Here is a 56,596-nt window from a genome sequence, read left to right on the forward strand (position 1 = left end):
GTTCACATCGACCTGCTCACCGCTCTCGATGGCATTGCGCCCCAGGTCGTAACCGAGCGCATAGCTCAGCTTGCCCTGTTCGGTCGAAGTGTTCTGCGCGACGGCGTTGCCGGCGGTCAGTGCCAGGGCCGCCACGGCGGCAGCAATCAAACGCAACTTCATTCGGTGGAATCTCCGTGATGGATCGGGGCGGGACAACCGCTCCTGGAAAGGCCCGCACCGGTCGAATGGACCCGGATGGACGCGCTAGGATACCGGCGCCTGCGCTTAATCGCCACTGACGCCGACGGGCTCAGACACTGCGTCCGGCTTGAAGTTCCATGCCGCGAAGCGCCCTTGTTTTCCAGCATTTTCTTAACGTTTCCGGGGATCCTCCGCCCATGTCCGAATCGCCTGTCCTGACCGCCGACCGCGGCGCCGTACGTCTGGTCACCGTCAACCGTCCCGACAAGCTGAACGCGCTCAACGCGGCTACCCTGGACGCGCTGCGCGAGGCCTTCGAGGCCGCCGCGAGCGACCCGTCGGTCCGCTGCGTGGTCCTTACTGGTGCCGGCCCCAAGGCCTTCGTTGCCGGCGCGGACATTGCCGAGATGAACGGCCTGACACCGGTCCAGGGCCGCGATTTCTCGCTGCGCGGACAGGCGCTGATGCGCCGGATCGAGAAGATGCCCAAGCCGGTCATCGCGATGGTCAACGGCTTCGCGCTCGGCGGCGGGCTGGAACTGGCCATGGGCTGCCATCTGCGCATCGCGGCCGACACGGCCAAGGTCGGCCAGCCGGAAATCAACCTCGGCCTGATCCCCGGCTTCGGCGGCACGCAGCGCCTGCTGCGCCTGGCCGGTCGCGCGGCCACACTGGAACTGTGCCTGGTCGGCGCGCCGGTGGATGCCGCGCGGGCGCGCGAGTTGGGCATCGTCAACCGGGTCGTGCCTGCAGCGGACCTCGAGGCGGAAACGATGAAGCTCGCAGACCAGCTCGCCGCGTCGGCTCCGCTGGCGCTGCGCGGCGTGCTCGACTGCGTCAACGTCGGCGGCGAGTGCGGAATCGAGGAAGGATTGGAATACGAGACTGCGCAGTTCGGCCTGATGTTCTCCACGGAGGACATGCGCGAAGGCACCGGCGCATTCCTCGAACGACGCAAGCCCGTGTTCAAGGGCCAGTGATCGCGCCCGCGCCCGAGGCCTGCGTCTGCGGTTGCCGTGATGCACACGGCGACCGCGTGCATGCGATCGCGCATGCGCTGGCAACCGACGATCTGGACCGGGCGATCGACCTTGGCCTGCTGCTCGACCCTCCCCTCGCCTGCGGCAACTGCAGCGCGCAATGCACGCGGCTGATCCACGGCGCGCGCGAAACGCGGTTGTCCGCACTCGCCGCACGCGAACGCTTCCGCGCGCGCAATGCACGACTGGAACGTCGCGCGCGCGAACGTGCGGACCAGCGCGCGCCATCCACACCCGCGACACAGACCACCAGCGCGCCCGCGTTGCCGTCCGCCGCGGCCGCCGCACTTGCCCGCGCGCGCGCCAAGGCCGCGGCCCGCCACAAGCCATGACCGTCACGCCGAAGAAGAAAACTGTGCGCAAGCGCGCGCGGCGCGTCACCCGCCTGTCGCCGGCGGAAATCGAAACCATGTTCGCCCGGCTCAAGTCGCTCAACCCCAAGCCGACGACCGAGCTGGAATTCAGCACGCCGTACGAATTGCTGGTCGCGGTGACGCTGTCCGCGCAGGCCACCGACGTCGGCGTCAACAAGGCCACGCGCAAGCTGTTTCCCGTGGCCAACACGCCGCAGGCCATCGCCCGGCTGGGCGTCGAGGGACTCAAGCCGTACATCTCGACCATCGGCCTGTACAACACCAAGGCGGCCAATGTGGTCGCGATGGCGCAGCAGCTGATCGAGCTCCACGGCGGCGAGGTCCCGCGCGACCGCGACGCACTCGAGGCGCTGCCCGGAGTGGGCCGCAAGACCGCCAATGTTGTGCTCAACACCGCCTTCGGCGAGCCGACCATGGCAGTGGACACCCACATCTTCCGGGTCGCGAACCGGACCGGCCTGGCCCCGGGCAGGAACGTGCGCGAGGTCGAGGATGGCCTGGTGAAGGTGGTGCCTCCGGCCTACCTGCACGATGCCCACCACTGGCTGATCCTGCATGGCCGATACGTGTGCAAGGCGCGCAGGCCGGACTGCCCGCACTGCGCGATCCGCGACATCTGCCGCTTTCCCGACAAGACGCTCGGCGAGCCCGAACCGCTGGCCACCTGACGCTGGCGGACGCCCCAAAGCCGCAGTCAGCCCTGGTCATCTGAACGTCATCCCGGCGAAATAAGTCAGGACTGTCACATTTACGCAACTTTCACACCCTAGCCTGCGCAGCGTTCTCTCCAACGCCTCCAAGGGCTACGTCCATGAAACTGTCCCGCAGCACCCTGTCCGTCGCGCTGCTCGCCGCCCTCGTCGCGCCGGCCGCGCATGCCGAAATCACCCTCGACGTGATCGGCGGTTCGGAAGTCTCCTTTGAAGGCCTGGTCCAGGCCGACTTCTACAAGTTCGACAGCGACACCATCGACTACGGCGCGGACTCCTCGTCCGACCTGGACGGTGACGACTACCTGAACGAGCTGCGCCGCGCCGAGCTGGTGCTCAAGGGCAAGGGCCCGGGCAACATCGAGTGGGTGCTGGGTTACGACGCCAAGGACGACAAGTTCCTGGACGCGAACGTCAAGTACAAGTTCGGCAACAACGCCAACCACTTCATCCAGGTCGGCCAGTACAAGCAGCCGGGTGCGACGATGGAAGAGCTGTCGTCGACAAAGAACAACGACTTCATCTCCAAGTCGTCGATCACCAACTCGATCGGTACCGCCCGCCGCCTCGGCGCGCAGTACAACATCGGCGATGCCAACTGGGGCGTGACCGCCAGCTACTTCGGTCGCGAACTCACCCGCAACCGCGAGCATGGCAGCGGCTACGGCGTGCGCGGTTACTTTGCGCCGATCAACGAGCAGGGCAACGTCCTGCACCTGGGCGTGTCGTACACCGACAAGGACACCGACGGCGACGTCATCCGCCTGCGCGCCCGTCCGATGGCCGACATGGTGCCGACCCGCTTCGTCGACACCGGCAGCAGCGGCCTGCGCGCCAGCGATCGCAACAGCGTGATCGGCGTCGAGGGCCTGTGGGTCACTGGCCCGGTCAAGGTGCAGGCCGAGTACATGAGCACCGACGTCAAGCGCTACGGCAGCTTCGACGACTTCACCGGCGACGGCTACTACATCTCCGGCCTGTGGAACGTCACCGGCGAGACCTGGGGTTACAAGAGCGGCGTGCCGACCACCGGCCTGCCGGACAACCCCTCCGTCGGCCTGTGGCAGCTGGGCCTGCGCTACGACACGATCGACCTGACCGACGGCGCTGTGGTCGGCGGCGAGATGGACAGCTGGACCGCCGGCGTGAACTGGTACTGGCGCTCCAACTTCAAGTTCATGCTGAACTACGTTGCGGTGAAGCAGGAGAAGGGCGTGCTCAACGACGACCCGAACATCCTGGAAGCCCGCATGCAGTTCTTCTGGTAATTCCTCTCCAGTTACCCCGTCCTCCTGGAACACTTCAGGGCGCGGCTCATCGCCGCGCCTTTTTTTGTTGCGCGACGTCATCGTTGAGGGGAACAGCGTTCATGGCACATGTCACGACACTGAAATGTTCATGACGCCCGGCTGTCATCGAACCGTTATGCAATGCACACCGAACGGGCCAAGGCCCGTCCGTACCTCTACAGGGAGCCCATCCGTGTTCAAGTCCATCAAGTTCCGTCTGGCAGCGCTGGCTGTTGCGACGACCTTCGCCGCCAACGCCTTCGCCGCCGACGTCACCGGCGCCGGTGCGTCCTTCGTCTATCCCGTGATGTCCAAGTGGTCGGCCGACTACGCCAAGGCTTCGGGAAAGAAGGTCAACTACCAGTCGATCGGCTCGGGTGGCGGCATCGCCCAGATCAAGGCCGGCACGGTCGATTTCGGTTCGTCCGACGCCCCGCTGAAGCCGGAAGAGCTGGCCCAGGCCGGCCTGGCGCAGTTCCCGTCGGTCATCGGCGGCGTGGTGCCGGTGATCAACGTCCCGGGCGTGGCCTCGGGCGCGCTGAAGCTGGACGGCGAGACGCTGGCCAACATCTTCCTCGGCAAGATCACCAAGTGGAACGACCCGGCCATCGTCGCGCTCAACGGCGGCGTGCAGCTGCCCGACCGCAAGATCACCGTCGTGCACCGCTCGGATGGTTCGGGCACCACCTTCAACTTCGTCAACTACCTGTCCAAGGTCAGCCCGGAGTGGAAGACCAAGGTCGGCGAAGGCACCTCGGTCAAGTGGCCAGTGGGCATCGGTGGCAAGGGCAACGAGGGCGTGGCGGCCTACGTGAAGCAGATCCAGGGCGGCATCGGCTACGTCGAGCTGTCGTACGCGCTGCAGAACAAGATGGCCTACTCGCGCATGAAGAACGCCGAAGGCAACTTCGTGCTGCCGTCGGACGAGACCTTCCAGGCCGCCGCCGCCAACGCGCAGTGGGGTTCGGCCAAGGACTTCTACCTGGTCATGACCAATGCGCCGGGCGCCAACTCCTGGCCGATCACCGCCACCAACTTCATCCTGATGTACAAGCAGCCGAAGAACGCCGCCGGCGCCAAGAACGCCAAGGAATTCTTCCGCTGGGTCTACTCCAACGGCGACGCCCAGGCCAAGGCGCTGGACTACGTGCCGCTGCCGGACGCGCTGGTGCAGCAGATCGAGACCTACTGGTCGGCGAACATGAACTACTGAGCCTGCGGCTCGGATGCGACGGAAGACGGGCCTTCGGGCCCGTTTTTCGTTGCGGGCGGCTGAACGCGGACCGGCAGCAGCGACGTCAGCGCTGCACTACAGAAATGTGACGGTTCAGTGTCATCCGGGTGTAACAAAAAGATCATCAAATGGCGCAGCCCGGGCACGCGCCCGGATCCCATCCCAATACCGGAGTTGCGCATGACCCCGTCGGTTCGCACCGCCACCCTGGCGATTGCCGTTGCCCTGACCCTGGCCGCCTGCAGCAAGCCTGCCGGCGACACCGCGCAGGCACCCGCCGAAGGTGCGTCGTCCACGGCACCCGCCGGTTCCGGCGACAAGGTCGCCGCGCAGATCACCGGCGCTGGCGCGACCTTCATCTATCCGCTGATCTCCAAGTGGTCCGACGACTACAACAAGGCCACCGGCGCGAAGGTCAACTACCAGTCCATCGGTTCCGGCGGCGGCATCGCGCAGATCAAGGCCGGCACGGTGGACTTCGGTTCGTCCGACAAGCCGCTGTCGAGCGAAGAGCTCGCACAGGCCGGCCTCGGCCAGTTCCCCTCGGCCATCGGCGGCGTAGTGCCGGTCGTCAATGTCGAAGGCATCGAGGCGGGCAAGCTGCGCCTGACCGGCGCGCTGCTGGCCGACATCTTCATGGGCAAGGTGACCACCTGGAACGACCCGGCCATCGCCGCGGCCAATCCGGGCGTAACGCTGCCCTCGACCAAGATCAACATCGTGCGCCGCTCCGACGGCTCGGGCACCACGTTCAACTTCACCAACTACCTGTCGAAGGTCAACCCGGAGTGGAAGACCAAGGTCGGCGAAGGCACCTCGGTGCAGTGGCCGGGCGGCGTGGGCGGCAAGGGCAACGAAGGTGTCGCCTCGTACGTAAAGCAGATCAAGGGTTCCATCGGCTACGTCGAGCTGGCCTACGCGCTGCAGAACAAGATGGCCTACGCCACGCTGCAGAACGCGGCGGGCAACTGGGTGCAGCCGAGCGCGGAGAGCTTCCAGGCGGCCGCCGCGGGCGCCGACTGGACGAGCGCGAAGGACTTCAACCTGGTCATCACCAACGCGCCGGGCGCCGATGCGTGGCCGATCACCGCCACCAACTTCATCCTGATGCACAAGCAGCCCAAAGACGCCAAGCGCAGCGCCGACACGCGCGCCTTCTTCAAGTGGGCGTTCGAGAACGGCCAGCAGCAGGCACAGGCGCTGGACTACGTGCCGCTGCCGCCGGCGCTGGTGCAGCAGGTCGAGTCGTACTGGGCGGCTGAGTTCAAGTGACGCAGCGGCGCGATCGCAAAACGCGCGATCGCCTTTGCCAATCGTCATCCCCGCGCAGGCGGGGATCCAACCATCCGATCGATTCTGCCTTCCGGAGAGTTCGATGACCTGACGATTGGATTCCCGCCTTCGCGGGAACGACAGCTCAACAAAACGCGACGCGACATTCATCACCACCCAACGCAGCCGTCACCGTCTTCCCGCGAATGCGGAGTCCATGAACGAACAAACCCGATCGCCTCCCTCTCTCCCAGCGATCAGGCCCGACGTCCATGGATTCCCGCTTTCGCGGGAATGACGAACGCAATGACCCCGCCTCGCGGCGACGCACCCAAGCTCGGAACCGGCCAAAAGACGCCCACCGGATGAACGCCACTTCCCTACCCGCCACGGCCGTACCGGAGTCGCGCGACCACAAGGACGCGCGCAACGACAAGCTGTTCCGCTACGTACTCACCGGCACCGTGATCTTCGTGCTGGTGGCGCTGGCCAGCGCCGCGCTGTCCATGCTGTGGGGCGGCCGACACGTACTGGCCATCGAAGGCCTGGACTTCTTCTTCACCGCGCAGTGGAACCCGGTGGAGAACCAGTACGGCGCGCTGGTGCCGATCTACGGCACCGTGGTGACGGCGTTGATCGCGATGGTGATCGCGGTGCCCGTCAGCTTCGGCATCGCGTTCTTCCTGACCGAGGTCGCACCGCGCTGGGCGCGCGGTCCGATCGGCACCGCCATCGAACTGCTCGCCGGCATCCCGTCGATCATCTACGGCATGTGGGGTCTGTTCGTGCTGGTGCCGGTGATGACCGAATACGTCACGCCATGGCTCAACGACCACGTCGGCACTTGGCCGGTCATCGGCCCGCTGTTCCAGGGCCCGCCGCTGGGCATCGGCATGCTCACCGCCGGCATCGTGCTGGCGATCATGGTGATCCCGTTCATCTCCTCGGTGATGCGCGAGGTGTTCCTCACGGTGCCTACGCGCCTGAAGGAATCGGCCTACGCGCTGGGCTCGACCAAGTGGGAGGTCAGCTGGGACATCGTGCTGCCGTACACCCGCTCGGCGGTGATCGGCGGCATCTTCCTCGGGCTGGGCCGCGCGCTGGGCGAGACGATGGCCGTGGCGTTCGTCATCGGCAACAGCGTCAACTTCTCCGCGTCGCTGCTCGAACCTGGCACGACCATCGCCGCGCTGATCGCCAACGACTTCGGCGAAGCCACCGAAACCTATCGCTCCGCGCTGCTGCTGCTCGGCTTCGTGCTGTTCATCGTGACCTTCGTGGTGCTGGCGGTCGCGCGGCTGATGCTGATGCAGCTTTCGCGCAAGGAGGGCAACTGATGGCCGTTACCGCACGCGAACTCAAGATCGCCGACGCGCTGTACCGCAAGCGTCGCATCGTCAATGCCGTGTCGATCGTGCTGGCCGTCGGTGCCGCACTCTTCGGCCTGTTCTTCCTCGGCTGGATCCTGTGGACGCTGATCGCCAAGGGCATCGGCGGCGTCAACTGGGCGCTGTTCACCCAGAACACGCCGCCGCCGATGCAGGAAGGCGGCCTGATGAACGCCTTCTTCGGCAGCGCCGTGATGTGCCTCATCGCCATCCTGATCGGCACGCCGCTGGGCATTGCCGCCGGCACGTGGCTGGCCGAATACGGCAACGCGCGCAAGATCGGCACCGTGGTGCGCTTCGTCAACGACATCCTGCTGTCGGCACCGTCCATCGTGCTGGGCCTGTTCGTCTACACGCTGGTGGTGATGCAGACCGGCGGCAACTTCTCGGCGCTGGCCGGCGCGATCTCGCTGGCCTTCATCGTGCTGCCGGTGGTGGTGCGCACGACCGACGAGATGCTGCGACTGGTGCCGGCGCAGATGCGCGAGGCGGCGCTGTCGCTGGGCGTGCCGCAGTGGAAGGTGATCATGCAGGTGCTGTACCGCAGCGCTTCGGCCGGCATCGTCACCGGCGTGCTGCTGGCGCTGGCCCGCATCTCCGGCGAAACCGCGCCGCTGCTGTTCACCGCCTTCGGCAACCAGTACTGGAACATGAACGTGCTGCAGCCGATGGCCAGCGTGCCGGTGGTGATGAACCAGTTCGCCGGCAGCCCGTACGAGTCCTGGCAGGTGCTGGCGTGGGCCGGCGCGCTGGTGCTCACCGTATTCGTCCTGCTCATCAGCCTGGTGGCCCGCGCCATCGTGCTGCGCAACAGGATCAGCCATGACTGACCTCTCCCAACCGAACATCCCGCGGACCACGGCCATGAACGACGCCCGCCTCGCCCTCGCCACTCCCGAGCGTAGCGGCGCCCCTGCAGAAGCGGCGCCGGTGAAGCTCGCCGCGCGCGGGCTGAACTTCTACTACGACAAGTTCCACGCGCTGAAGGACATCCACCTGGAAATTCCCGAGAAGCGCGTCACCGCGCTGATCGGCCCGTCCGGTTGCGGCAAGTCCACCCTGCTGCGCATCTTCAACCGCATCTACGCGCTGTATCCGAAGCTGGAAGCACGCGGCGAGGTGCTGCTGGACGGCGAGAACATCCTCGACGCGCGCTATCCGATGAACCGCCTGCGCAGCAAGGTGGGCATGGTGTTCCAGAAGCCGGTGCCGTTCCCGATGACGATCTACGAGAACGTCGCCTACGGCATCCGCCACCACGAGAAGCTGTCCAAGTCCGAGATGGACGCCCGCGTCGAGCACGCGCTGCGCCAGGGCGCGCTGTGGGACGAGGTGAAGGACAAGCTGGGCCAGAGCGCGCTGGGCCTGTCCGGCGGCCAGCAGCAGCGCTTGTGCATCGCGCGCGCGGTCGCGCTGCGCCCGGACGTTCTGCTGCTGGACGAGCCGACGTCCGCGCTCGACCCCATCTCCACCAGCCGCATCGAGCAGCTGGTCGAGGAGCTGAAGAAGGACTACACCATCGTCATCGTCACCCACAACATGCAGCAGGCCGCGCGAGTCTCCGACTTCACGGCCTTCATGTACCTGGGCGACCTGATCGAGCACAACACGACGGAAACGATCTTCTCGAATCCGACGAAGCAGCAGACCGAGGATTACATCACCGGTAGGTTCGGGTGAGGCAGGCCGCCTGCGCGGCACTGCCGCGCCGGCCTGCCGAACGACCGGCCATGGATGGCCGGGCCGGGCGACCCGAAGCCGACCACGTTACGCCACGGATGGCATCGACGTTTTCCTTGAACACACCACCCATGAGCACCCCAATGCACGACCACATCGTCAAGAGCTACGACGACGAGCAGCGCCGGCTGCTCAACGAGACCCTGCGCATGGGCGAGATGGCCGCATCGCAGCTGGAGGCCGCGCTCGACGTGGTCCAGCGCCGCGACGACAAGGCCGCCGAGCGCATCATCGCCAACGACGAGGCGATCGACGCGCTGGAGCAGGAGGTCAGCCACGACGTGATGAAGCTGGCGCTGCGCGGGCCGATGGCGCGCGACCTGCGCGAGATCCTCGCCGCGATCCGCATCGCCTCGGACATCGAGCGCATCGGCGACTACGCGGCCAACGTCGCCAAGCGTTCGACCGCGCTGAACCTGTCGCCGCCGCTGCCGCATGTGAGTGGGCTGCATGCCATCGGCACGCTGGCGGTGCAGCAGCTGCGCGATGTGCTGGTCGCCTACCGCGACAACAATGTCGAGCTGGCCCAGCGCGTGCGCGCCCGCGACGCCGACCTGGACGTGGCGTACACCGCGCTGTTCCGCGAACTGCTCACCTACATGATGGAAGACGCGCGGGCCATCACGCCCTGCACGCACCTGCTGTTCATGGCCAAGAACATCGAGCGCATCGGCGACCACGCCACCAACATCGCCGAGAATGTCTGGTTCCTGGTCAAGGGTGAGGAAGCCCTGCCGCCGCGCGAGAAGCGCGACAGCAGCAGCACCACGGCCGCGCCCTGACGCTGCCCAAAACGCTGAACCGGTTTTGAATCCGGTACAAATGGCGCGCCATTCGGCGCGCCTTTTCGTTTTGCACGGCCTTTCCACGACTCATGGCCTATGCATTCGGCCGCCCGATTGCGCACAGTCGGCGCTGGAGAATGCGCGCTGGAAACGCTTACGCAGGCCAAGCCTGCTGCACCGCGTCATCGCACACGCGATGGCGACAGCATCACCACTTCACCGCGCGCTAGCTTTTCTCCTGTCATCGTTCCCCGGCCCTTGCAGGGCCACCATCCCGCGGGGCGAGCCCCGCTTCGCGCAACAGGAGTCCACGACATGTCGAACAGCAACAGCAAGACCAGCAAGTCCGTCGTCCTCATCGCCGGTGCCGCCCTGGCCGGTGGACTCGCCCTCTCGGGCTCGGCCTTCGCGATGACCGACCTCGCCTCCGGCTACATGCTCAGCGCGGGCGAAGGCGCCAAGGCCGGCGAAGGCAAGTGCGGCGTGGAAAAGATGGACACCGACAAGGACGGCCGCGTCTCGCAGGCGGAATTCGGCGCCGCGCACAAGGGCGACACCAGCAAGTTCGCCGCGCACGACACCAACCAGGACGGCTTCCTTTCGGCCGACGAACTGAAGGCCAAGAAGGACGCGAAGAAGGGCGACATGGAAGGCAAGTGCGGCGAAGGCAAGTGCGGCGGCATGGCTTGATGCGGATCCCTTGCAGAAGCCCGCACATCCGCGTGCGGACGCTGCAGGAAGTGCATGTCCCTGCCTGACGCTTCCGTCGGCCTCGGCCTGCGGCGGGCCCTCCTGGGTCCGCTGCAGGCTGCTGCACCCGGCGATTTCGACTTCCTCGAATGCGCACCGGAAAACTGGATCGGTGTCGGTGGCAAGCTCGGCGAATCGCTCGATGAGCTGACGGCGCGCCATCCCCTCACCTGCCACGGCCTGTCGCTGTCGCTGGGCGGCTTCGCGCCGCTCGACGAGACCTTCCTGGTGCGCGTACGGCGCTTCCTCGATCGCCATCGCGTCGTCCTCTACAGCGAGCATCTGAGCTACTGCAGCGATGACGGTCATCTGTACGACCTGCTGCCGCTTCCCTTCACCGACGAGGCCGTGCATCACGTCGCCGCGCGCATCCGGCAGACGCAGGACGTCGTCGGTCGCCGCATCGCGGTGGAGAACGTCTCCTACTACGCGACGATGCCGGTGGATGCGGGCCAGCAACCGCTCGACGAGGCCGCTTTTATCAACGCGGTACTGGCAGAAGCGGACTGCGACCTGCTGCTGGACGTCAACAACGTGTACGTCAACGCGATCAACCATCGCTACGACCCGCATGCGTTCCTCGCCGCGATGCCGGCCGAACGCATCGCCTGCATCCACGTCGCCGGCCATTACGACGAAGCCGACGACCTGAAGGTCGACACCCACGGCGCCGCCGTGAAGGACGCGGTATGGGACCTGCTCGGCGAGGCGTACCGCCGCTTCGGTGCACGCCCCACCCTGCTCGAACGCGACTTCAACATCCCGCCGTATGCGGAACTGCTGGGCGAACTGGATACGGTGCGCCGCGTGCTGCGCGACAACGCGACGCCGGAAGGACGGCATGCGCACGCCTGAGGCACCGCAACGCCTGCGCGCGCAGCAGTCCGCGCTCACACGACACCTCCGCGACCCGCGGCACCAGCCGGCGCCGGACGGTATCGAGGAGCGGCGCCTTTCGGTCTATCGCGACCTGCTGTTCAACAACGTCGAAAGCCTGCTGGCCGGCAATTTTCCAGTGATACGGCAACTGCTCGACGGCGAGCCATGGCAGGCGCTGGTCCGCGAGTTCTTCCGCGACCACCGCTGCCAGACGCCGCTGTTTCCGGAAATAGGCCGCGAGTTCCTGCGCTTCCTGGAAGCACGCGAACCGAACGATCCGCCCTTCCTGTCCGAACTGGCGCATTACGAGTGGGTGGAGCTGGCGCTGCAGATCAGCGATGCCGAACTGCCCGCCCACGATGCGCAAGGCGATCTGCTCGACGGCATGCCGGTACTGTCGCCGCTCGCCTGGCCGCTGGCCTATGCATGGCCGGTGCACCGCATCGGTCCGGATCATCGGCCTGACTCTCCGCCGGCCGAGCCCACGCTGTTGCTGGTGCGGCGCGGCCCCGACGGCGAGGTTCGGTTCTCGCAGTTGAGTCCGCTTGCGTTCCGGCTGCTGCAGCGGCTCGACGCCGCGCCCACGCTGAGCGGGCGCGCGCAGCTGGAGGCGCTGGCAGCGGAAGCCGGGCACGCGGATGTCGACGCCTTCGTCGAACAGGGCGCGGCGTTGCTGAAGCAGATGCATGGCGCTGGCGTGGTGCTGGGGGCGCGTTGCGCTTCATAGCCAGTTCCGGCCACGGTGCGGCCCATATCTTCGTGGCCTAGGGCTCGTCGGAAGGCCTGATGCGCTGACGGATGGATTCCCGCCTTCCGGGAATGACGGCAAAGGCGAACCAGCGCCAGCGCTGTGCACGTCGAGCCCATCCGCGACGGCCGCTTTGACCCGTCTGCTAACCTTTGGCGCATGCAGAACGCCGACGCACCCACCCCGCCGCCCCGCCTTGCTTCGCGATTCCGCGGCTTCCTTCCGGTGGTGGTGGACGTGGAGACCGGCGGCTTCGACTGGAACCGCCACGCGCTGCTGGAAATCGCGGTGGCCCCCATCGACATCGACGAGAACGGCCTGCTGGTCGTCGGCGAGATCACCAGCAGCCACGTCGAACCTGCGCCGGGGATGGACATCGACCCCAAGTCGCTGGAAGTGACCGGCATCGTGCTCGACCACCCGTTCCGCGATGCCAAGCCCGAGCGCGCCGCGCTGGAAGTGGTGTTCGCACCGGTGCGCGCGGCGCTGAAGAAGCACAACTGCCAGCGCGCGATCCTGGTGGGCCACAACGCGCATTTCGATCTCAATTTCCTCAACGCCGCGGTGAACCGCAGCGGCCACAAGCGCAATCCTTTCCATCCCTTCAGCGTGTTCGACACCGTGACGCTGGCTGGCGTGGCCTACGGCCAGACCGTGCTGGCGCGTGCGGTGCAGGCGGCCGGGCTGGACTGGAACAGCGAGGAACAGCACTCGGCCGTGTACGACACCGAACGCACCGCGCAGCTGTTCTGCAAGATCGTCAATGCATGGCCGTCGCCACTGCCGGGAGCCGCATCGCCATGACCGCACCGACCACGCCCATGCAGCGCATGCTGGCCGGCGAGTTGTATCGCGCCGACGATGCGGAAATCCAGGCCGCGCAGTCCGCGACGCGCGAGTGGCTGGTGCGCTACAACGCGGCGCTGGGCATGACACCGGCCGAGCGTCATCCATTGCTTGCGCAACGGCTGGGTGCCGTCGGTGCCGGCAGCGAGATCCGCCCGCCCTTCCACTGCGATTATGGTTTCAACATCCGGCTGGGCCGCGGCGTGTTTCTCAACTTCAACTGCGTGATCCTGGACGTGGTGGAAGTGGAGATCGGCGACGGCACGCAGATCGGCCCGGCGGTGCAGATCTACACCGCCGATCATCCGCGCGACCCGCAGGTGCGCCGCGAGGGCTGGGAATTCGGCCGTCCCGTTCGCATCGGCCGCAACGTGTGGATCGGTGGTGGCGCGATCCTGCTGCCCGGCGTGAGCGTCGGCGACGATGCGCTGGTCGGTGCCGGCGCGGTGGTGACACGTGACGTTCCCGCCGGCGCGACCGTTGCCGGCAACCCCGCACGGGTCCGCGTCCCCCAGCCCTGATACCGCCGGCAAAGGCGCAATCGCGTGCAATCGCATGCGCGAAGCGCCGTGACATCGTGCGGCCGTCCGTTGCAGCGCAGTTCTTAAAACCGTTTTAAAGCGACGCTGCTGGAATGCTCCATCGCGGATGGACGCATCGCCCGGTCTTTCGGCCGATGCGATCCTATGCACACCCCCACCGGCATCCGTAGCGCGGCCTTGCGTCGCGCGCGGCGTCGTCAATCGGAACCACCCATGAACCGTACTGGATGGCTGCTTTCGGCCGTCATCGCCTGCGCGTGCGCCGCGCCGGATGCCCAGGCACAGGGCCGCGAGGCCTGCAAGCACGGCCGCACGCGCCTGCCTCCCATCGTCAACCTGCGCGTCGACAACGACCTGCTCGGCGGCCAGGACCAGGGCTACAGCAACGGCGTGCAGCTGACGCTGGTCTCCCCCAACCTGCGCGACTACACCGACGACCCGTGCATTCCGCGCCTGGCGCGCTGGGTCAACCGGCACCTCAATGCGCTGCAGCCGGCGACGTTCGAGCAGCAGAACATGATCGCCACGTTCTCGCAGGGCATCTTCACGCCCAGCGACTTCACCCGCGCCGACCTGATCGAGGACGACCGTCCCTACGCGGCCGCGCTGCTGGTCGGCCTGGGCTACAACGCGCGCGAAGGCGACCGCCTGCGCACCACGCAGTTGCAGTTCGGCATCGTCGGTCCGGCCGCGCTGGGCGAGCAGGCACAGGACGCCGTGCACCAGATCACCGGGAGCGAGAAGTTCCGCGGCTGGGACAACCAGTTGGAGAACGAGCCGGTGTTCCGACTGATCCACGAACGCATGCTGCGCTTTTCGTCGAGCGATGGAGCGCGCGGCTGGGGCTGGGACACCATCACGCACTATGGTGGCAGCTTTGGCAACCTGGCCACGTACGTGAACGCCGGCGCCGAGTTCCGCTTCGGCAAGAACCTGCCCGACGACTTCGGCAGCACGCCGCTGCGTCCGGCGGGCGAGAACACCGCGCCCACTCGCGAGCCGCAGAGCCAGTACACGCCCGGCGCGCACATGTTCCTGACCATGGACACGCGCTGGGTGTTCTACGACATCACTCTGGACGGCAACACCTTTCGCGACAGCCACAGCGTGGACAAGCGCAACGCGGTGGCCAACATCGGCTATGGCGTGGCGGTGATGTTCAACCGCTGGAAGTTCGCCCTGGCCCGCTACCACGGCACGCGCGAATTCGACGGCCAGCAGGAAACGCCGGTGTTCGGCAGCTTCACCATCAGCCGCGCGTTCTGATGCCCAAAGCCCCTCTCCCACCGGGAGAGGGGTTGGGGTGAGGGTTGGGACGTGCGATGCACTAATGCCCACCGCCAACCCTGCGCCGTGCACTTCCCTTTCGCAGAAGAGCAACCCCTCTGCGCGATCACCCGTCAGTCGTCATCCCGGCGAAAGCCGGGATCCATTTTTGGCTCGCGGTGAGCGTTGAAGAGAAGATGGATTCCAGCTTTCGCTGGAATGACGGTGGTGTGTGACGCCGCTGCGGTCTGCGGGGGCTACGGGCTCGCCAGCTTCAATCCGACCAGGCCGGCGACGATCAACCCGACGCTGATCAGCCGCAGCGCGTTCACTGGTTCCTGGAACAGCACGATGCCCAGGATGACTGTGCCGACCGCGCCCACGCCCACCCAGATGGCATAGGCCGTGCCGACCGGCAGCGACTTCATGGCGATGCCCAGCAGGCCCAGGCTGATCGCCATCGCGGCGACCGTGCCCACGGTGGGCCACAGGCGGGTGAAACCGTCGGTGTACTTGAGCCCGATGGCCCAGCCCACTTCGAACAGGCCGGCGAGTACGAGGATGATCCAGGGCATGGCAGCGTCTCCAATCGAGGGTGGGGCCGTCCCCGGACGATGATGGAGAGGCGGGGTCGTCCCCGCTTCCTGCGTGTGGGCCGATTATTTCACAGCCGCGGTTGCGGCGGGTTTTCGTCCACGCAGATGACGTTGCGGCCCTGGTTCTTGGCGCGGTACATCGCCGCGTCCGCGCGCTCCAGCAGCCGAGATGGCGTGTCGTCCTGCCGGCACTCGGCCACGCCGACGCTGAAGGTGACCTGCAGTCCGGCCACGCCGGCCCACTGCGCGTGCGCACGGAACCGCTGCTGCAGCCGCTCGCAGATGGCGATGGCGGCGTCCAGCGCGGTGTTGGGCAGCAGCAGCGCGAACTCCTCGCCGCCCAGGCGTGCCAGCAGGTCGGCATCGCGGCAATCGGCGGACAGCACGCGCGCGGCTTCGCGCAGCACCTCGTCGCCGACCGCGTGCGAGTGCGTGTCGTTGATGCGCTTGAAGTGGTCCAGGTCGATCAACGCCAGGCACAGCGGGTGGCCACCGCGCTGCGCTACCGCGACGTCGCGCCTGAGCACCTCGTCGAAGCGGCGACGGTTCGGCAGTCCAGTCAATGCATCCTCGCGTGCCTGCCGGCCATAGGCCTCCGCCTGGCGGCGCAGGCGTTCGAGCAGTTCGGTACGGTCGCGATCGACCGCCATTAACCGCTCGGCCTGTGCCTGCAGGTCGCGCGTGCGTTCGGCCACCAGGCGTGCCAGGCGCTGGTTCTTGGTGCGATAACGCGTGAGCAGGTAGCGGTACAGCGCGAACAGTCCGACCAGCACCACCAGTGCGAACGCAGCGCGCAAATCGCTGCGCTGCCACCACAGCGGCTCGACGGTGAACGCCCAGCGCGCGATCTGCGGGCTCCAGTCGCCGCCCGGATGCGCCGCCGCAATCTGCAGCACGTAGCTGCCCGGCGGCAGGCTGAGGAATTCCACGTTGCGCTGCGCCCCGCGATCGATCCACTGCCCGTCCAGGCCGATCAGGCGCGTGCGGTAGCGGATGCGCTCCGAGAGCAGATAACTGAGCCCGGCATACGAGACGGTGATGCGCTGTCCGCCTGGCACGTGCGTGGCCGACAGCCACGGGAATGCGCGACCGCCCACCTTCACGTCCTCGATCACCGCCGGCGGTGCGATGCGGTCGATGTAGCGACGCAGCCGCACGGGATCGACCATGCTCACGCCGGCCGCCGTCGCCAGCCACAGCGTTCCGTCGCGACGCAGGATTGCCGACGGTGCCGACGAACCATTGCCCTGTGCGCTGGCAAGGCCTTCGGTCTCGGTGTAGCGATCGGCATGCACCGGAAGTGCGCGACCGTCGGCGGCGTCGTGCAGCGCCTGCATCGACACGCGCAGCACGCCCCGGTTGCTGGTGATCCACGCCTGGCCGGTGCGGTCTGCGACGATCTGGAACACCGCATCAACTGGCAGACCCTGCTCCAGGCCGACGCGCGCCAGCGTGCCGTTGCGATAGCGGTACAGGCCGCGGTCTGTGGAGATCCACACGTCCCCGCCGATGCCCTGGAAGCCGAACACCGAGCGCGCACCGCCCACGCTTTCCACGTCGACGCGTTCGACGCGACCGCCACGCAGCACGCTGGCGCCTTCGACCGAACCGATCCACAGCGCATCGCCGATGCTTGCCAGCGCGGTGATCAGCCCGTGCGGCATGCCGGGCACGTCGGGCGCGGGCTCGGCGCGCTGCGCGCCCAGTCGCATGACGCCGCGCCGCGTACCTGCCCACACCGTTCCGTCCCGGCCCACCGCAATCGCACGCACGTGACCGGCCGGGATACCGTGGTCCTGCGTGTAGCGCTGCGGCGGCAGTCCTTCGCGCAGGCGGAACACGCCGTCGGCGAAAGTGCCCGCCCACACGTCGCCATCGGCGCTCTCTGCCAGGCTCAGCACCGAGATGGCATCTCCGCTACCACCGTCCACCGGCACGCGCTGAATGAAACCGTCCGCACGCATGCGGTCCAGTCCGCCACCGCCGCCGATCCACAAATCGCCGTGGCGGTCTTCCATCACCGCGCGCACGTAATCGCCGGACAGGCCGTCCTTGCGCGTGTAGCTGCTGAAGAGCGTCTCGCGCAGGCGGAACAGCCCGCCGTTGGCGCCCACCCAGATGCTGCCTTCGGCGTCTTCGACCAGACTGGCGATGCGTCCGTTGGGAAGTACGTCGCCGGCCGGCATACGCTCCACGCCGTGTGCGCCGATGCGGACCAGGCCGCTGTTCTCGGTACCCAGCCACAGGTCGCCGTTGCGGTCGCGCAGCATCGCGGTGAAGTGGCCGATGCCCGGCAGGCGATGCGCCAGCACGACGCGACGGTCGCGCACCTGGTAGATGCGCTCGTCGGCCGTGAGCCAGAGCGTGCCGTCGGCCGCGCGGTACGGCCAGACCAGACCCGCGGGCAGGCCGAAGCGCGGTGGCGCGCGATGCCAGCGTCCGTCGGGTTCGCGGATCGCCAGTCCATCGAGTGTGCCGACCCAGATGCGGTCCTGCGCATCGATCGCGATGCGCGGGAAGCTCGCCGGCAGCGGGACGTCCTTCGGCGGCGCGAAGTATTCGAAGCGTTCGTCCGGGCCCAGCCGGCCCATGCCGTGGTTTTCGAACAGCAGCCAGAGGTAGCCGCGGCTGTCCATCGCCATGTCGTGGATCAGTGCCTGCGGCCAGTCGGCGCTGCGTTCCCAGTAGCGCCAATGGCCGTCGGCCTCGCGACGGCCCAGGTTGCCGCGCGAATCGCTCAGCCACAGCCGGCCGTGCGGATCGACGTACAGCGAGCCGATGCCGTTGTCGCGCAGGCCGGGAGTGGTGGCCCGCGAGACCACGGTGAACTCGATGCCGTTGTAGCGCACCGCGCCTTCCCAGGTCGCGAACCACAGGTGCCCTTCCGGCGTCTGCGCGATGTCGCGCAGCGAGTTGTGCGGCAGGCCGTTGCGCGAGGTCCACGCATCGACGACGTAATCGCGCAGCGGCGGTGGACCGGACGATGTGGCACCCGCGGCGGCGAGCGGACACGACGCGCAGGCGCAGACGACCAGCGCGGCCATCCACCGTCGCCAATCGCGCAGCCGCCCCTGTATGCCCCCTGCCCGCATTTTCCCGACCCTGAACGTGCGCAGGCCTTATCGGCCGCGCAGCGGCAGACTTAAGTGCGCTGCCGCACCGCTTCGAACAGGGTCACGCCTGCCGCAACGGAGACGTTCAGGCTTTCCACGCCGCCGCCGTCCCCGCCGGGCATCGGAATCTTCACCAGCCGGTCGCAGTTCTCGCGCGTCAGGCGGCGCAGGCCGTCGGCCTCGCCACCCAGCACCAGCGCGACGTTGCCGGTCAGGTCCACCGAATACAGCGAGTCCTGCGCCTCGCCCGCCAGTCCGTACAACCACACGCCCAGTTTCTGCAGGTCGCGCATGGTGCGCGAGAGGTTGGTCACGGGAATCACCGCGACGCTGTCGGCGGCTCCCGCCGAGGTCTTGCGCACGGTCGCGTTGACCTGCACCGACTTGTCCTTGGGAATGATCACCGCGGTCACGCCGGCCGCGGCGGCGCTGCGCAGGCACGCGCCGAGGTTGTGCGGGTCCTGCACGCCGTCGAGGATCAGCAGCAGCGCGCGGCCTTCGGCGCCGTCCACCAGCGCTTCCAGCTCGTTCTCGTTCCAGGTCTTGGCCGCTGCATAGCGTGCGACCACGCCCTGGTGGCGCAGGTTGCCGACCACGCCGTCCAGCGCCTGCGTGGCGACGCGGCGCACGTCGATGCCGTGGCGGCGCGCGTTGGTCTCGATGTCGGCCAGGCGCGGATTCTTCGCCCCGGCCTCGATGAGCACCTCACGCACGTGCTCGGCATCGTGTTCGACCGCGGCCGTCACCGCGTTGATGCCGGCGATCCACTGTTTGCTGCTCATCTGCTGCCTTCAGGCGTGACGAAAGTCGCCATTCTACCGGCGCGGCCGCCCGGCCCGCCGGGGGCCGGCGGACCGTCCCCGGGGCCTAGTACTTCTGCTTCTTCCGGCGCGCGGGCTGGCCCCGCGGCGGCAGCGGCCTGACGCCCGGCGCACCGGCCCGGCCCGGCTCGACCAGGCGGAAGTCGATCTTGCGCTCCTCGACGCTGGCCTTCATGACCACGATGCGGACGCGGTCGCCCAGGCGGAATTCGCGGCCGGAGCGCTCGCCCGACAGCGTCTTGCGGATCGGATCGAACTGGTAATAGTCATGCGGCAGCTGCGTGACGTGCACCAGGCCGTTGACCTTGGACTCGTCCAGTTCGACGAACAGGCCGAAGCTGGTCACGCCGCTGATCACGCCTTCGAACTCGCCGCCCACGTGCTGTTCCATCCACGCGGCGCGGTAACGCTCGTCGACCTCGCGCTCGGCCTCGTCGGCGCGTCGCTCGCGCTCGGAGCACTGCAGCGTCAGCGCGGCCATCTCGCTGGGCGAATAGCGGTACTTCTCCGGCTTGCCGCCGGCCAGTGCGTGCTTGATCGCCCGGTGCACCAGCAGGTCCGGGTAGCGGCGGATCGGCGAGGTGAAATGCGTGTACGCCTCCAGCGCCAGGCCGAAGTGGCCGACGTTGTCGGTCGAATACACCGCCAGCGACTGGCTGCGCAGCAGGACCGATTCGATCAGCGCCGCATCGGGACGATCGCGGATCTTGCGCAGCAACGCCGTAAAATCGCGCGGCTCCACGCGACCCCAGGCCGGCATGCGCAGCTTGAACTCCTTCAGGAACTCCTGCAGGTCGGCGTACTTCTGCTCCGGCGGACGCTCGTGGATGCGGAACGGCGACGGCACGCGCTGCGCCATCAGGTACTTCGCCGCTTCCACGTTGGCGGCGATCATGCATTCCTCGATCAGCTTGTGCGCATCGTTACGCTGCAGCATGCCGGCCTGCACGACCTCGCCCTTCGGGCCGAGCACGAAACGCACTTCGCTGGATTCGAACTCCACCGCGCCGCGACGCTCGCGCGCCTTGGCGAGGATCTGGTACAGCTGGTGCAGCCGCTGCACGTTGGGCAGCAGCGAGCCGATCTGCGCGACCGCCTCGGCCTTGTCCTCTTCCAGCACGTCCTCGCCCACCGCGTTCCACACCTGCGTGTAGGTCAGGCGTGCGTGCGAGTTCATCACCGCTTCGTAGAACTTCGAGCGCGTCACCTCGCCTTCGCGATCCACCTGCATGTCGCAGACGAAGCACAGGCGGTCGACCTTCGGGTTGAGCGAGCAGATGCCGTTGGACAGCGTCTCCGGCAGCATCGGCACGACGAAGCCGGGGAAGTAGACGGACGTCGCGCGCTTCTGCGCTTCGTCGTCGAGCGCGGTGCCGGGTCGCACGTAATGCGAGACGTCCGCGATGGCGACCACCAGGCGGAAACCGCCGCGGTTGGGTTCGCAGTACACCGCGTCGTCAAAATCCTTCGCGTCCTCGCCGTCGATGGTGACCAGCGGCAGCTCGCGCAGGTCCACGCGCCCCGCCACCATCGATTCGTCCACGGTCAGCGGCACCGCGGCGGCTTCGTCGAGCACGGCCTGCGGGAATTCGTGCGGGATCTCGTGCCCGTGGATGGCCGCCTGCACGGCAAGCGAAGCGGTGAGCCTGTCGCCCAGCACGGCCAGCACGCGGCCGATCGGCGTGCGCTGCGGCCCGTGCTCGTCGGGCGCCTCGATCAGCTCCACCACGACCAGTTGGCCGTTCTGCGCGCCCAGGCGCTCGTCCTGAGGCACCTGCACATTGCGCTGGATGCGGCGGTCGTCGGGCACCACGTAACTGATGCCCGCCTCCAGGCAGAAGCGCCCGATCAGGCGGTTGAGCCGGCGCTCGAGCACGCGCAGGATCGCGCCTTCGCGGCGACCGCGCCGGTCCACGCCGGTCACGCGCGCCAGCACGCGATCGCCATGCAGGGCCTTGCGCATTTCCATTGGCGGCAGGAACAGGTCGTCGCCGCCCGAATCCAGGCGCAGGAAGCCGAAGCCGTCCGGGTTGGCGATCACCACGCCCGGCAGCAGGTCCAGCTGCTGTGCCGGCAGATACTCGCCGAGGCGGTTACGCAGCAGCTGGCCGTCGCGCACCATCGCCGACAGCCGCTTGCCGAGGGCATCGAACCGGTCGGGCGCGCTCAGCTGCAGGAGTTCGGCCAGCGTTTCCGCCGGCATCGGGCCATCGGCGCGTGCCAGCGTCTGCAGGATCACTTCGCGGCTGGCGATGGGTTGCTCGTAACGCGCGGCTTCGCGCTCGGCGTACGGGTCGTGGAAGCCGAGGCCCGACTCGCCACGGTTTTCGCTTCGACCGCCCCGGCCCGCGCGGGCCATCGGCGGCGGCTCGGGCATCCAGCCCGGCCGCTTCGCGGCCTTCCTGGCGCCGGCGTCGCGGGCGGCGCGCGTCGACTTCGATTCACTGCCCGCCTTGCGCGCGGTGGTGTTGCGCGACGTGGAACGGGTACCGGACTTGCCTCGACTCGGGGTCTTTCTGCTCATTCAGGCATGGTCGCACATCGGCATGAATGCGGTGTCGCGGGAACGTGCACGGCTACGCGATACCGCGCCCCGGCAAGCCCAGGATCGCGTCCAGCTCCGGCTGCACGAACGGGTCCGGTGGGCGCGTCGCGCGACACATCCAGGTCTCGTGCGTGAGTTGCCTCTCGATGTCGAACCCGGCGCTGCGCGCCATCGCCAGCACGCAGGCATTGTCGGGCGCCCACCAGTTGGTGGGATCGCCGGCCAGACGGTGTTCGATGAAGGCCATGCGCGGCCAGCCGCGCGACTGCAGGTGGTCGCGCTGGTCCAGGCCCAGGTCGCGTGGCGTGTCCATCTGCTCGCCGCCCGGCATGGTCATGGTCTGCAGCACGAGCCGGTCGCGCGTCTTGCGCCGGAGGATGTCGAGCGCCAGCAGCGGATGGCGCAGGTGGTACAGCACGCCCATCAGCCATACCCAGTCGAAGCTGCCCGGCAGCGTCGCCGCGTCATACGCCTGCATCCGGTGGAAGCTGACGCGATCCTCCAGGCCATACTGCCGTGCCGCCCAGCGCGCCTGCGCCAGGTAATGCGGGTCGATGTCGATGGCGGTGACCTGCGCGCCGCGCCGGGCCAGTTCGAAGCTGTAGAAGCCGGCGTTGCAGCCCACGTCCAGCACGGTCAGGCCGTGCAGGTCCTGCGGAATGTGCGGCGCGATCTGCCTCCACTTGAAGCTGGGGAAATCGCCGAATTCGTGCTGCGGCGCGGTCTGCATGCCGCCGGGCAGATGCAGGTTGTGGAACCAGGGACCGAGTTCGCGGATCGCCTGGTCAACGCCGGAAGCATGTGCTTGCGTCATGGGTCCTCCATGGCATTTCGCGCGCCGCGTGGCGCGGATCATTCGCGCGCGACGAACTTGAAGAAGCGGCTCTCGTCGCCGTCGGCGGTCTTGTCCTGGTAGAGGAACTGCAGGTTCTCCGCGTCGAATTTCTCGAAGAACTCCTCCCAGCCGATTTCCTCCAGGTCCTCGTCGTCGCGGAACATGATCCGCAGCAGGCCGGCTTCCTCGCCACGCTCGGCGGTGCCGCGCACGCTGGCCGGCTTGCCGCCGCGTTTCTCCGCCCAGCGGCGGATCTCGTCATGGTCGGTGGTCTGTCTGGATGAATGAGCGCTCATGTGCATGCCTCCTCGCATGGGCGACGCGCGAACGGCGTGCCGCCGCGCGTTCGAAATAGCCGTGCAGCGCCTGCGCCCGATGCGCAGGCGTGTGCCGGGCCAGGAACCGTCGGCGCGCCGCTTCGCCGATGCGGCGGCGCGTCTCGTCGGGGATGTTGCCGAGCCAGTGCCGCACCTGGCTGCCGAATCGCGCGATCAGGATTTCCTCGTCCGGGCGGAACAGTTCCTCCAGGCCCGCCCAACTGTCGGACACGATGGTCGTGCCGCAGGCGGCGGCTTCGAACAGCCGCACGCTGGGCGAATGCCCCATCGCGACCATGTCCGCGCGGGTGACGTTGAGGGTGAAGCGCTGGCGGTTGTAGAAGCGGCGGTGTTCGGACGGCGGCAGGTGTTCGATGCGCTCCACGTTCTGCGGCCAGCGGATCGTGTCCGGGTATTGCGGTCCGGCCACCACGAACCGGTCCTCCGGCCGTTCGCGCGCCGGCGCCAACAGCAGTTGTTCGACGACCGGCTGCCGGTCGTCGCTGTAGGTGCCCATGTAGCCCAGGTCCCAGTCTGCCGGCGCTTCCTCTGGGAAATAGCGGTCCGGATCGGCCGAGCAGTACAGCGGCGCCGCGCGTGGCGCGCCGTACTGCACTTCCAGGGTGCGCAGCGCGAGGCCGCCACTGAAGGACAGGTACACGTCGTAGCCGCGTATCTGCTCCGGCGCGAGGTACCTGCACCGACGCGCCGCGAGTGCCGCCAGCGTCACCGGCGTATCGATGTCGTAGAACGCGGTCACGCCGCGAGCGGTGCGCTGCACCCAGTGCCCCACGTCGATGCCATCGGGTACGTAGGAGCCAACGATGACCAGGTCCGCCGAAGCGACGGCCCCTGCATGCCGGTCGCGCAGTTCGTCGAGGTTTTCGTACAGCGCAAGGCGGCCGGGCAGTTCGTCCGGTGCATCCTGGTTGTCGGCATACCAGCGCACGTCCCGTTCCAGAAACAGCACGCGGTCGCCGCTGGCCTCCAGGGCGCGCAGCAGGGCGCGATAGGTGGTCGCGTGGCCGTTGCCCCAGGCCGAACGCAGGCTCAGGCCCAGCACCACGATGTCGAGCGCGGAACCCATCACGCCGCCACGCGCAGGCGTGCCTCGAGCAGTTGTTCCAGCTGCACGGCGCGATGTGCGTACGTGTGCTCGCGCAGCAGGCGCGCACGCGCGCGTTCGCCGATCTGCCGCGCCTGCACGGGACCGATCGCGCGCAGGTGCGCGTTGACCTGTTCGGCGCTGTCGGCAATCAGCACTTCACGGCCGGGCTCCAGGAACATCTCGATTCCCTCCCACGCGTCCGTCATCAGGCACGCACCGGCACCGGCAGCCTCGAACACCCGCGTCGGCGGCGAGAAGCCGAAGCGCGCCATGCTGTCTCGATTGATGTTGAGCACCATGCGCGCACTGCAGTTGAACGCATTGTGGTCGCGCGTGGACACATGGCCCAGGCGCACGACGTTGCTGCTCAGCTCGACGTCGTCCCAGCCGCTGCCACCGAGCAGGAAATCGAACTCCGGCGCCTGCCGCGCCGCATCCAAGAAGAAGCGGTGCACGCGGGCCTCGCGGTCCGGCAGGCGGTTGCCGAGGAACGCCAGGTCCGCGGCAAAGCGCGGATCGGGCGCCACAGGCGCATGCGTGTCGGGATCGAGCGCGTTGTAGACGGGATGGCATTCGCGCGCACCGAGCTGGCGATACGCATCCACCACGCGCTGTCCGCCGCCGTAGGTCAGCACCATGTCGTAACGCGGCACATGCGCGCGCAACGGATCGCGAACATCTGCCTGCATGCGCTCCAGCGTGGCGGGTGCATCCACATCCCAGAACGCGACGCGCGTCGACGCGCTCTGCAGCGACAGCACCTCGCGTTCGAGGAACTCGTCGTACACGCCCACGCCGCTGGCCTTCACCACCAGGTCCGCACCGCGGGCCCGCTCCAGCGCACGTGCGGCTTCGCCTTCGTCCGTGCCGGAATACACCACCACCTGCGCCCATGGCGGATCGTCCATGTCGCGATGCTGTTGTCGCTCGAACGCGTCCGGCTCGAAGAATGTGACCCGGTGCCCGCGGTGGTGCAGTGCGCGCACGATGCCGCGGTAGTACGTGGCCGCGCCGTTCCAGTACGAGGACACGAGGCTGGAGCCGAAGAAGGCGACGCGAAGTGGGCTAGGCATGGATGAGACTCCGGGATGGCTGGGAGGAACCGCGCTGCGACGGTGTCGCGTCCAGCGTGGAGAGGATCGAAAGCAGCTGATCGACGCGATGGCCGCAGGTGTGGCGCGCGAGGATGGTCGCCAGTCCATGCGCCGCCAGTTCACGTGCCTGTTCGGCATCACGCAGCAGCGTCTGCAGATGCCGCTTCATCTGCGCGCCGTCGCGCGCGACCAGGTAGTCGCAGCCCGGCGTGAACAGGCCCTCCGCGTCATCCCAGGGCGCACACACCAGCGGGATGCAGCAGGCCAACGCTTCGAACACGCGGATCGTGGGAATGCCCGGCAGCAACCCGACGTATGGCCGCCGTGGCACATGCACCGTGACCTGGAAGCGGGCGAACGTTTCCGGCACGAGGTGGTTGGCCAGCCAGCCACGGTAGTCGATGCCCGCCGCCGACAGCTTCGCGAGCGCGTCGGCCGGATACCGCACGCCGTGCACGACGGCCTGCAGGTGCAGCGCCAGCACCGGATCGATCAGGAACTCGTGCAGTTCCGCCGCACGCTCGTCGTCGCCCCAGTTGCCGATCCACACCAGGTCGGCCCGCTCGGCGTGGAACGGCATCGGCCGGAACGTGCGCACGTCGGCCGCTTCGTGCCAGGTCCATGCATGCGCGCACCAGTCGCGTTGCAGGTAGCGCTGACGGATGGCCTCGCCAAACGCCAGCACGCCGTCGTAGCCGCGCAGGTCGTAGCGCTCCATCTCCCGCGGCGCACTCACGGATCGATGGTGCGTGTCGTGGAAGAACACCCGGCAGCCGCGCGGCGCATGCGCGGCGACCGCGCCCACCAGTGAGGGCTCGTTCCACTCGTGGACGATGGCGACGTCCGCATCGTCCAGCGCCCGTTCCAAGTCCAGCGTGGATCGGTCATAACGATGGCTGCGCAGATGCGGATGCTGCGTCTGCCATTCATCGATGGCCGCCTGCCCGTGCTCGGCCACCAGTTGTGTGGCGCTCCACGCATCGTGGGGTTCGTACACGTCGACGATATGCCCGCGCGCCTGCAGCTCGGCGACGATGCCGCGCAGGAAGTGCGCATTGCCATGGTTCCAGTCCGAGACCAGCGAGTGATAGAACAGGACGAACTTCATGCGGCGGCTCCGGCAAGCGTGTCGGGGACAAGAGCGGATGGCGAGAGCGAGGCGCGCGAGCCCATGGCCATGTAGTTGCGGCGATAGCGCGCGGCCATGAGCGACGGGTCGTAGCGGCGTGCGCGAACGCCCGCCCGCCGCGCCATGTCGCTGCGCAGCGTGTCGTTGTGGATCAGGCGCAGGATCGCCGCGGACAATGCGTCCGGATCGTCGGGATCGACGAACAGCGCGGCATCGCCCCACACTTCGCGCAGGCTGGGGATGTCGCCAAGCACCAGCGCGCAGCCGTGCTGGGCCGCTTCCAGCACGGACAGGCCGAAAGGTTCGTAGCGCGCAGGCAACGCGTAGATCCAGGCGCGCGCCATCCAGCCGGACAGGCGCGAAGGCGACAACGGTCCGAGTGAGTGCGCGCGCAACGTTGCGGCCGGACCACGGTCGGGATGATCCACCGCCCCGGCGAGATACACCGACCACGGCAATTGCTGCGCGATCGACGCCAGTGCGCCGAGGTTCTTCGCCTCGTCCCACAGGCGGCCCGCACCCAGCACGAATGGTTCTTTTGTCGCCCTCATCCCGGAGGGCGGCGTACGCCCGTTGTGGATGACATCACACGAAGCGATCGGACCATGCTGCGCAACCAGCGCATGCAGCATGGCGCGGCTTGGCGCGACGACACGATCCGTCGACCGCAGGCTCGCTCCGACGCATTCGCGATAATGGTTCCACTCGGCGGGCGCAGACTCGCCGTGCACCGCCTGCCACCACGAGCACACGCACGAATGCGCGCTTAGCAGCACCGGTGCAGGCCAGGCGCGGTCCGCCAATGCAAGGTCGTTGAGATGGATGACGTCCGGCGCGAACGAACCCGCGAGCTCACCCAGCCATTCGGCCGCTTCGTCGAGGTCGTGCCATGGGTCGCGCATCCACACGAGCCGGTAGGCGCGTGCATGGAATTCCAGACCGTCGAGGGCACGCGCCTGCTGTCGTTGCGTTGCGCTGGGCGCCTGGCCCATCGCCGCCAGCAATACGCGGTCGCCCGCGGCCGTCAGTTGCGTGGCCAGTTCGATCGCGAACGGCCACACGCCGCCGACGGTGTCGGCGGTGATCAGGACGCGCAGGCGGCGCTCAGCGTCCATAGATGGCATCCACGGTGCGCGCCACCTGCACCAGGTCTTCGGCGGCAGGATCGAAACGACCGCCGCGGCGCAGGCGCTCGGCCCATGCGACGAGCGTGCGTCCGCCCCATGCGTCCGGCGGTGCGGCCAGGCAGGTACGCGCGGTGCCGTCGAAACGTTCGACCGTGAAGTCGTAGAACGAGCCCGCGACGTTACGCAGCATTGCGCCGCCACGCGTGCCATGGAACGCCGCCTGGATCACCGCATCGCAGCCGGCCGCCAGCCGCCATGAGCACGTCATCCGCACCTGCGCTCCGTTGTCGAGGGCCCACTGCGCCGAGGTGTAGTCCTCGACGCGGTCCACCGGGCAGGTGAGGCGCAAACCTTTCGCGTAGAGCGCGGCGTTCATGCCTGCATGTCCCGAGCTGCCGCAGACCCATTGCGCGAGGTCCACAAGATGGATGCCCAGGTCCATCACGCAGCCGCCGCCTGACTGGGCGAGCTCGTAGAACCACGGCTTGTCCGGCCCGTAGGCGTTGTGGAAGACCAGGTCGACGGCATACACCTCGCCCAGTTCGCCGCTGCGCACGACTTCGCGTAGCTCCGGCATGCCACGGACGGCGCGGTAGCTGAAGTCGACCTCAAGCAGGCGATCGGCCGAACGTGCAGCCTCCACCACCTGACGGGCCTCGTCGGCGGTGCGCGTGAGCGGCTTCTGGCAGAACACCGCCAGGCCGCGTTCGAGTGCGGCGATGGCCTGCAGCGTGTGCGCGCCGCTGGGCGTGGCGATCACCACGCCGTCCAGATCGTCGCAGGCGAGCAGCTCCGCCACGCTTTCGCACTGCCGTGCATCGGGTGCGTGCTCGGCGGCCTTCTCGCGGGATGGTGCATGCGGATCGGCGATGGCGGCCATGGCGGCCACGCCACTGTCGGCCAGGACCTGCATGCGCTGGCAGCCGATCCAGCCGACACCGAGGAATCCCAGGCGCGGCGCGTCGTGTACCTGCAGTCGTGCGTTCATGCGGCCACCGTCGCTTTCAGGAATCCGTCCGGCCGCGACGACAGCGCTTCGAACGCCTCGTCGATGCGGTCCAGCGGATATCCGTGCGTGAGCAGCGGAAACGGATCGATCCGTCCCTCGTCCACCGCACGCATCGCTTCATGCAGGCCGCGGAGGGCCACGGCGCGGTCGCGTTCGTGTGCGTTGATGACATCCAGGCCGCGCCAGTTCCACTGCTGCATGTCGACCTGGCGCGGACCGTCCTGGTGATAGCCGGCGATGACCAGACAGCCACCCTCGGCGCTGATCGCGCTGGCGATGTCCAGCGTGGCCTGTTCGCCTGCGGCTTCGATCACGCGCACGCATCCGCCATGGCTGAGTTCATTGACGGCACCGATCGCCGCCTGGGCATCGTCGGTGGACAAGGTGGCGCTGGCGCCGCAGCTGCGTGCCACGTCCAGCGCGAAAGGACGCCGCGACAACGCGATCACCTCCGCGCCGGCATGGCGCGCCAGCTGGATCAGCAGCGCGCCGACGAAGCCGACGCCGACCACCGCGATGGTCTGGCCCGCGCGGATGTCGCTGCGGCGCCAGATGTTCATCGCGCATGCCAGCGGTTCGCCGGGCAACGGGCGACCCGCGGCGCTCGCGGGCAGGCGTGCCAACGCATCGGCATCGGTCACGTCGTACTCGGCATACGCGTTGCCGGAGAGCAACGCCACGCGATCGCCTTCCTGCCATTCGCCCGCGCCGTCGCCGACGGCGTCGATCTCGCCCCAGCCTTCATGCCCCGGCGCACCGGGTGCCATCGGATACTGGAACCACGGCCGGCCCGACCACACCGGCAGGTTGGACGCGCAGATGCCGCAACCGTGCAGGCGCACGCGCACCTGTCCGCGTCCGGGAACGGGACGCGGCGCGCGAGATAGGCGCACGCGGCCGTCGCCTTCGAACACCGCGGCGCGCATCGTGTTCATGCCGCGTGCGTCCGCCTGGCCAGGCGCGGCGCAGCGGCGATGCCCTCGTCGACCAGCCATGCATGCAGGCGCTCGATGCCGTCACGGGCATGCACGCGCGCACGCCAGCCGGTGGCGGCGGCAAAGGCCCGCGTGTCGGACACGTAATAGCGCTGGTCGCCGACTCGCCATGGCCCGTACTCGACACGTGGCATGCAGCCGGTGAGCGCGCCGATGACGTCCAGCACCTGCCGGACGCTGAGCGCGTTGCCGGGCCCCCCGCCCATGTTGAATGCGCGGCCCGCCAGCGCAGGCAGCTGCGCCTGGCATTGCAGGAAGGCATCGACCAGATCGTCGACGAACAGCAGGTCGCGTGCCTGCCGGCCATCGCCATATATCGTGATCGTCTCGCCGCGCAGCGCGCGGATCAGGAAATGCGCGACCCAGCCCTGGTCTTCGTTGCCGCACTGGTGCGGACCGTAAATGCAGCTCATGCGGAACAGTGCCGCCGGCAGCCCGAAACTGCGCGCGTGATCGAGCACGTACTGGTCCGCCCCGCCCTTCGAGCACCCGTACGGACTGTGGAAGTCGAGCGGCCGGTCCTCGGCGATGCCGCGGCTGCGCAGGGTCTCGTCGCGCGGGCGGTAATGCGTGTCGGTGGCCTCCATCTCCAGGTCTTCCAGCGCGCCGTACACCTTGTTGGTGGAGGTGAACAGCAGCGATGGCGGGGCGTCGAGGCCCCGCATCGCCTCCAGCACGTTCAGCGTGCCGCCCAGATTGATCTCGAAGTCCTCGCGCGGATCGACCAGGCTGGAGGTCACCGCCACCTGCGCCGCCAGATGGAACACCTGCGAAGCCTGTGCGACGGCGGCACGCACGCGTTGTGCGTCGCGCACGTCCGCCACTTCCACCTGCAGCCGTTCGCCATGGCGCGCACGCAGCCAGCGCAGGTTGCGCTCCACGCCGGGGCGCGAGAGGTTGTCGAACAGCAGCACGCGTCGTCCCTCTTCCAGCAGGCGCGCGGCCAGGTTGGTGCCGATGAATCCGGCGCCGCCGGTGATCAGCACCGGCCGCGGATCCAGTGGGCGCGAACCCGAGCCGCTCCGTGCGGTCGCGTCGGCGCGCGGACTCATAGCTGCAGCCCTCGGCGCTCGAGTTCGGCCACCGCGGTGTCGACGCGGTCCACGGCGGTCTGGTCCTGCATCCATCCGACCAGCTCCCGCATGCCTTCGGCCAGCGAAACCTGCGGGCGATAACCCAGCAACTCCCGCGCCAACGAAATGTCGGCGAAGCAATGGCGAATGTCGCCAGCGCGGAAGTTGCCGGTGATCTGCGGCGGCAGGTCGTCCATGCCCATCGCCTTGGCCATCTGCTCGGCGATGGCCGCGACCGTCACCGCCTGGCCGCTGCCGATGTTGATCGCGCGCCCGCTCGCCTGCGGTCGCTCCATGGCGAGGCGGCACGCGCGTGCCACGTCGCGTACATGCACGAAATCGCGCCGCTGCCTGCCGTCCTCGAAGATGCGCGGCGCCTTGCCGTTGAGATAGCGCGACGCGAAGATCGCCAGCACGCCGGTGTACGGATTCGACAGCGCCTGGCGCGTGCCATAGATGTTGAAGAAGCGCAGCGCGGTGGTGGGTATGCCGTAGGCCTGGCCGATGATCAGGCAGAGCTTCTCCTGGTCGAGCTTGGACAACGCATAGACGGACGTCGGCGCCGGTGTCTTGCCCTCGTGCGTCGGCATCGGTGTCAGCGCGTGACCGTCCTCGTAGAGCTCCCACTGGCCGCGCCGCAGTGCATCGGGGCTGCGCTCCGGCGGAGCGACTTCGCGCCCACGCGCGTCGGCGTACAGCCCCTCGCCGTAAACGCTCATGCTGGAGGCCACCACCAGCCGATCCACCGGCGATGAGACCAGCGCTTCCAGCAGCACCGCCGTGCCACGGTTGTTGATGTCGGTGTAATGCACGATCTCGTACATGCTCTGGCCGACGCCGACCGCAGCGGCCAGATGGAAGACCCGGTCCACGCCGTCGAGCGCCGCGCGCACCGCCTCGGGGTCGCGCACGTCGCCGCGGATCCGCTCGACCTCGTCCGCCAGATACGCCGGCCACGCGGGAGACTCTCCGTGCACCTGCTCGGCCAGTACATCCAGCACGCGCACCTGGTACCCGTGCGCAAGCAGTTCGTCGGCCAGATGCGATCCGACGAAACCGGCGCCGCCGGTGATCAGCACGCGCCCCCTGGTCGCGCTGCCACCGTTGCCATGGCCCTCACGCGACGTCATGGTGGACCTCCCGAGCGTCGCGACGCGCCGTGCGCGCGGCTTCCTCCTGGCGGAACCATGCGATGGTTCGACGCAGGCCTTCCTCCAGCGGCACCTGCGGCGACCAGCCCAGGTGCTCGCGCGCGACGGTGATGTCCGGGCAGCGCCGCGTGGGGTCGTCCACCGGAATCGGCTTGCGCACCAGCCGCGACGATGAACCCGTCATCTCCAGGATGCGTTCTGCCAGTTCCAGCACGGTGACTTCCTGCTGGTTGCCCAGGTTGACCGGGCCGGGGAACTCCCGCGGCATGTCCATCAGCCGCACGATGCCTTCGATCAGGTCGTCGACGTAGCAGAACGAGCGCGTCTGGCTGCCGTCGCCGTAGATGGTCATCGGTTCGCCGCGGATCGCCTGCACGATCAGGTTGGAGACCACGCGCCCGTCGTCCTCGCGCATGTACGGGCCATAGGTGTTGAAGATGCGCGCGACCTTGATGTCGGCGCCATAGAGCCGGTGATAGTCGAAGAACAGCGTCTCGGCGCAGCGCTTGCCTTCGTCGTAGCACGCCCGCGGACCGGTGGTGCTGACGGCGCCGCGGTACGACTCCTTCTGCGGATGCGTTTCCGGCTCGCCGTAGACCTCGCTGGTCGAGGCCTGGAATATCCGCGTCCCACGGCGCTGCGCGAGCTGCAACAGGTTCAGCGAACCTTCCATGCACGTCTGCAGCGTGTGCACTGGCTGAGCCTGGTAATGCACCGGAGACGCGCAGCACGCGAGGTTGAACACCACGTCGACCGCCGCGTCGTAGCGCCGTGTCACGTCGTGCCGGATGAACCGCAGGCGCCTGCGCGAAGGAAGGTCGCCCAGATTGCTCAGGCGTCCCGTCACCAGGCTGTCCAGCACGATCACGTCGTAGCCGTCGTCGATCAATCGCCGGCACAGGTGCGCCCCAAGAAAACCCGCTCCGCCAGCCACCAGGGCCCGCTTCCGCGATTCGTGTTTCGAACGAACTACGCCATCCATATTCTTTCCCTTCTCGGATTCGGACCTGCCGCTCGCGAGCCCTGTTCACTGCTGAATTCGGGCCGAGCGAGGCCATCGCCGTGAATGAAGGCCGGCGACGCTTCTTGCAGCAGATTGGTTGCAAAACATCCGCAGCGGAGCAGGCACGCATTGCGGACTTGTTCGGACGGGCGACGGGCAGGTTCCCGCCGCGGACCACTGGACTTTTCCTGCCCGGCGCGTCACACCGCCCGTCGACTGATCGACGGATGTCGGCCCCGGCCTTCCACTCTCACCCTTCTGGAAGCCGGCCGGTCCGCCGTGCGGAACAGGCTCTGGAACGTCTCTTCGTTTCGGCGGCCACCTCCGTCCAATGCGGTAAGACCGGCGGCCGTTCGACTACACAGGATTCGACTGCAAAGGTTTGGAATCGGTGTGTGCGAGTGGGACCGCCCGCTTCAGCTTCGACTGCAGTTTCCCATGTGCGGTTTTAAAGTCGCGAGAAGAAAGAAGCGACGAGGAGGCTACGTCCATTTTACAGTCGAGCACGCATGGCACGTCGCATGCACAAAGGAGAAGCGGGCACGCGATGTTCGTCCAGAATCGCAGCCTGCACGTGTACAGGAACAGGCCCACCGGGATGGCGTAGCGGACTCATGCGGACAGCTGTACGCCGCCTACGTCGTTGATGCAGACGATACGCACCCAGTCGTCGCCCAGGTCGATCACGCTGACCGAAGCCGGGTCGATCTGGAGGCGTTGCATCAGATCGAGCGGGATGCCGGCGTAGTGCGCTATGGCGGCACGGATCATGTCGCAATGGGTGAACACGGCCACGGTGCGCTGCAGGTATCGCGCGCGCAGGCGGTCGAGTCCGGCGACCATGCGCAGTTGTGCCTGCAGCATCAGTTCGCCCGAGGGCGCGCCGGCGCAGCTGCGCAGTTCGTTGAAGCGGCGGAACTGCTCATCGTTGCGTAACTCGTCGAACGTGCGACCGGTCCACGAGCCGAACTCGATTTCGAGGAAATCTTCACAGCGCTCGATGGGAATGCCAAGTAGCGTCGACAGTGGTCGTGCGGTTTCCAGCGTCCTCTCCAGCGGACTGACGAGGATCGCCGCGATCGGGACATGCGCCAGACGTTGCGCCAGCGACTGCGCCTGCAGACGCCCGGCCTCGTCGAGACTCACACCGCCCTTCCGCCCGCTCAGGCGAACGCCGGGGTCGGCAGTGGTGGCGTGTCGTATCAGCAGGAACCGGGTCATGCGTGCTGGTGGCGAGGGCATCGCGACCAGAATCGGCACCAACGTTGGACGGGATCGTGAAGATCGGGGTACTGACTTTCCATCGCTGCATCAACTACGGCAGCTACTGGCAGGCGCGCTGTCTGGTTGACGGGCTGCGCACCATGGGACACGAGGCTGTACTGCTGGACCACGCCTGCCCGCGGGTGGATCGCGCGGAATGGCGTTGCGCCCTGCGGCCAACCCTGCCGCAGCGAAGTTCGGCCACCGACCGTCGCGCTTACCGACGCAAGGTGCGGCGGTTCTTCCGCGCTTTCGCCGCGCTCCCGTTATCGCCCGCATTCAAGCTGGAGGACGCGCGGACATTGCCCGAATGCGACGCCGTGGTGGTCGGCAGCGACGAGGTCTGGAACCTGTCGCATCCGTGGTACGGCGGCTGCGCGTTGTTCTATGGCGAAGGGATCCGCGATCGCACGCTGGTGTCGTACGCCGCCAGTTTCGGGCATCACGATGTGTCCCAGGGGCTCGATCGCCAATGGTCGGAACGATTGCGGCGCTTCCAGCGCATCGCCGTTCGCGACGAGGCCTCGCGGCGGGCCGTACACGATGCGACGGGACGTGATCCACAGCTCGTACTCGATCCCTGCCTGGCGTTTCCGCCCGCACGGCGGCCGCAGGCATGGGCGGCCGGATACCTTGCGGTGTATGGCCACGGCTTCTCGCCCGCATTCATCGACGCGACGCAGCGTTGGGCGCGGCAGCGCGGCCTTCCCGTCGTCAGCATCGGCTATCGCAACGACTGGGCTGACGTGCAGTGGCTGGACGCCGGGCCGCATGAATACGCCACGTTCATTGCCCGCGCGGAGGCGGTGGTGACCAACTTCTTCCACGGTTGCGTGTTCGCGCTGCGCAACGACAAGCCATTCGTGTGCGAAGGCTCGTGGTATCGCGCGGTCAAGCTGCGCTGCCTGCTCGCACAGGTGGGCGACGAACGGCGCCTGCTCGATGCCGGGGCCACGCAGGCGGACTGCGACCGCCTGCTCGATGCGCCGCCGGGAATCGCGGTGAAGCGCTGCATCGAACGGCAGCGCGAGGTATCGCATCGCTACCTCGCCCGGGCATTGGCGGCATGAACACGCCAACGCTTCGCCCCCCGGACATGGTGCGTGCGGGCCTTTGCATCGGCTGCGGAAGCTGCGTGGCCCAAAGTGGCGGGCGCGGTGCCCATATGCGCTTCGACGTACATGGGCTTCTGCGCCCTGATGGCCCGAGAGGCTGGGATCACGCCGGCGCCCCGCACTTCGCGCACACCTGTCCGTTCTCGCCGTCGGCTGCGAACGAAGACGCGATCGCGGCTGAGTGCTTCCCGCACGCCCACCGCCACGACGATGCCACCGGGCGATTCGTGGCCGCCTACGTGGGCCACGTGGCCGAAGACGACTTCCGTCGCGACGGCAGCTCCGGCGGCCTGACCACCTGGGTGGCGCGGGAACTGCTGCGACGCGGCGACGTCGACGCCGTCGCACACATCCATCCAGTAGAGGATCCAGATCACGATGGACGGTTCTTCCGTTACCGCCTCTCGCGCACTGGTGACGAGCTGCGCAGCGGTGCGCGCTCCCGGTATTACCCGGTCGAGATGTCGGGGATCCTCCGCGAGATCCTCAGTACTCCTGGCCGATACGCCGTGATCGGAATTCCGTGCTTCATCAAGGCGGTTCAGCTGCTGCGCCGCGAACAACCGGTGGTACGCGAGCGTATACGCCACACGCTCGGCCTGTTTTGCGGTCACATGAAGAGCGCCCGCTTCGTCGAGAGCCTGGCCTGGCAGATGGGCGTGGGGTTGCAGGACGTCGAACGCGTCGAGTTCCGACGCAAGCTCGAAGGCCGGCCTGCCAGCTGGTACAACGCGGTGCTGACGCTGCGCGACGGTCGTGTGGTGGATCGCGACTGGTGGCATCTGGTGGACGGCGATTGGGGGGCCGGCTTCTTCATGGACGCGGCCTGCAATTTCTGCGACGACGTCATGGCGGAGACCGCCGACGTCTCGTTCGGCGATGCGTGGGTGGAACCGTATTCCTCCGACTGGCGCGGCACCAACGTCGTGGTCGTGCGCTCGCCGCGAATCGCATCGATCCTCTCGCAAGGGCTCGCCGAGAACCGCCTGCAGCTGACCGAGGTTGACGCTGACTTCGTCGCACGGACGCAGGCCGCCGGATTACGACAGCGTCGTGAAGGTCTGGCATACCGGCTCGCACATCATCGCGGCCCGATCACGCCGTTGAAGCGCGTGCGCCCCGACGCCGATACACCAACGTCGCAGCGCCGGCTGGTCTATCGCATGCGCAAGACCATTTCCGCATGGACCCATCGCGTGTTCCGGTTTGCACGCTCGTTTCGCGTCCGCGCCTTGTACATCGCATGGGCGCGAGGCGCTCTCACGACCTACCATGCGGTCGCCTATCGACGCGGACGCTGGGGCGCCCTGGTCAGCCGCCTGGGCCTGCGCTGACGCGCGTGTCTGCCCAGTGCGCGAGTTCGCGTGCGACACGGCCGATCACGCCTGCCCAGTCTCCCGACCGCTCCTGTCGGAACAGGCGCATCCGCGGATACCACGGCGTATCGTCGCGCCCGTCCATCCAGCGCCAGTCGGCCGGCGCGCCGAGCAGCGTCCAGACCGGCACGCCGAGCGCTCCCGCCATGTGCGCCGGCATGGAATCGATGGTGATCATCAAATCCATCGCTCGCACGATGCGCGCATAACCAGGCAGGTCGAACTCGCCATGCCAGATGCCGAACTGTCCGCGCCAGCCGGCCTCCGCGGCGAACGGCTGCAGGATGTGGAGAGAGATGCCGGCGACGTCGGCGATGCGTTCGATCTGCGCAAGCGGGATCGACCGTTCCGGTGCCCAGTCGCCAGCCCTCCACACCAGACCGACACGAGGACGTCCGCTTTCACCCAGTCGCATCGGCTCGACGTGCAGGTACGCCGTCCTGCCGGGCACCGTCTCCGGCGTGGTACGGAAGACATGCGCAAGCTCCATGATCTCGACGTCGACATCGCGATCCACGTCCGGGGCACCGTCGTGCAGCGGCACGAACCGGTCCACGCCGTCGATGCCTTCCAGCAGCGGCATCAGCGCAGGCTGCACCCACACAGTCACCTCGCCTGCAACCCGCTTCAGCAACGGCATGTAGCGGATGAACTGCAGCGTGTCGCCAAGCCCGTGATAGCAGTGCACCAGCACGCGTCGCCCCCGCAGCGACTGGCCCGTCCAGAGGTACTGCAGGTGGCGCGGCCAATGCCAGCACGGTTCGCGCGCACGCCGTGGCAGCTGGCTGTCGGTGATGCGCCATGCCAGCTCCCACTCGCCGCTGCGCATGTGCTGCAGCCACGCGCTCAACGGGTCCGCATCGCGCACGGCGTTCATGCGATACGTCAGGCGTAGCGCCGCATCATCGACTCGCAGAAATCGGTGAACTCCTGCGTATCCTGCGGCGGACTGGTGTGATGCGGTCGCACGCCCTTGCACTCGGGCGTGAAGCAGAAGGTCACGGTCAGGTCGAAGCCGTCCAGCGCCGTCATCATCCGGTCGAACCAGCGTTCGGAATCCGGCCGCAGATGGTCGGCCCAGCTGAGCCCCGTACGCAGCCGGCGCACGCCCAATCGGCGCAGCCATGCCACTGCCGAATCCAGCCGGTGGTCCTCGAAGTGGAACCACTGGCAGATCCCCATCTCCGGCGTGTATTCGGTGAACTGCTGCAAGGCCAGCTTGGGCGTTCCGTCCTCACGGAGCAGTCCCATGTAGAAATGCCGGTAGTACGACGATCCTTCCGCCTCACGATGCCGTGTCGTCGCCTCCCATGCACGCGGCAGGTCATAGAGGCTGTACCAGTGGATGCGGTCGACGCGCCCGCACAGCAGCTCGGCGGTACGGCGCAACCCGAATTCCTGCACCTCTTCCGCGCCGAAGCTCGACACGCCGACTTCCGTCACCCAGACGGGCAACTGCGTCACGGCCTCGATATCGGCCACGCGCTCGCGCCACTCGTGGATCGGCCACAGGTTCCAGTCGAGCGGGAACCCGTGCACGGCGACGGCGTCCAGGTCCTGCAGCGCGTCGAACTCCTGCAAGCGCGTCATGAAGTGCGGATCGATCGGCGAGATGCCGCCGAGCACGCGCGTCACCTGCGGGCTCTGCGCCTTCACCGCCTGCGCGGCGGTCCGCACCATCTGCGCATACAGCCGCCACTCGGGATCGACCTCCATGTCCCAGTGCGACTTGTTGTTGGGCTCGTTCCAGAAGGTGACGGCTTCGATCATCGCACCGCTTCCACCGGTTCCTCGTAGTAGTCCAGGCCCAGATGCGTGATCAGGTCCTCGCCCATCATGTGCCGCAGCGTGTTTTGCAGCTTGATGAGCTGCCGGAAGATGTCGTGCTCGGGCCGCAGTCCCGGTGCGGTCTGCGGCGACTTGAAATAGAACGACAGCCACTCCTGGATGCCCGACATGCCGGCGCGTTTGGCGAGATCGGCGAACAGCGCCAGGTCCAGCACGATGGGCGCGGCGAGTATCGAGTCGCGGCACAGGAAGTTGATCTTGATCTGCATCGGATAGCCCAGCCATCCGAAGATGTCGATGTTGTCCCAGCTTTCCTTGTTGTCGCCATGCGGCGGGTAATAGTTGATGCGGACCTTGTGATACAGGTCGCCGTAGAGCTCGGGGCTCAGGTCCGGGCGCAGGATGTCCTCCAGCACGCTCAGCTTGGAGACTTCCTTGGTGCGGAAGTTGTCGGGGTGGTCCAGCACCAGTCCGTCGCGATTGCCCAGGATGTTGGACGAAAACCATCCGCGGATGCCCAGCGCGCGCGCCTGCAGACCGGGCGCCAGGATGGTCTTCATCAGCGTCTGTCCGGTCTTGAAGTCCTTGCCGCCAATCGGCGTGCCGGTCAACGCGGCCAGCTCGATCAATGCCGGCACGTCACAGGTCAGGTTCGGCGCACCGTTGACGAATGGAATGCCCTGCGAGATCGCGGCGTAGGCGTAGATCATCGACGGCGCGATGGCCGGGTGGTCCTCGCGCAGGCCCTGCAGGAAATCGTCCAGCGTGGCGTGCACGTCGCACGGCTGGATGTACTTCTCCGTCGACCCGCACCACACCATCACCATGCGCGCGCAGTCGTGGGTGTCGCGGAAGCGGCTCAGATCGTCGATGACCGCTTCGGCCATGGCCATCTTGCCGGAGGCACGCTTGACGTGGTGACCGTCGAGGTTCGGCACGCAGGCCTGGTCGAAGACGGCCTCCATCGGGCGAATCGCTTCGAGTTCCGATCGCACCGACTCCAGGATCGGCGCATCCAGCACGCGTGCATTGCGCGCCGCTTCGTACACGTTGTCCTCGTAGACGTCCCAGCCGCCGAAGACGACGTCGTCCAGGTGCGCGAGCGGAACGAAGTCGCGGATGTAGGGGCAGCGGTTCTCGGTGCGCTTGCCCAGGCGGATGCGACCCATCTGCGTCAGCGAACCGATCGGCTGCGCGCCGTGCTTGCGGATCGCTTCCACGCCGGCGATGAAGGTCGTCGCCACTGCGCCCAGGCCGGGCATCACGATGCCGAGCTTTCCCCGCGCGGGTGCCATGTCGCTTCGCATGCGTGTGTTCGTGCTCACGCATGCAGCATGTCCGTGCGTGGGTATGCCAACCGTGAAATGGACGTTCAGGGAAGTTGGCTTTGTGGATGCACTGTCGAACTTCATCGCCCCGCTGCATCGGAACATCATGCGAACGCGCGCAAGGCTCCGAGCAACGTATCGCCACGCCGCGAACAAGGAAGAAGAGGAAGAAGAAGCGAGCTAGGCGGAAGAAGATGATGATGAAGATGCGTTCACGCACATCGGAGACGTGACCGCCGCGCCGGGGGCGGCATCGTGTCGTCCATTCGTCGACCGGTGCGATGCCGGCGCTGCCCTTGGGCGCCGACCATGGCACCGAAAACAAAAAACCCGCGCTATGCGCGGGTTTTTCATGTCTGCTGCGGCCGGAGCCATCAGCGTGTATCAGTTGGTGCCCAGGAGAGGACTCGAACCTCCACGGTTTTACCCGCTAGTACCTGAAACTAGTGCGTCTACCAATTCCGCCACCTGGGCATCGCTACGGGTTTCGCCGTGCGAGGCCGCGTATGTTGCGGTGCGCGGCGCACGTTGTCAACGGCCCGTGACAAACATTTTTACCATCCCTTAATCGGCACACGCCCGCGGCCATTCCCGTGGGCTGACCCTACTCAAGGCGCCGCCCGACCCGCCGCCACACACTGCCAGCCGGTTGCCGCCGCCGCGGATCAGGGCTATGTTCCGCGGACATCACGAGAACGGCGGGCGACGCACCCGGTGCGTCGCCCGCACTGCTTTGGAGACCCGCATGTCCGAACCGACACCACCGCCCCTGCTCATGTCCCGACTGGACGTGGAGCGCATCGAAGCGCTGCTGGAACAGCCGCTGGCGCAGGGCATCGACACCACCGCGCTGGAGGCCGAACTGGAACGCGCCGAGGTGGTGGAGCCGGCGCAGATGCCGGCCGACGTGATCACCATGAACTCCACCGCCCGCTTCCTCGACGAAACCAGCGGCGAGGAGCACGAGATGACCCTGGTCTACCCGCGCGACGCCGACGGCAGCCCGCACAAGGTGTCGATCCTGGCCCCCGTGGGCAGCGCCCTGCTCGGCCTGCGGGTCGGCGGCTCCATCGAATGGCCCGTGCCCGGCGGTCGCACGATCCGCCTGCGCGTGCTCTCCATCCGCTACCAGCCCGAGTCCTCCGGCGAACTCCATCGCTGAGACGCTGGTCCGCTTCCGGACCTCGCGTGGCGCCGCCGCCGGACCAGGGCGCGCGGCCGTTTAGAATCGTCCCGATCCACTTCGAACGCATCACTGCATGAACGACACCGTACGTCCGGTCTTCCACGGCTTCGAGCAGATCCCGCTGCGCGAGTACGCCGAGCGCGCCTATCTCGACTACTCGATGTACGTGGTGCTCGACCGCGCCCTGCCCTTCCTGGGCGACGGCCTGAAGCCGGTGCAGCGCCGCATCATCTACTCGATGAGCGAGCTGGGCCTGAACGCGGCCGCCAAGCCCAAGAAGTCCGCGCGCACCGTCGGCGACGTGATCGGCAAATACCACCCTCACGGCGACAGCGCCTGCTACGAGGCTATGGTGCTGATGGCGCAGCCGTTCTCGTACCGCTATCCGCTGATCGAGGGCCAGGGCAATTTCGGTTCGTCGGACGACCCCAAGTCGTTCGCGGCCATGCGCTACACCGAGGCCAAGCTGACGCCCATCGCCGAGGTCCTTCTGGGGGAACTCGGCCAGGGCACGGTGGACTGGTCGCCCAATTTCGACGGCACGCTGGAAGAGCCCAGCTGGATGCCGGCGCGCCTGCCGCACCTGCTGCTCAACGGCACCACGGGCATCGCGGTGGGCATGGCCACCGACGTGCCGCCGCACAACCTCAATGAAGTGGTCAGCGCCTGCGTCCGCCTTCTGGACGACCCGGATGCGACCACGCGCGACCTGTGCGAGCACGTGCGCGGCCCGGACTACCCGACCACGGCAGAGATCATCACGCCTGCGGCGGACCTGCAGCAGATGTACGAGACCGGCCTGGGCAGCGTGCGCGCCCGCGCCGTGTACGTGAAGGACGGCGGCAACCTGGTCATCACCGCGCTGCCGTACCAGACTTCGCCGGGCAAGGTGATCGAGCAGATCGCCACGCAGATGCGCGCCAAGAAGCTGCCGTGGCTGGAGGACATCCGCGACGAGTCCGACCACGCCAACCCGACCCGCATCGTGCTGGTTCCCCGCAGCAACCGCGTGGATGCCGAACAGCTGATGGGCCACCTGTTCGCCACGACCGACCTTGAAAAGAGCTACCGGGTCAACTTCAACGTGATCGGCCGCGACGGCCGCCCGCAGGTGAAGGGGCTGAAGGCGCTGCTGTCCGAATGGCTGGCGTTCCGCACCGAAACGGTGACGCGCCGCCTGAAGCATCGACTGGAGAAGGTCGAGCGTCGCCTGCACCTGCTGGAAGGTTTGCTGGTCGCCTTCCTCAACCTGGACGAGGTCATCAGGATCATCCGTACCGAGGACGAGCCCAAGCCGGTGCTGATGAAGCGGTTCAAGCTCACCGAGGAGCAGACGGACTACATCCTCGAGACCCGGCTGCGCCAGCTCGCGCGCCTGGAGGAGATGAAGATCCGCGGCGAGGAAGACGAGCTCAAGGCCGAACGCGAACGCATCATCGCCACGCTGGACAGCAAGGCCAAGCTGAAGAAGCTGATCAAGGACGAACTGCTGGCCGACGCGAAGAAGTTCGGCGACGCGCGTCGTTCGCCGCTGGTCGCACGCGAGGCCGCGCAGGCGCTGAGCGAGACCGAACTGGTCGCCAGCGAGCCGATGACCGTGGTCATCAGCGAGAAGGGCTGGGTGCGCGCGGCCAAGGGCCACGACGTCGACCCCGCATCGCTGAGCTATCGCGAGGGCGACGAACTGCTCGCCGCGGTGCGCAGCCGCAGCACGCAGCAGGTGGCGTTCCTGGATTCCACCGGCCGCGCCTACTCGACCGTGGTGCATTCGCTGCCGTCGGCGCGTGGCAACGGCGAGCCGCTTACCGGTCGCTTCTCGCCTGCGCCGGGAGCCTCGTTCCAGGCGCTGGCCAGCGGCGACAACGATACGCGTTTCGTGCTGGCCTCCAGCCACGGCTACGGCTTCGTCACCCGCTTCGAGAACCTCACCGGCCGCAACAAGGCGGGCAAGGCCATGCTCTCGCTGACGCCGGGCGCGAAGGTGGTGCAGCCCGCGCCCGTGGCGAACGTCGAACAGGACCGCATCGCCGTGGTTACCAATGTCGGCCATTTGCTGGTGTTCCCGGTCGGCGAGCTGCCCGAGCTCGACAAGGGCAAGGGCAACAAGCTCATCGACATCCCCAAGGCCAAGCTGGGCACCGAACGCGTGGTCGCCGTCGCCGTGGTGTCGCCGGGCGGCACGCTGGTCGTGAAGTCGGGCGCGCGCACCATGTCCCTGCCCTTCAAGGACTTGGACACGTACCTCGGCACCCGCGCCACCCGTGGTGGCCTGCTGCCGCGTGGCTGGCAGAAGGTCGAAGGGCTGGCGGTGGAGTAATCCATCGTCATTCCAGCGAAAGCTGGAATCCATTTCGGAAGTGTCGGCCGCCTATCGTCGTCATTCCAGGCGAAAACTGGAATCCATCCGATCTGAGCATCAGCCGCCGCTCACGGGGGCAGAATCAAGATGGATCCCGGCTTTCGCCGGGATGACGGTGATACGCCGGCGTAACAGCACAATCGACGGATTCGCGCATGCAACCCGAGTTCTGGCACCAGCACTGGCAGGACAACCAGATCGGCTTCCATCAGGACGCGCCGACGCCGCTGATGCTCAAGCACTGGCCTTCGTTGCAGGTGTCGACCGAGGCGCGCGTGTTCGTGCCGCTGGCCGGCAAGACGCACGACATGGCTTGGTTCGCAGCGCAGGGTTATCGCGTGCTGGGCGTGGAGCTGTCGCGGATCGCAGTGGAGGCGTTCTTCGCCGAACACCGGCTCACGCCATCGGTGCGCGAGTCGCGTTACGGCCGTCATTACGAGGCCGGCAACATCGAACTGATCTGCGGCGACGCGTTCGCGCTGGACGAGGACGCATTGGGCGACTGTGCCGCCGTGTTCGACCGTGCTGCGCTCATAGCGCTGCCGCCCGACCTGCGACGTCGTTACGCACGCGAGTTGTACGCGCGCCTGCCACGGGAATGTCGTGGTCTGCTGATCACGCTGGAATATCCGCAGCACGAGAAGGCAGGCCCGCCCTTCAGCGTGATCGAAGACGAAGTGCGCGCCCTCTACGGACACGACTGGGACGTCACGATGCTGGAGCGCCGCGACATCCTGCAGGCGCAGCCGAAGTTCATCGAAGAAGGCGTGACTGCGCTGCACACGACGGTGTACCGGCTGAGTCGTCGAGGCTGATCGCTGTTGCTTTCGTAGCCCGGGCAAGCGAAGCGCACCCGGGAACAGGACGACAACCCGGGTGCGCTTCGCTTACCCGGGCTACGGCATTCATCGCGGCTGCCGCAGGCGGGCCAGAGACCGGCCCGTGCAACGATCACTCCGCCGACGGTTTCTGCGCCAGTCGCGCCGTCAGGTAGTTCTGGATGCCCAAGCGCCGGATCAGGCCGAGCTGCTGCTCCAGCCAGTGCGCGTGGTCTTCCTCGGTGTCCTGCAGTTGCGCGCGCAGGATGTCGCGGCTGACGAAATCGCCGTGGTGCTCGCACAGCGCGATGCCCTGCGCCAGGGCGCCGCGCACCTGGTATTCGACCTCCAGGTCGCGCTGCAGCATCTCCTCGACCGTGTAGCCGGCCACGAACGACTCCGGCCGCATATCCGGATCGCCTTCGAGGAACAGGATGCGGCGCAGCAACGCGTCGGCGTGCTCGGTCTCTTCCTGCATCTCGTGGTCCAGCCGCTCGTAGAGCGCATGCAGGCCCATGTCCTCGTAGCGGCGCGAGTGGATGAAATACTGGTCGCGCGCGGCCAGTTCGCCACGCAGCAGCTGCTTCAGGTATTCGACGACTTCCGGATGGCCTTTCATGGGGGAACCTCCTTGCCAGGCGCATAGGGTGCCCGAACGCGACGAACCGCGTTCTAATCGGAATCAGTCGCAGTTGCAGTCGCGGGCAGCGTCGCCGCCTGTTCGCAGATCAGGCCTTCGCTGCGGCCAGCAGCCCTTGGGCAATCGTCTCCGGCGTGGTGCGCAGGACACTCGGGTTCACCTGCATCGCGAACTCGCCCGTTTCCGGATTGGGGCGGGGCAGCAGCACGCCCTGCTGCCGCGCACGCTCGCGTACCGCCGCGGCATCGGCGTCCGTCACCGAGAGGAAGAACCGGCTGGTGCCCATGGGCACCTTGCGGACCTTGAAGCGACGATCGGTCCTGAGCAACGCGAGGACACGGTCCGTTGCCTGCCAGGCCCGCGCGTAGTCGGCCTCATAGCTGTCGACGAACTGCATGGCCACCGCTGCCGTCGGCCACGCCTGCGGCAGCGATCCGCCGAACATGCGACGCGTGTGATACAGGCCTTCGATGAACGACGCATCGCCGGCGAGGATCGCGCCGGAGGCGCCGTTGAAGTGCTTCCACACCGAGACGAGCACCGTGTCGAACAAGGCGGCGTACTCCTGCACGCCGTGGCCGGAGTGGTACGGCAGGTTGAAAAGCCGCGCGCCGTCCAGGTGCAGGCGGATGCCCTGCTCGCGCGCATAGCCACACACATGCTGCAGCTGCGCGAAGTCGACCATCTCGTGGTCGCGCCGGCGCACCGGCGATTCGATCGACAGCACGCCGACCCTCATCGGCACGCGACCGCTGGCCGATAGTTCCACCCAACGCTGCACGTCGCCAAGCGCGACCGTGCTGCGTCCTTCCACCAGCGGGATGAGATTGAGGTTGCTCAGCACCTCGCCGGCGTCGCCGCTGTCCGCGTAGAAATGGCTCTCCGCCTGCACCAGCACGCGCCGGTCCTGGCCCGCTAGCTTGCGCAGCGCGATGTGGTTGGCCAGCGTGCCGGTCGGCACGAACATCGCCGCCTGCTTGCCGAGCTTGCGTGCGAAGGCCTGTTCCAGCTCTTCGATGACGCCGCCGTTGGAATAGTTGTCGCCGGGCAGGTCGCGCTGTGTCGTCGCGTCGTGCAACAGCGTGGCGTACTCGCGCGGCGACAGACCCAGCCCATCGTGGATGAAGTTGACCTCGCGGAACAAGCCGGGGTCCGCAGTGGTGCCAGCGCCGTCGGAAGCGCTTCGTGCCAATACCGGCGATGCAGCTGTCAAACCACCCACGGCCAGGAACTGGCGACGGTCCATCGGCGCATCCTCACTGTTGTCGGAGCGCCAAAGTTACCTGTCCCAGCGGGCCATTGCATTGGCCGTCTGCCATACGCCATGCGACTGGAGGAACGCACGCAGGGACTCGTGTCCACGGAACACACAGGAACGCAGGCCCATCGCCTGCGCGACCGACACGTTGCGCGGCGAATCGTCGACATACAGGGCTTCGTCGGCCGCCACGCCAGCCATGGAGAGCGCCGCCTCGAACATCGCCGCGTCGGGCTTGGCGCTGCCCACCGCACTGGAATTGGCGATGGCGTGGAAGAAGCCGTCCAACCCCAGTTGTGCCATGTCCTGCGGCAACCGCGTGGTGGCATTGGTCACCAGCACCAGCCGCAGCCCGTTGCGGCATTGGGCGAGGATCTCGTGCACGCGGGGATCGAGCGCGCCAGCCGGCGTGGACCATTCGGCAACCGCGGCGCCGACATCGGCGGAACCGTGTGCCATCAGCAGTCGCGCGACGATTTCCTGCCGCCACGCTTCATCACTGATCGCTCCGGTGATGGCGCGCGCGAGCAGTGCAGGCTCGAAGGCAGCCGCGCGGATCGCGCCCATGGGCAGGCCATGGGCGCGTTCGATGATCCAGTCGTTCTCCGGCCAACGGCGGAGCACGCCGTCGAAGTCCACCAGCAACGCGCGCGGCGCCGGACGCATGTCGGTCATGTGTGCATTCTGGCGTAACGCGCGGACTCGATCACGCCAGCGCGGCCTGATGCACGCCCGCGACCGCGCGTCCCGACGGGTCGGCCATGCTCGCGAACGCCGCGTCCCATGCGATGGCCGCCGGCGACGAGCACGCGATCGACTTGCCGCCCGGCACGGTTTCCGCGCAAGCCACGCCCGGGAACAGCTGCTCGAACACGTGTCGGTAGTAGTACGCCTCCTTGGTCTGCGGCGGGTTGACCGGGAACCGGCTCGCCGCGGCGGCGAACACGCGATCGCTGATCTGCGTCTCCGCGTGCGCCTTCAGCCCGTCGATCCATCCATAACCCACGCCGTCGCTGAACTGCTCCTTCTGCCGCCACAGGATCGAATCCGGCAGATAGCCTTCGAACGCCTCGCGCAGCACGGCCTTTTCGATGCGGCGCGATCCGTCCGGTCCCACGCGCACCATCTTCTGCGCCGCATCCATGCGCATTGCGACATCCAGGAATTCCACGTCCAGGAACGGCACACGTGGCTCGACGCCCCAGGCCATCATCGACTTGTTGGCGCGCAGGCAGTCGTAGTTGTGCAACGCATCGAGCTTGCGGATGGTCTCGTCGTGGAATTCGTGCGCGTTCGGTGCCTTGTGGAAATACAGGTATCCACCGAACACCTCGTCGCTGCCCTCGCCCGACAGCACCATCTTCACGCCCATGGCCTTGATGCGCCGCGCCAGCAGGAACATCGGCGTGGACGCGCGGATGGTGGTGACGTCGTAGGTTTCGACATGGCGGATCACCTCCGGCAGGGCATCCAGGCCTTCCTCGAAGGTGTAGGTGAAACCGTGATGCACGGTACCCAGCGCCTTGGCGGCGATTTCGGCGGCGGCCAGGTCGGGCGATCCTTCCAGCCCGATGGCGAACGAATGCAGGCGCGGCCACCACGCCTCCGTCGCGTCGTCATCCTCGATTCGCTTGCGGGCAAAACGCGCCGCCACGGCCGCAACCAGCGACGAGTCCAGCCCGCCCGACAACAGCACGCCATAGGGCACGTCGCTCATCAGCTGCCGGTGCACCGCACGCTCGAACGCTTCGCGCAATTCCTGCTTCGACACTTCCACGCCGCGGGTCGCTTCGTAATCCCGCCAAGGACGCACGTAGTACCTCACCAGCTCGCCCGAGGCGCTGTCGTAGAAGTGGCCCGGCGGGAACTGCGCGACGTCGGCGCACACGTCGACCAGTGCCTTCATCTCGGACGCGACGCACAGGCGGCCGTGATCGTCATGACCCCAGTACAGCGGACACACACCGATGGGATCGCGCGCGATGAGGACGCGGCGCTTCGTCCGGTCCCACAAGGCGAAGGCGAAGATGCCGTTGAGTTCGTCCAGCCAGCCCGCCACGTCGTCACGCTGGCGGTACAGCGCGTTGATCACCTCGCAGTCGGAACCGGTCTGGAATTCGTACGGCTGCGCGAGCTGCTGCTTGAGCTCCCGATGGTTGTAGATCTCGCCGTTGACGGCCAGCACCAGTTCGCCGTCGGCCGAGCGCAGCGGTTGCGAACCGCCGGCCGGGTCGACGATGGCCAGTCGCTCGTGCACGAGGATCGCGCCGTCGTCCAGATGCACGCCACTCCAGTCGGGGCCGCGATGTCGCTGGCGTTGCGACAGTTCCAGCGCACGCCTTCGCAGCGTGTGCGTGTCGTCGCCGGGTTGAAGGCCGAAGATGCCGAGGATGGAACACATGTCGATGACTCCAGGTTGGTGGTTTTCTTGGGATGTCCGGCCATGGATGACCGGGCTCTTGTTCAGGGACGGACAAACGAAAAAGCCCGCGCTTTTGGCGCGGGCTTCGTGAGCGATTTGCGGTCGTTTACAACGCGCGCTAATCGCCGGCCCGCGGGAGGCTGGCGTTATTGCGATTGTTGTTGTTCGCGACGTTGATGGCCTGGCCGGGCACGGCCATGCGACCGCGCAGGGCGGTGGCGTGGCGGACGGCGGTCAGGTCGGAGGTCATGGCCCGATCCTGCTTGAGCTTCCGGCCACTTGCAAGCGTTTCATGCGAAACGAATCCGCCATGCCCGTCCGCGGCGCTCGCGGCGAGCAGGTAAAGTCGGCCCCGGGGAGGACTCTTCATGGCGAAATGGATCAAGCGCGGGCTGATCGGCCTGCTGGTGGTGCTGCTGGTCGCGGTGGCGGCCGTCTGGTGGTTGCTGCGCGGCAGCCTGCCGCCGCTGCAGGGCGAACTGGCCCTGCCCGGCCTGTCGGCACCCGTCACCCTCCAGCGCGACGCACTGGGCACGGTAACCGTGGAAGCGGCCAACGAGAACGACGCAATGCGTGCGCTCGGCTACGTGCACGCGCAGGAGCGGTACTTCGAGATGGACCTGCTGCGGCGCACCGCCGCGGGCGAATTGGCGGCCCTGTTCGGCCCGGTCGCGATCGGCGTGGACAAGGAGCATCGCGTGCACCGCATGCGTGCACGCGTCAGACAGGACATGGACGCGATCCTCGGCGACAAGCGCGTCATGGCGCAGGCATACGTGGACGGCGTCAACGCCGGTCTCTCCGGACTGAAAACGCGACCGTGGCCATACCTGCTGCTGCGCACGCAACCCGAGCCCTGGACGCTGGCCGATTCGGCGCTGGCCGGCTATGCGATGTACTTCGACCTGCAGGATTCGACGAACAAGCGCGAACTGGCGATGTGGCGCCTGCGTCCGCACCTGCCGCCCGCGCTGTACGCATTGCTCGCGCACGACGGCACCCGCTGGGATGCACCGCTGGCCGGGCGGCCGCGCGGCGATGCGGTCCTGCCGGCGGCGGACGCCGTGGACCTGCGCGCGTTGCCGATGCCGAAGGACGAAACCCCTGCGGCGATTCCCGAGCGCTCCGACGTGGGCAGCAATAATTTCGCCGTGTCGGGCCAGCTGACCCGCGACGGACGCGCCATCGTCGCCGACGACATGCACCTGGGCCTGCGCGCGCCGAACATCTGGTTCCGCGCGCGCCTGCGCTATCCGGATGCGCGCGCACCCGACGGCAAGGTCGACGCCACCGGCTTCACCCTGCCCGGCCTGCCCGCGCTGGTGGTCGGCAGCAACGGGCACATCGCCTGGGGCTTCACCAACAGCTACGGCGACTGGCTGGACTGGCAGCGCGTGCCCGCGTGTGCGCAGCCCGCCTGCCCCGGCGTGACGCGGTCGATCGAGCGCATCGGCGTGGCGGGACAGGACGACGTGGAGTTCCCGGTCGAGGAAACGTCGTGGGGTCCGATCCTCCATCGGGAGGAAGACGGCAGCGGCCTCGCGTTGCGCTGGATCGCGCAGCTGCCGGGCTCGATGAACCTGGGTCTGGCGGACTTCCTCCACGCCCATTCGCTGGACGATGCGCTGCCGATGGCCGACCGGACCGCGATCCCGGGGCAGAACCTCGCCATCGGCGACAGCCAGGGTCGCGTGACGTGGCGCCTGTTGGGTCCGGTCCCGCTGCGCCAGAGCACGTGCAGCGCCGGCACGGTGATGGACGCGGGCACTTGCCCGCCGTGGTCGCTGACCACGGCGTCGGGCGTGGCACTGCCAGTGGGCAGCGTGCAACGCGTCTGGACCGCGAACACGCGCGTGGTTGAAGGCGCGCTGCTCGCGCAGGTCGGCGATGGCGGTTACGCGAACGGCGCGCGCGCGATGCAGATCCGCAACGGCCTGTTCGCGAAGCAGCAGTTCACCGAACGCGACCTGCTGGCAATCCAGCTGGACGATCGTGCGCTGTTCCTGCAGCCGTGGTGGCAGTTGCTGCGCGAACGCGATGCCGCGGCATCAACACCGGCACTGCACGCACTCGCCGTGGCGGCCACGCAATGGGAGAACCGCGCCAGTGCCGAATCGGTGAGCTACCGCATCGTGCGCGCCTGGCGTCTGGCAGTGCACGATCGCCTGCTCGACGGACTCACCGCGCCGGCGCAGGCCGCGCTCGGCGACGGGTTCGACATGCCCAACCTCTCGCACTTCGAAGGCGTCGCCTGGCCGCTGGTGACGCAGCGCCCTGCGCATTTGCTGCCGCGGCGTTTCGCGTCGTGGGAGGCGCTGTTCGAAGATGCCGCGCGCGAAGTGCGCGACGAGCTGAAACAATTGGGCCCGCTGAATGCGCGCACCTGGGGCGAGCGGAATACTGCGAAGATCTGCCACCCGCTGTCCCGCGCGATGCCCAGCTTCCTCAAACCCTCGCTCTGCATGCCCGGCGACCAGTTGCCAGGCGACAGCGGAATGCCACGCGTGCAGGGACCGGATTTCGGCGCATCGGAACGCATGGTGGTCTCGCCCGGCCACGAGGCCGACGGCATCACCCACATGCCGGGCGGGCAAAGCGGCCATCCGCTGTCGCCGTTCTGGGGCGCCGGTCACGACGACTGGGTACACGGGCGGCCCACGCCATTCCTGCCAGGCAAGCCGGAGTACACGTTGCGGCTGGCGCCGGAGGGGAAGTGAGACTTGGATCAGAGCGGGGGGCGGCACGCGAATATCGAGCCCTCGCGAAATCGTGATCAGAACTTTAGTGCTGCGTTCTTCTATCCAATACTGCTGCCGCCCAGCCTGAGTCGAAAGCATGAACGAACATTGATCCCCGATTTCGCGGGGATGACGCGCGAAAGCACATATCCCGCCTGCGTCGTAGCACTGTTGCTGTTGAACAGCCAACCGCATCCCAAGCCCTGGAGGGCAGCGCACAGGACGTGCGCTGCTGAGCGCGGAGACAGGATGCCGACTCGCGAAGGCACCGACTTCGTTTCCGGTCGTGGGATTGCTTCGTCGGGGAAGACCCTTTCTTTGGGTTGGCGGAATCAAGTCCCAAGTGCATCACCCCTGGCGGCCTTGAGGTGTTCATAGAACACGACGGCGGGTGATCTCCAGCCCAAGGTGTTGCGTGGCCGATGGTTCATTTCCCACGCCACTTCGCCCAGGGTTCGCCGGGAGTGGATCGACAGGTCGGTGCCCTTGGGGAAGTACTGCCGCAACAGGCCATTGGTGTTCTCGCAGATGCCGCGTTGCCAGGGGCTGTGCGGATCGGCGAAGTAGATCTTCAGGCCCGTGCTGGCGGCCAATTGGCGATGCAGGGCCATTTCCTTGCCCTGGTCATAGGTCAGCGTCTGGCGCAATGGCGGCGGCAGCGGAGCGAAGGCGTCGCGAAAGCCCGCCAGTACGCCGTGGGCCGTGGCGTCGCGCAGCGGGACCAGCTTCAGGAACAGGCTGTGGCGGCACACCAGCACCCCGATGGCCGAACGGTTGTGGGGCGCCCACGAGCAGATCGCCTTCCCAGTGCCCAGGCAGGAGCCGCTCGTTGGCTTCCGGCGGACGCAGGTGGATGCTGGGCAGGTCGGGCAGTCGGCCCCGCGCCTCGGGGCCCTGGCCGGTACGCCGGCGGCGGCCGCGTCCCTAGCGCAGCAGTCCGACCAGCTGGCGGCGAAGTTCACCGCGCGGCATGGCGTGGATCGCCGTGTAGATCGTCTCGTGCGACACCTGCAGGTCCCGTCGATGGGAATGGCGGGTTCGCAGTGTGCGGGCCACCTGGGGCGGCGACCAGCGCCGCTGCAGAAGGCGGCAGACGTGCTGCCACAACCCGGTGCCGGGCCGCAGCTTGCGCTGCACGCGCGGCAGGGCACGCAGGCGCCGTGCCCGGGCCCCGGCGCGGGTGGCGTCGTAGCCCCCGGCAATGCGCGGACGCCCCAGCCGGCTGCACTCATGCGCCGCCAGATAGCCATTGCGCCGCAATTCCCGGGCAATGGTGCTCTGCGAACGGTTGAGCGCCAGGGCGATGCTGCGGCCACTGGCCCCCATGGACCTTCATCGCCATGATCGTGCCGCGCTCTTCGGCGCTGAGCTGACTGTATCGGATTCCCATCCACGGCCTTCCTGATCCCAAGTGATGCACTTGAGTCTAGAAACCGCCGTTACTTTTCTTTGGGTCAGCAAAGAAAAGTGACCCGGCCGGCTTTAGACGGACGGAAGCTTTGGATTGCTTCTGACAGCATTACGGTAAAGCATGAAAAGTCCATGGATCCCCGCCTTCGCGGGGATGACGAGCCAAAGCGGCGAGTGAGGGCAAATGGCAGCCAAAGCACGCCGCGATCGTTCCTCTCGCCGCGCGTGGCGAACACGACCGGACAGCAGCCAGAGCCACAACCGCAACCTCAACCTCAACCGCAGCGATCTTCAGCCAACCAGCATCCGCTCGATCAATGCCTGATACAGATCCGGCAGCGCTTCCAGATCCGCCACGCGCACATGCTCATCCACCTTGTGGATGCTCGCGTTGACTGGTCCGATCTCGATGCACTGAGCACCCAATGGCGCGATGAAGCGTGCATCGGACGTGCCGCCGCCGGTGCTCTCTTCCGGCGGCGCTCCTGCGAACGACGCGAGCACGTCGCGTGCCGCGGCACGCAGCGGGCCTTCCGGTGTGTAGAACGGCTCGCCACCGCGGTGCCAGCGCACCTCGTATTCCAGGCCGTGACGCTGCAGCACGGCCTCGCATTCGGCTTCCAGCTGTGCGGCATGCCAGTTGGGGTTGTAGCGCAGGTTGAACAGCACCTGCAGCTCGCCCGGGATCACGTTGTTGGCGCCGGTGCCGGCGTGCACGTTGCTGATCTGCAGGCTGGTGGGCGGGAAGGTCTCGTAGCCTTCGTCCCAGCGCCGCGCGGCGAGTTCGGACAACGCGGGCATTGCCTGGTGGATCGGATTGCGCGCCTTTTCCGGATACGCGACGTGGCCCTGCACGCCGCGCACGGTGAGCGTCGCCGATAGCGTGCCGCGTCGGCCTACGCGCAGCAGATCGCCCAGCACGCGCGTGGAGGACGGCTCGCCGGTGATGCACCAATCGATGCGCTCGCCGCGTTCGCGGAAGAGGTCGGCCACCTTGCGGACGCCATCGATGGCATCGCCCTCTTCATCGGAGGTCAGCAGCAGCGCGACGCGGCCCGCGTGACCGGGATGCACCGCAACGAAGCGCTCCAGCGCGATGACGAACGCGGCCACGCTGCCCTTCATGTCGGCGGCGCCGCGGCCGTACAGCCCACCATCCCGCACTTCGGGCGCAAACGGATCGCTCGACCACGCCTCGCGCGGTCCGGACGGAACGACGTCGGTATGCCCGAGCAACACCAGCGTAGGCCCGTCGGTTCCGTGCACGGCCCACAGGTTGTCGACCTCGCCGAAGCGCAGATGCTCGCAATGGAAGCCTGCGCACGACAGGCGCTGCGCGATCAGGGCCTGGCAGCCGGAATCCTCCGGCGTTACCGACGGGCGCGCGATGAGTTCGCAGGTCAGCTCGAGTACGTCGCTCATGCCAGCTCAGGCGATCCCGAAGCGCTTCTTGAAGCCGTTGTCACTGAAACCCTGGGTGACGGCGCCGTCGTCGGTCACCACCACCGGCCGGCGGATCAGCTGCGGATACTCCTTGAGCAGCAGCTTCCATTCGGCATTAGAACCCGGTGCCTTGCGGTGCTCCGGCAACGTGCGCCAGGTGGTCGACGACTTGTTGATCATCGCGTCCCAGCCGCCAAGCTTTTCCTTCCATTCCACCAGCGTTTCCGGCGACTGCCGCTGGTCGCGGTAGTCAACGAAGGTGTGGCCCACACCGAAGCGGTCGAGCCACTTTCGGGCCTTCTTGCAGGTGTCGCAGTTGTTGAGTCCGTACAGAGTGGTCATGGAACCAGTGGAGAGTGGAGAGGAGTGAGAAAGAGTGTTGGCAAGAGCGAACGGGGTGGGTGGGGTTCGTGAAACAGGAACGGACGAGCCGCGACGCTCCCGCTCGCTCCCCGCTACTCCGCCAACCCGCGCAGCAGGTCATTGATGCTGGTCTTGCTGCGCGTCTTCGCATCGACCTGCTTCACTATCACCGCGCAGTACAGCGAATGCGAGCCGTCCTTCGCCGGCAGCTGGCCGGAGACGACCACGCTGTACGGCGGCACGTAACCGTAGGTGATCTCGCCGGTGGCGCGGTTGTAGATGCGCGTGCTCTGGCCCAGGAACACGCCCATGCCGATCACGCTGTGGTGGCCGACGACCACGCCTTCCACCACTTCCGAACGCGCACCGATGAAGCAATGGTCCTCGATGATCGTCGGGCTGGCCTGCAGCGGTTCGAGCACGCCGCCGATGCCGGCGCCGCCGGACAGGTGGCAATGCTTGCCGACCTGCGCGCATGAACCCACCGTGGCCCAGGTGTCGACCATGGTGCCCTCGCCCACGTGCGCGCCGATGTTGACGAAGCTGGGCATCAGGACCACGTCCTTGCCGATGTGCGAACCGCGGCGCGCCACCGCGCCCGGCACCACGCGCGCGCCGAGCTTGCGGAAATCCGCTTCGCCGTAGCCTTCGAAGCGAGCCGGCACCTTGTCCCAGTACGGGGCGGGGTAACCGTCCACGACCTGCATGTCGTTGACGCGGAAGTACAGCAGTACGGCCTTCTTGAGCCATTCGTTGACGGTCCAGCCGCCCTTGCCGTCGGGTTCGGCGACGCGGAACTCGCCCGTTTCCAGGCCGGAGATCACCCGTTCCACCGTCGGCCGCGTCGAACCTTCGATCTCGTCCAGCGTGAGCATCGCGCGACGCTCGAATGCGCTGTCGACCATGAACTTCAGCTCTTCGGCACCCGGCGCCTTCGGCACGACCTTCTTGCGCGCGGTCTTGCGGACGGTCTTCTTCTGCAAACTCATTCAACACTCTCCTTCGAGGCTGGCCAGCAACGCGTCGCGCAGGGCCTGCTGTTGCGTTTCGTCGAGCGCACTGTCGCGCCCGTCGTGATGGGGATGGGTAATCTGGAACACGTCCTCGGCGCGCTCGCCGAACGTCGCGATGCGTGCGTCGTGCACGCGCAGGCGCTGGCTGCGGATCACGTGCGTCACGTCGGCCAGCAGGCCGGGACGGTCCGTGCACACCAGGCTGAGCATCGTACGTGGGTGCCCGCCTTCCTCGATCGTGTCGAAACCGATCTGCGGCGCGATGCGGAAATGCCTGAGGTGGCGCGGCTGTGCGCGGCGCGCGGGACGGATGCGGTCGAGGTCGCAGGCCAGCGCGGACGCAAGCCGATGTTCCACCTCGTCGATCGACGGCGGGCAGCGCGGGTCGATGGGCACCACCTCGAAGCTGTCGAACACCATGCCATTGGGACCGTCGAGGACGCGCGCCTGCTGGATTGCCAGGCCCAGTCGGTCGAGCGTGGCGACGATGGCGGCGAACAGGCCGTCGCGGTCCGGCGAATGCACGAATACTTCCATCGCACCGGCGCCATCGCCCAGCGCACGTGCACGCACGCGCGTCTCGCCCACGGCCACGCCGCGCAGCGAGGCCGCCTGCCATGCGATCTGGTCGGGCCGTCCGCGCTGGAAGCCGATCTCCGGCATGCGCGCATACAGCGCGTCGACCTCGTCGTTCCCGAAGCCCAGCGTTGCGAGCATCGCGCGTGCCGCATCGCGGGTTTCGTTGGCGCGCTCCGCTCCCGCGACCGGATGTTCCAGGCCACGACGCAGCGCCAGGCGCGTCGCCGTGTACAGGTCCGCCAGCAGGCGATCCTTCCACGCGTTCCAGAGTTTCGGAGACGTGCCGGCGATGTCGGCGCAGGTCAGCAGGTACAGATGATCGAGCCGTTCGCGATCGGCGACCTTGCCGGCGAAGCGGTGGATGACCTCCGGATCGGCGATGTCCTGCTTCTGCGCGGTCACCGACATCAGCAGGTGCTGGCGCACCAGCCATTCCACCAGCGACGTGTCGGCCTGCGACAGGCCCATCGTGCTGCAGAAGATGCGTGCGTCCTCGGCCCCGAGTTCGGAATGGTCGCCACCGCGACCCTTGCCG

At 67.4% G+C, this 56,596-nt stretch carries 51 protein-coding genes, 1 tRNA gene and 1 pseudogene (2 of these 53 only partly in view); 22 read left to right on the top strand and 31 right to left on the bottom strand.

All coding sequences use genetic code 11. From position 1 onward, the window contains the following. Window positions 1-162: the start of an FKBP-type peptidyl-prolyl cis-trans isomerase N-terminal domain-containing protein gene (locus tag VFE83_RS16135; protein WP_324908010.1), read on the bottom strand. It extends 525 nt beyond the left edge of the window; only the first 162 of its 687 coding nucleotides appear in the window; the start codon lies at window positions 160-162; the stop codon falls past the left edge of the window. Between the two features lie 218 nt (window positions 163-380). Between VFE83_RS16135 and VFE83_RS16140 the strand changes: the two genes are divergently transcribed. The 16 genes from VFE83_RS16140 (at window position 381) to VFE83_RS16215 (ending at window position 15,046) form a co-directional block, all read left to right on the top strand. Then, on the top strand, window positions 381-1,163 hold the full coding sequence (locus VFE83_RS16140; RefSeq protein WP_324908012.1) for an enoyl-CoA hydratase/isomerase family protein: 783 nt from the start codon (window positions 381-383) through the stop codon (window positions 1,161-1,163). Between the two features lie 56 nt (window positions 1,164-1,219). Then, a complete protein-coding gene (locus VFE83_RS16145) occupies window positions 1,220-1,555 on the top strand; it encodes a hypothetical protein (RefSeq protein WP_324908014.1) in 336 nt (111 codons plus the stop codon). After that, window positions 1,552-2,265 (top strand): endonuclease III, encoded by a 714-nt coding sequence (nth, locus tag VFE83_RS16150; RefSeq protein ID WP_324908016.1) that lies wholly within the window; start codon window positions 1,552-1,554, stop codon window positions 2,263-2,265. Before VFE83_RS16145 ends, nth begins: the two co-directional genes overlap by 4 nt. A 143-nt stretch (window positions 2,266-2,408) precedes the next feature. Beyond that, window positions 2,409-3,575, top strand: coding sequence for an OprO/OprP family phosphate-selective porin (locus VFE83_RS16155; RefSeq protein WP_324908018.1), 1,167 nt, complete (start codon window positions 2,409-2,411; stop codon window positions 3,573-3,575). A 214-nt stretch (window positions 3,576-3,789) separates the two neighbouring features. Next, window positions 3,790-4,809 (top strand): phosphate ABC transporter substrate-binding protein PstS, encoded by a 1,020-nt coding sequence (gene pstS / locus VFE83_RS16160; RefSeq protein ID WP_414674771.1) that lies wholly within the window; start codon window positions 3,790-3,792, stop codon window positions 4,807-4,809. A gap of 201 nt (window positions 4,810-5,010) precedes the next feature. After that, window positions 5,011-6,102: a phosphate ABC transporter substrate-binding protein PstS gene (gene pstS / locus VFE83_RS16165; protein ID WP_414674772.1), complete on the top strand. Its 1,092-nt coding sequence runs from the start codon at window positions 5,011-5,013 to the stop codon at window positions 6,100-6,102. Between the two features lie 365 nt (window positions 6,103-6,467). Beyond that, entirely contained in the window at window positions 6,468-7,439 is a 972-nt protein-coding gene (pstC, locus tag VFE83_RS16170) for a phosphate ABC transporter permease subunit PstC (protein ID WP_324908024.1), read from the top strand. Next, window positions 7,439-8,320, top strand: coding sequence for a phosphate ABC transporter permease PstA (pstA, locus tag VFE83_RS16175; protein WP_324908026.1), 882 nt, complete (start codon window positions 7,439-7,441; stop codon window positions 8,318-8,320). The genes pstC and pstA overlap by 1 nt, the downstream gene beginning before the upstream one ends. Before the next feature lie 34 nt (window positions 8,321-8,354). Then, entirely contained in the window at window positions 8,355-9,170 is an 816-nt protein-coding gene (gene pstB / locus VFE83_RS16180) for a phosphate ABC transporter ATP-binding protein PstB (protein WP_324908028.1), read from the top strand. A gap of 131 nt (window positions 9,171-9,301) precedes the next feature. After that, window positions 9,302-10,012 carry a phosphate signaling complex protein PhoU gene (gene phoU, locus VFE83_RS16185; protein ID WP_324908030.1) on the top strand — a complete coding sequence of 237 codons (711 nt, stop codon included), beginning with the start codon at window positions 9,302-9,304 and terminating at the stop codon, window positions 10,010-10,012. Window positions 10,013-10,330: 318 nt separating this feature from the next. Next, window positions 10,331-10,705, top strand: coding sequence for a hypothetical protein (locus tag VFE83_RS16190; RefSeq protein WP_324908032.1), 375 nt, complete (start codon window positions 10,331-10,333; stop codon window positions 10,703-10,705). A gap of 54 nt (window positions 10,706-10,759) precedes the next feature. Next, window positions 10,760-11,620: a DUF692 domain-containing protein gene (locus tag VFE83_RS16195; RefSeq protein ID WP_324908034.1), complete on the top strand. Its 861-nt coding sequence runs from the start codon at window positions 10,760-10,762 to the stop codon at window positions 11,618-11,620. Continuing rightward, complete coding sequence (locus tag VFE83_RS16200) at window positions 11,607-12,371, top strand: DNA-binding domain-containing protein (protein WP_324908036.1); 765 nt, start codon at window positions 11,607-11,609, stop codon at window positions 12,369-12,371. The genes VFE83_RS16195 and VFE83_RS16200 overlap by 14 nt, the downstream gene beginning before the upstream one ends. A gap of 180 nt (window positions 12,372-12,551) precedes the next feature. After that, on the top strand, window positions 12,552-13,196 hold the full coding sequence (gene rnt, locus VFE83_RS16205; protein ID WP_324908038.1) for a ribonuclease T: 645 nt from the start codon (window positions 12,552-12,554) through the stop codon (window positions 13,194-13,196). After that, a complete protein-coding gene (locus tag VFE83_RS16210; RefSeq protein ID WP_324908040.1) occupies window positions 13,193-13,759 on the top strand; it encodes a sugar O-acetyltransferase in 567 nt (188 codons plus the stop codon). The genes rnt and VFE83_RS16210 overlap by 4 nt, the downstream gene beginning before the upstream one ends. 234 nt (window positions 13,760-13,993) lie before the next feature. After that, window positions 13,994-15,046 carry a lipid A deacylase LpxR family protein gene (locus tag VFE83_RS16215; protein WP_324908042.1) on the top strand — a complete coding sequence of 351 codons (1,053 nt, stop codon included), beginning with the start codon at window positions 13,994-13,996 and terminating at the stop codon, window positions 15,044-15,046. A gap of 257 nt (window positions 15,047-15,303) precedes the next feature. Here the strand turns inward: VFE83_RS16215 and sugE are convergent, their stop codons facing one another. The 16 genes from sugE to VFE83_RS16295 form a co-directional block, all read right to left on the bottom strand. After that, window positions 15,304-15,621 carry a quaternary ammonium compound efflux SMR transporter SugE gene (sugE, locus tag VFE83_RS16220; RefSeq protein WP_324908044.1) on the bottom strand — a complete coding sequence of 106 codons (318 nt, stop codon included), beginning with the start codon at window positions 15,619-15,621 and terminating at the stop codon, window positions 15,304-15,306. Window positions 15,622-15,710: 89 nt separating this feature from the next. After that, window positions 15,711-18,686: a diguanylate cyclase gene (locus tag VFE83_RS16225; protein WP_324908047.1), complete on the bottom strand. Its 2,976-nt coding sequence runs from the start codon at window positions 18,684-18,686 to the stop codon at window positions 15,711-15,713. A 98-nt stretch (window positions 18,687-18,784) separates the two neighbouring features. Beyond that, window positions 18,785-19,537, bottom strand: a complete 753-nt coding sequence (gene rlmB, locus VFE83_RS16230; protein ID WP_324908049.1) for a 23S rRNA (guanosine(2251)-2'-O)-methyltransferase RlmB — start codon at window positions 19,535-19,537, stop codon at window positions 18,785-18,787. Between the two features lie 85 nt (window positions 19,538-19,622). Then, window positions 19,623-22,100 (bottom strand): ribonuclease R, encoded by a 2,478-nt coding sequence (rnr, locus tag VFE83_RS16235; RefSeq protein ID WP_324908051.1) that lies wholly within the window; start codon window positions 22,098-22,100, stop codon window positions 19,623-19,625. 52 nt (window positions 22,101-22,152) lie between these two features. After that, window positions 22,153-22,935, bottom strand: a complete 783-nt coding sequence (locus tag VFE83_RS16240; protein ID WP_324908053.1) for a TIGR04290 family methyltransferase — start codon at window positions 22,933-22,935, stop codon at window positions 22,153-22,155. A 38-nt stretch (window positions 22,936-22,973) separates the two neighbouring features. Next, window positions 22,974-23,252, bottom strand: a complete 279-nt coding sequence (locus VFE83_RS16245; RefSeq protein WP_324908055.1) for a hypothetical protein — start codon at window positions 23,250-23,252, stop codon at window positions 22,974-22,976. Beyond that, window positions 23,215-24,360, bottom strand: a complete 1,146-nt coding sequence (locus VFE83_RS16250; protein ID WP_324908057.1) for a CgeB family protein — start codon at window positions 24,358-24,360, stop codon at window positions 23,215-23,217. The genes VFE83_RS16245 and VFE83_RS16250 overlap by 38 nt, the downstream gene beginning before the upstream one ends. Beyond that, a complete protein-coding gene (locus VFE83_RS16255) occupies window positions 24,360-25,454 on the bottom strand; it encodes a CgeB family protein (RefSeq protein ID WP_324908058.1) in 1,095 nt (364 codons plus the stop codon). Before VFE83_RS16255 ends, VFE83_RS16250 begins: the two co-directional genes overlap by 1 nt. Then, complete coding sequence (locus tag VFE83_RS16260) at window positions 25,447-26,583, bottom strand: CgeB family protein (RefSeq protein ID WP_324908060.1); 1,137 nt, start codon at window positions 26,581-26,583, stop codon at window positions 25,447-25,449. Before VFE83_RS16260 ends, VFE83_RS16255 begins: the two co-directional genes overlap by 8 nt. After that, on the bottom strand, window positions 26,580-27,719 hold the full coding sequence (locus VFE83_RS16265; RefSeq protein ID WP_324908062.1) for a glycosyltransferase family 4 protein: 1,140 nt from the start codon (window positions 27,717-27,719) through the stop codon (window positions 26,580-26,582). The genes VFE83_RS16260 and VFE83_RS16265 overlap by 4 nt, the downstream gene beginning before the upstream one ends. Beyond that, entirely contained in the window at window positions 27,709-28,719 is a 1,011-nt protein-coding gene (locus VFE83_RS16270) for a Gfo/Idh/MocA family oxidoreductase (protein WP_324908064.1), read from the bottom strand. The genes VFE83_RS16265 and VFE83_RS16270 overlap by 11 nt, the downstream gene beginning before the upstream one ends. Continuing rightward, entirely contained in the window at window positions 28,716-29,675 is a 960-nt protein-coding gene (locus tag VFE83_RS16275; RefSeq protein WP_324908066.1) for an MDR/zinc-dependent alcohol dehydrogenase-like family protein, read from the bottom strand. The genes VFE83_RS16270 and VFE83_RS16275 overlap by 4 nt, the downstream gene beginning before the upstream one ends. Beyond that, window positions 29,672-30,787: an SDR family NAD(P)-dependent oxidoreductase gene (locus VFE83_RS16280; RefSeq protein WP_324908068.1), complete on the bottom strand. Its 1,116-nt coding sequence runs from the start codon at window positions 30,785-30,787 to the stop codon at window positions 29,672-29,674. The genes VFE83_RS16275 and VFE83_RS16280 overlap by 4 nt, the downstream gene beginning before the upstream one ends. After that, window positions 30,784-31,938 (bottom strand): NAD-dependent epimerase/dehydratase family protein, encoded by a 1,155-nt coding sequence (locus VFE83_RS16285; protein ID WP_324908070.1) that lies wholly within the window; start codon window positions 31,936-31,938, stop codon window positions 30,784-30,786. Before VFE83_RS16285 ends, VFE83_RS16280 begins: the two co-directional genes overlap by 4 nt. After that, entirely contained in the window at window positions 31,925-32,941 is a 1,017-nt protein-coding gene (locus tag VFE83_RS16290; protein WP_324908072.1) for a UDP-glucuronic acid decarboxylase family protein, read from the bottom strand. Before VFE83_RS16290 ends, VFE83_RS16285 begins: the two co-directional genes overlap by 14 nt. 633 nt (window positions 32,942-33,574) lie before the next feature. Beyond that, window positions 33,575-34,183 carry a histidine phosphatase family protein gene (locus VFE83_RS16295; protein ID WP_324908073.1) on the bottom strand — a complete coding sequence of 203 codons (609 nt, stop codon included), beginning with the start codon at window positions 34,181-34,183 and terminating at the stop codon, window positions 33,575-33,577. 56 nt (window positions 34,184-34,239) lie between these two features. Between VFE83_RS16295 and VFE83_RS16300 the strand changes: the two genes are divergently transcribed. Beyond that, window positions 34,240-35,295, top strand: coding sequence for a polysaccharide pyruvyl transferase family protein (locus VFE83_RS16300; RefSeq protein ID WP_324908075.1), 1,056 nt, complete (start codon window positions 34,240-34,242; stop codon window positions 35,293-35,295). Between the two features lie 272 nt (window positions 35,296-35,567). Further along, entirely contained in the window at window positions 35,568-36,674 is a 1,107-nt protein-coding gene (locus tag VFE83_RS16305) for a Coenzyme F420 hydrogenase/dehydrogenase, beta subunit C-terminal domain (protein ID WP_324908077.1), read from the top strand. Here the strand turns inward: VFE83_RS16305 and VFE83_RS16310 are convergent. From VFE83_RS16310 to VFE83_RS16325, 4 genes are all read right to left on the bottom strand, one after another. Continuing rightward, complete coding sequence (locus VFE83_RS16310; RefSeq protein ID WP_324908079.1) at window positions 36,652-37,593, bottom strand: glycosyltransferase family 9 protein; 942 nt, start codon at window positions 37,591-37,593, stop codon at window positions 36,652-36,654. The genes VFE83_RS16305 and VFE83_RS16310 overlap by 23 nt on opposite strands. A gap of 8 nt (window positions 37,594-37,601) precedes the next feature. Then, entirely contained in the window at window positions 37,602-38,486 is an 885-nt protein-coding gene (locus VFE83_RS16315; protein WP_324908081.1) for a glycosyl hydrolase, read from the bottom strand. Beyond that, window positions 38,483-39,811 (bottom strand): inositol-3-phosphate synthase, encoded by a 1,329-nt coding sequence (locus VFE83_RS16320; RefSeq protein ID WP_324908083.1) that lies wholly within the window; start codon window positions 39,809-39,811, stop codon window positions 38,483-38,485. Before VFE83_RS16320 ends, VFE83_RS16315 begins: the two co-directional genes overlap by 4 nt. A 410-nt stretch (window positions 39,812-40,221) precedes the next feature. After that, a tRNA-Leu gene (locus VFE83_RS16325) sits at window positions 40,222-40,306 on the bottom strand. 271 nt (window positions 40,307-40,577) lie between these two features. Between VFE83_RS16325 and rnk the strand changes: the two genes are divergently transcribed. From rnk to VFE83_RS16340, 3 genes are all read left to right on the top strand, one after another. Beyond that, window positions 40,578-40,994: a nucleoside diphosphate kinase regulator gene (rnk, locus tag VFE83_RS16330; RefSeq protein WP_324908085.1), complete on the top strand. Its 417-nt coding sequence runs from the start codon at window positions 40,578-40,580 to the stop codon at window positions 40,992-40,994. Between the two features lie 97 nt (window positions 40,995-41,091). Next, on the top strand, window positions 41,092-43,335 hold the full coding sequence (parC, locus tag VFE83_RS16335; protein ID WP_324908087.1) for a DNA topoisomerase IV subunit A: 2,244 nt from the start codon (window positions 41,092-41,094) through the stop codon (window positions 43,333-43,335). A gap of 197 nt (window positions 43,336-43,532) precedes the next feature. Beyond that, window positions 43,533-44,192 (top strand): thiopurine S-methyltransferase, encoded by a 660-nt coding sequence (locus VFE83_RS16340; RefSeq protein ID WP_324908089.1) that lies wholly within the window; start codon window positions 43,533-43,535, stop codon window positions 44,190-44,192. 136 nt (window positions 44,193-44,328) lie between these two features. Here the strand turns inward: VFE83_RS16340 and bfr are convergent, their stop codons facing one another. The 5 genes from bfr to VFE83_RS16365 form a co-directional block, all read right to left on the bottom strand. Next, window positions 44,329-44,814: a bacterioferritin gene (bfr, locus tag VFE83_RS16345; protein WP_324908091.1), complete on the bottom strand. Its 486-nt coding sequence runs from the start codon at window positions 44,812-44,814 to the stop codon at window positions 44,329-44,331. 109 nt (window positions 44,815-44,923) lie between these two features. Next, window positions 44,924-46,081 (bottom strand): threonine aldolase family protein, encoded by a 1,158-nt coding sequence (locus VFE83_RS16350; RefSeq protein ID WP_324908093.1) that lies wholly within the window; start codon window positions 46,079-46,081, stop codon window positions 44,924-44,926. 33 nt (window positions 46,082-46,114) lie between these two features. Then, window positions 46,115-46,768, bottom strand: a complete 654-nt coding sequence (locus VFE83_RS16355; protein WP_324908095.1) for an HAD-IA family hydrolase — start codon at window positions 46,766-46,768, stop codon at window positions 46,115-46,117. Window positions 46,769-46,799: 31 nt separating this feature from the next. Beyond that, complete coding sequence (gene asnB, locus VFE83_RS16360) at window positions 46,800-48,494, bottom strand: asparagine synthase B (protein WP_324908097.1); 1,695 nt, start codon at window positions 48,492-48,494, stop codon at window positions 46,800-46,802. Between the two features lie 139 nt (window positions 48,495-48,633). Next, on the bottom strand, window positions 48,634-48,765 hold the full coding sequence (locus VFE83_RS16365) for a hypothetical protein (RefSeq protein WP_324908099.1): 132 nt from the start codon (window positions 48,763-48,765) through the stop codon (window positions 48,634-48,636). Between the two features lie 118 nt (window positions 48,766-48,883). Here VFE83_RS16365 and VFE83_RS16370 point away from each other — a divergent pair, with 118 nt between their 5' ends. After that, complete coding sequence (locus tag VFE83_RS16370; RefSeq protein WP_324908101.1) at window positions 48,884-51,232, top strand: penicillin acylase family protein; 2,349 nt, start codon at window positions 48,884-48,886, stop codon at window positions 51,230-51,232. A gap of 353 nt (window positions 51,233-51,585) precedes the next feature. Here VFE83_RS16370 and VFE83_RS16375 read toward each other — a convergent pair. The 5 genes and pseudogenes from VFE83_RS16375 to glnD all read right to left on the bottom strand — a co-directional run. Continuing rightward, window positions 51,586-52,643, bottom strand: a pseudogene (locus VFE83_RS16375) (IS30 family transposase). Window positions 52,644-52,954: 311 nt separating this feature from the next. Then, window positions 52,955-54,085 carry a succinyl-diaminopimelate desuccinylase gene (dapE, locus tag VFE83_RS16380; protein WP_324908103.1) on the bottom strand — a complete coding sequence of 377 codons (1,131 nt, stop codon included), beginning with the start codon at window positions 54,083-54,085 and terminating at the stop codon, window positions 52,955-52,957. 6 nt (window positions 54,086-54,091) lie between these two features. Beyond that, complete coding sequence (locus VFE83_RS16385; protein ID WP_324908105.1) at window positions 54,092-54,448, bottom strand: Spx/MgsR family RNA polymerase-binding regulatory protein; 357 nt, start codon at window positions 54,446-54,448, stop codon at window positions 54,092-54,094. Window positions 54,449-54,561: 113 nt separating this feature from the next. Continuing rightward, a complete protein-coding gene (dapD, locus tag VFE83_RS16390; protein WP_324908107.1) occupies window positions 54,562-55,458 on the bottom strand; it encodes a 2,3,4,5-tetrahydropyridine-2,6-dicarboxylate N-succinyltransferase in 897 nt (298 codons plus the stop codon). Further along, window positions 55,459-56,596, bottom strand: partial view of a [protein-PII] uridylyltransferase gene (glnD, locus tag VFE83_RS16395; protein WP_324908109.1) — the final stretch only. The gene runs 1,496 nt beyond the window's last position; only the last 1,138 of its 2,634 coding nucleotides appear in the window; its start codon lies beyond the right edge, outside the window; it ends in the stop codon at window positions 55,459-55,461.

Origin of the sequence: Lysobacter sp., assembly GCF_035655815.1 — a bacterium.
In the GTDB taxonomy this organism is placed as follows: Bacteria; Pseudomonadota; Gammaproteobacteria; order Xanthomonadales; family Xanthomonadaceae; genus Lysobacter_J.

Excerpts from the sequence above, each read along its gene's own strand:
- VFE83_RS16385 (WP_324908105.1), bottom strand. The coding sequence starts at position 54,448 with ATGACCACTCTGTACGGACTCAACAACTGCGACACCTGCAAGAAGGCC.
- rnk (WP_324908085.1), top strand. The coding sequence starts at position 40,578 with ATGTCCGAACCGACACCACCGCCCCTGCTCATGTCCCGACTGGACGTG.
- VFE83_RS16280 (WP_324908068.1), bottom strand. The coding sequence starts at position 30,787 with ATGAGTCCGCGCGCCGACGCGACCGCACGGAGCGGCTCGGGTTCGCGC.
- dapE (WP_324908103.1), bottom strand. The coding sequence starts at position 54,085 with ATGAGCGACGTACTCGAGCTGACCTGCGAACTCATCGCGCGCCCGTCG.
- VFE83_RS16285 (WP_324908070.1), bottom strand. The coding sequence starts at position 31,938 with ATGACGTCGCGTGAGGGCCATGGCAACGGTGGCAGCGCGACCAGGGGG.
- nth (WP_324908016.1), top strand. The coding sequence starts at position 1,552 with ATGACCGTCACGCCGAAGAAGAAAACTGTGCGCAAGCGCGCGCGGCGC.
- VFE83_RS16275 (WP_324908066.1), bottom strand. The coding sequence starts at position 29,675 with ATGAACACGATGCGCGCCGCGGTGTTCGAAGGCGACGGCCGCGTGCGC.
- VFE83_RS16340 (WP_324908089.1), top strand. The coding sequence starts at position 43,533 with ATGCAACCCGAGTTCTGGCACCAGCACTGGCAGGACAACCAGATCGGC.
- VFE83_RS16315 (WP_324908081.1), bottom strand. The coding sequence starts at position 38,486 with ATGATCGAAGCCGTCACCTTCTGGAACGAGCCCAACAACAAGTCGCAC.
- VFE83_RS16270 (WP_324908064.1), bottom strand. The coding sequence starts at position 28,719 with ATGAACGCACGACTGCAGGTACACGACGCGCCGCGCCTGGGATTCCTC.
- rnr (WP_324908051.1), bottom strand. The coding sequence starts at position 22,100 with ATGAGCAGAAAGACCCCGAGTCGAGGCAAGTCCGGTACCCGTTCCACG.
- rnt (WP_324908038.1), top strand. The coding sequence starts at position 12,552 with ATGCAGAACGCCGACGCACCCACCCCGCCGCCCCGCCTTGCTTCGCGA.
- VFE83_RS16320 (WP_324908083.1), bottom strand. The coding sequence starts at position 39,811 with ATGCGAAGCGACATGGCACCCGCGCGGGGAAAGCTCGGCATCGTGATG.
- phoU (WP_324908030.1), top strand. The coding sequence starts at position 9,302 with ATGAGCACCCCAATGCACGACCACATCGTCAAGAGCTACGACGACGAG.
- VFE83_RS16370 (WP_324908101.1), top strand. The coding sequence starts at position 48,884 with ATGGCGAAATGGATCAAGCGCGGGCTGATCGGCCTGCTGGTGGTGCTG.
- VFE83_RS16155 (WP_324908018.1), top strand. The coding sequence starts at position 2,409 with ATGAAACTGTCCCGCAGCACCCTGTCCGTCGCGCTGCTCGCCGCCCTC.
- parC (WP_324908087.1), top strand. The coding sequence starts at position 41,092 with ATGAACGACACCGTACGTCCGGTCTTCCACGGCTTCGAGCAGATCCCG.
- rlmB (WP_324908049.1), bottom strand. The coding sequence starts at position 19,537 with ATGAGCAGCAAACAGTGGATCGCCGGCATCAACGCGGTGACGGCCGCG.
- VFE83_RS16355 (WP_324908095.1), bottom strand. The coding sequence starts at position 46,768 with ATGACCGACATGCGTCCGGCGCCGCGCGCGTTGCTGGTGGACTTCGAC.
- VFE83_RS16290 (WP_324908072.1), bottom strand. The coding sequence starts at position 32,941 with ATGGATGGCGTAGTTCGTTCGAAACACGAATCGCGGAAGCGGGCCCTG.
- bfr (WP_324908091.1), bottom strand. The coding sequence starts at position 44,814 with ATGAAAGGCCATCCGGAAGTCGTCGAATACCTGAAGCAGCTGCTGCGT.
- VFE83_RS16210 (WP_324908040.1), top strand. The coding sequence starts at position 13,193 with ATGACCGCACCGACCACGCCCATGCAGCGCATGCTGGCCGGCGAGTTG.
- VFE83_RS16245 (WP_324908055.1), bottom strand. The coding sequence starts at position 23,252 with ATGAGCGCTCATTCATCCAGACAGACCACCGACCATGACGAGATCCGC.
- VFE83_RS16140 (WP_324908012.1), top strand. The coding sequence starts at position 381 with ATGTCCGAATCGCCTGTCCTGACCGCCGACCGCGGCGCCGTACGTCTG.
- pstC (WP_324908024.1), top strand. The coding sequence starts at position 6,468 with ATGAACGCCACTTCCCTACCCGCCACGGCCGTACCGGAGTCGCGCGAC.
- pstS (WP_414674772.1), top strand. The coding sequence starts at position 5,011 with ATGACCCCGTCGGTTCGCACCGCCACCCTGGCGATTGCCGTTGCCCTG.
- VFE83_RS16255 (WP_324908058.1), bottom strand. The coding sequence starts at position 25,454 with ATGCCTAGCCCACTTCGCGTCGCCTTCTTCGGCTCCAGCCTCGTGTCC.
- VFE83_RS16365 (WP_324908099.1), bottom strand. The coding sequence starts at position 48,765 with ATGACCTCCGACCTGACCGCCGTCCGCCACGCCACCGCCCTGCGCGGT.
- VFE83_RS16265 (WP_324908062.1), bottom strand. The coding sequence starts at position 27,719 with ATGGACGCTGAGCGCCGCCTGCGCGTCCTGATCACCGCCGACACCGTC.
- VFE83_RS16200 (WP_324908036.1), top strand. The coding sequence starts at position 11,607 with ATGCGCACGCCTGAGGCACCGCAACGCCTGCGCGCGCAGCAGTCCGCG.
- VFE83_RS16190 (WP_324908032.1), top strand. The coding sequence starts at position 10,331 with ATGTCGAACAGCAACAGCAAGACCAGCAAGTCCGTCGTCCTCATCGCC.
- VFE83_RS16250 (WP_324908057.1), bottom strand. The coding sequence starts at position 24,360 with ATGGGTTCCGCGCTCGACATCGTGGTGCTGGGCCTGAGCCTGCGTTCG.
- VFE83_RS16240 (WP_324908053.1), bottom strand. The coding sequence starts at position 22,935 with ATGACGCAAGCACATGCTTCCGGCGTTGACCAGGCGATCCGCGAACTC.
- VFE83_RS16195 (WP_324908034.1), top strand. The coding sequence starts at position 10,760 with ATGTCCCTGCCTGACGCTTCCGTCGGCCTCGGCCTGCGGCGGGCCCTC.
- VFE83_RS16310 (WP_324908079.1), bottom strand. The coding sequence starts at position 37,593 with ATGAACGCCGTGCGCGATGCGGACCCGTTGAGCGCGTGGCTGCAGCAC.
- VFE83_RS16350 (WP_324908093.1), bottom strand. The coding sequence starts at position 46,081 with ATGGACCGTCGCCAGTTCCTGGCCGTGGGTGGTTTGACAGCTGCATCG.
- pstB (WP_324908028.1), top strand. The coding sequence starts at position 8,355 with ATGAACGACGCCCGCCTCGCCCTCGCCACTCCCGAGCGTAGCGGCGCC.
- dapD (WP_324908107.1), bottom strand. The coding sequence starts at position 55,458 with ATGAGTTTGCAGAAGAAGACCGTCCGCAAGACCGCGCGCAAGAAGGTC.
- asnB (WP_324908097.1), bottom strand. The coding sequence starts at position 48,494 with ATGTGTTCCATCCTCGGCATCTTCGGCCTTCAACCCGGCGACGACACG.
- sugE (WP_324908044.1), bottom strand. The coding sequence starts at position 15,621 with ATGCCCTGGATCATCCTCGTACTCGCCGGCCTGTTCGAAGTGGGCTGG.
- VFE83_RS16225 (WP_324908047.1), bottom strand. The coding sequence starts at position 18,686 with ATGGCCGCGCTGGTCGTCTGCGCCTGCGCGTCGTGTCCGCTCGCCGCC.
- VFE83_RS16295 (WP_324908073.1), bottom strand. The coding sequence starts at position 34,183 with ATGACCCGGTTCCTGCTGATACGACACGCCACCACTGCCGACCCCGGC.
- pstA (WP_324908026.1), top strand. The coding sequence starts at position 7,439 with ATGGCCGTTACCGCACGCGAACTCAAGATCGCCGACGCGCTGTACCGC.
- VFE83_RS16260 (WP_324908060.1), bottom strand. The coding sequence starts at position 26,583 with ATGAAGTTCGTCCTGTTCTATCACTCGCTGGTCTCGGACTGGAACCAT.
- VFE83_RS16215 (WP_324908042.1), top strand. The coding sequence starts at position 13,994 with ATGAACCGTACTGGATGGCTGCTTTCGGCCGTCATCGCCTGCGCGTGC.